This is a genomic window from Ferriphaselus sp. R-1, from assembly GCF_000746095.1.
Taxonomy (GTDB): Bacteria; Pseudomonadota; Gammaproteobacteria; order Burkholderiales; family Gallionellaceae; genus Ferriphaselus.
On record NZ_JQKP01000001.1, the window covers coordinates 278,296 to 333,099 of the forward strand.

Below are 54,804 nucleotides of genomic sequence, written 5' to 3' on the forward strand. Positions count from 1 at the left end.
TGGCGGGCGTGCTGGCGAGCTTGGCGAAACCGTTGGCGAGCGCATCGACCCCCGCCTTGATGCAATGCGAGATGTTGAGCATGAACTCGTCCGGGGCAACGCCCAGCACGTCCATCTCATGCACCGTGGTCTTGCAATACAGCACGATCTCGTCCAGTGCCATGATGGCGCGGTAGATGTCTTCACGGTCTATCGGGGTGGAAAAGGCATCGTTGAGTTCGTGCAGGTTGCGCACCTTGATCAGGTCGGCCTCGTGCACGTTCTGCTTGAGCGCGTCCGCCACCACCGGGTCGCCGCGCTCCATGTATTCGACCAGCAGATCGACGGTGTAGGCGACCTTGATGTTCTGTTCGGTCAGCATCTGGAAGAAGTCGGGAATCTTGGGGAAGACCCGATCCAGGATCATGGCCAGCATGGTTTTTTTGGCTTCGGACTCAGACATGGCGGTCGCTCAGAGGAATGCGTGGACGAGAAGATAGCAGCAAATCGACATGGCCGCCGCCCCCGGTATGGTGATCAGCCAGGTGGTGACGATCTCGAAGGCCTTGCCCCAGCGCACCGCCTTCGGGCGCTCGGAAGCGCCTATGCCCATGATGGAGGAGGCAACCACGTGGGTGGTGGAGACCGGCGCGCCGAACAGCGAGGAGCTGAAGATCACCCCGGCAGCGGTCAGCTGCGAGTCGAGTGCGTGTAGGGGGCGGATCTTGTAGATAGCGAATCCCAGCGTGCGCACGATCTGCCAGCCGCCGGAAAGAATGCCCAGCGTGATGGTGGTCGAGCAGGCCAGCATCACCCAGAAGGGGACCTCGAAGCTGGGGATGAACCCGCCCAGCAGCAACACCAGCGTGAGGATGCCCATGCTCTTTTGCGCGTCGTTGGCACCGTGCGAGAAAGCCAGTCCCGCCGAGGTGAGGAATTGCAGGTGGCGCAGATCGCGATTGATTGAGGGATGCGCGCCGCGCAACAGGATCAGCATGAGCTTGTGCAGGGCGAAGCCGACCCAGAAACCGATGAGCGGTGACAGTATCAGGGCGACGATGACTTTGGCGACACCGTTCAGATGGCCGTGGAGCAGGTCGTCGAAGCCCCACACCACATGGCCGGAACCCGCCGCCACGACCACGACACCCGCCAGCCCGCCGACCAGCGCGTGGGAGGACGAGGACGGGATGCCGAGTCGCCAGGTCAGCAGGTTCCAGGCGATCGCGCCGAGCAGGCCGCACAGCACGATGCTCAGCGCGAGCACGCGGTCGAGATCGTCGAGGGTGATGAATTTGCCTATGGTGTTGGCGACCGCCGTCCCGCCCAGCAAGGGGCCGAGGAACTCGAAGAATGCCACCAGCATGACGGCCTGGATGGGTGTCATGGCGCGCGAGGCGATCACCGTAGCGATGATGTTGGCGGCATCGTGAAAGCCGTTGGTGTACTCGAAGACCAGCACGATGACGATGGTGGCGATGGCCAGCAGCAGGAGAGTGTGTTCCATGTCAGCAGACGAGCGCGGTCGCCCGGGACTGCGGGGACGAGGTTGGCCGTGTGTGTCGGGCGAGGCTCATGGGCTGGCGGAGAGGAACGATGCGGGCGCATTTTACCGGTTATCGCGCGGGGCCGAAGCGGAAAGCGCGCCTCCCCGGCGATTTCAAGTTGCGTGGCCAGGCCAAAGCCGCTATATTCGCGCCCATGCATTTCTCCAAGCACATCACCGAGTCCCACTCCACCTTCAGCCTGCTGGCAGCGCTGAAGCTGCGCGTCGCGCGCTAAATTCTTCCCCCACATCGACAGAATGACTAGCGCAGCGCTCAACAGGCCGCTGTGTTTCGCAACAATTTGCAATGGAGTTTTACCATGACCAATCAATTGATTATTTTTGATACCACCATGCGCGACGGCGAGCAAAGCCCCGGTGCATCGATGACCCGCGACGAGAAGGTGCGCATCGGTCGGCAACTGGAGCGCTTGCGCGTGGACGTGATCGAAGCGGGTTTCGCTGCCGCTTCCGACGGCGATTTCGAGGCGGTGCGCGCGGTGGCGGAAGCCGTGCGCGAATCCACCGTGTGCTCGCTGGCGCGCGCCATCGAACGCGACATCCGTCGCGCCGGTGAGGCGATCAAGCCTGCTGCGCGTGGCCGCATCCATACCTTCATCGCCACTTCCCCCATCCACATGGAGAAGAAGTTGCGCATGACGCCGGAGCAGGTGATCGAGAACGCCGTGGCGGCGGTGAAGTTGGCGCGCCAGTACACCGACGATGTGGAGTTCTCCGCCGAGGATGCCATCCGCTCGGACGAGGATTTCCTCTGTCGCGTGTTCGATGCCGTGATCAAGGCGGGCGCGACCACCTTGAACGTGCCGGACACCGTCGGCTACAGCATCCCGGCCTTGTTGGGGCAGCGCATCAGCAACTTGATCGCCCGCGTGCCCAATTCGGACAAGGTGATCTGGTCCACCCACTGCCATAACGACCTCGGCATGGCCGTGGCCAACTCCTTGGCGGCGGTGATGGGCGGCGCACGTCAGGTCGAATGTACGATCAACGGCTTGGGCGAACGTGCGGGTAACGCGGCTTTGGAAGAGATCGTGATGGCGGTGCGCACCCGTCAGGACGTGTTCCAGTGCGATACGCGCATCGATGCGACGCAGATCGTGCCCGCGTCCAAGCTGGTGTCGCAGATTACCGGCTACCCGGTACAGCCGAACAAGGCCATCGTCGGGGCGAACGCCTTTGCGCACGAATCCGGCATCCATCAGGACGGCGTGCTCAAGCACCGCGAGACCTACGAAATCATGCGGGCTGAAGATGTGGGCTGGAACGCCAACCGGTTGACTTTGGGCAAGCTGTCCGGGCGCAACGCGTTCAAGTCCAAATTGCAGGACTTGGGCATCGAGGTCGGCAGCGATGAGGCGCTCAACGCCGCGTTCACCCGCTTCAAGACCTTGGCCGACAAGAAGCGCGAGATCTTCGACGAGGACTTGTACGCGCTGATGTCCGGTGATGCGGTGGATGCGGTCGAGCGCTTCAAACTGGTGTACAGCAAGGTGCACTCCGAGACCGGCGAGCAGCCGTTGGCGACCCTGACCCTGACGGTGGACGGTAAGGAGCAGCGCGCCGAATCGTCCGGTTCCGGCCCGGTGGATGCCACGTTCAAGGCCATCGAGCAGGTGGCGGACAGCGGCACCGAGCTGTTGCTGTACTCGGTCAACGCCATCACCACCGGCACCGATGCCCAGGGCGAAGTGACCGTGCGCCTGTCCAAGAATGGCCGGGTGGTGAACGGGCAGGGCGCGGATTGCGACATCGTAGTGGCCTCAGCTCAGGCTTACCTGAATGCGCTCAACAAGTTGCACAGCAAGCCGGAGACCTCGCATCCGCAGCTGTGAACTTTTTGGTCTGAGGGCTATCTGAACGGGCGGCACGTTACGGCGTGCCGCCCTTTTTCAAACAGGAGATCGAAGTGAAAAGAATTCTGGTGTCGGGTGTGGCTGTTGCCGCGTTGCTGAGCGGCGCAAACGTGTGGGCGTGGGGGGATTGCACCCCGCGCGTCCGTTCGCAGTGTTTCGGTGCCGAGATGGTTGGCAAGAATCTGGCGGGTGCGGACTACACCGGAACGGACCTGAACAAAGGCGACTTCTCCAAGGCCGACCTGTCGAAAGCCAAACTCGCCGGGGTGAACTTCTACAAGGCGAAGCTGGTCGGGACGAACCTGTCCGGTGCCGACCTGACCCGCGCCACACTGGATTACGCGAACCTGGCGGGAGCCAATCTGAGCGGTGCCAACCTGAGCGGCGCACGCGCCGAGGCGGTGGATTTCTCCGACACTAACCTGACCGACGCGAATCTGGCGGGTGCCCGCGTGATTGGCGCGAAGTTCTTCCGCGCCACGCTGTGCCGTACCACCATGAGCGACGGCATCCTCAACAACTCGGGCTGTCCGGTGGAGAAACCCAAGGTGATCGAGTTGCCTTCCGCATTGACGGTCAAGCCGCTGGGCAACGTCATCAATGGCTGCGAGATCAAGGCGCAGACGGTTTGCGCCAATGCCGCGCTGGCCGAGGCCAATCTGGCATCGGCAGAGTTGGGCGCAGCCCAGCTCTACATGGCCAACCTGGCTTCGGCCAACCTGTTCCGCGCCAACCTGGCCAAGGCCAACCTGACCGAAGCCAATCTGGCCAAGGCCAACCTAGATCGCGCCAACCTGTCGCAGACCAATCTGACCGATGCCAACCTAAGCCGCAGCGTGTTGCGCGGCGCGCGTCTGGAACGGGCCAATCTGACGGGCGCGGCGCTGTTGGGTACCGACCTGACCGAGGCCGACCTGACCGGGGCGAATCTGACCGGTGCCGCGACCAGCGGAGCGACGTTCTGCCATACCGTGATGCCCGATGGTTCGATCAACAACAGCAGTTGCATGCCGCCGCCCGAAGTGAAGGCGGTCGAGCCGCCCAAGGCCGAGGTTGCTCCGGCCAAGGTCAAGAGCAAGGCCAAAGCCAAGGTGAACTAGGCTGAACTGAAGTGATGTACACGTGACGGCGGGGCGACCCGCCGTTGCTTTTTCCATTGGGCACGGCACCGCAGCCGGGATGCGCGGTCGCGCCTGCGGTAGAATGCTGCCCTGAATCCACCCGCCTTTTTTCGACATGCTGCGTCTCACCGAAATCAAACTTCCGCTCGACCATGACGAAGCCGCGCTGCCAGCGGCGATACGCGCCCGGCTGAAGATCGCAGCGGGCGAGTTGCTGGGATACACGGTGGCGCGGCGCGGCTATGACGCGCGCAAGAAGACCGACATCCATTTCATCTACACGCTGGATGTCGAGGCGAAGGACGAAGCCGCGCTGCTCAAGCGGCTGAAGGGCGTGCCGCATATCGCCCCCGCGCCGGAGACGCGCTACCAGTTCGTCGCCCACGCCCCGCAAGGCTTGAGCGAGCGCCCCATCGTCATCGGCACCGGGCCGTGCGGTCTGCTGGCCGGGCTGTTGCTGGCGCAGATGGGTTTCCGCCCCATCATCCTGGAGCGCGGCAAGGCGGTGCGCGAGCGCACCAAGGACACTTGGGGCTTGTGGCGGCAGAGCAAGCTGAACCCGGAATCCAACGTGCAGTTCGGCGAGGGCGGCGCGGGCACGTTCTCGGACGGCAAGCTGCACACCCAGATCAAAGACCCCAAGCAGCACGGGCGCAAGGTGCTGGACGAGTTCGTGAAATCCGGCGCGCCGGAAGAGATCCTCTACGTCAGCAAGCCGCACATCGGCACCTTCCGTCTGGTCAGTATGGTGGAGAAGATGCGCGCCGAGATCGAATCGCTGGGCGGCGAGTTCCGCTTCCAGAGCCAGGTCACCGACATCGTCATCGACGGCGGCCAGGTGCAGGGCGTGACGCTGGCCAGCGGCGAGACCTTGGCCTCGCGCCACGTGGTGCTGGCCATCGGCCACAGCGCACGCGACACCTTCGAGATGGTCCACCAGCGCGGCGTGTACGTCGAAGCCAAGCCGTTCTCCATCGGCTTCCGCATCGAGCACCCGCAGGCGCTGATCGACCAATGCCGCTTCGGCCCGTTCGCCGGCCATCCCGAACTGGGTGCGGCGGATTACAAACTGGTGCACCACGCCAGCAACGGTCGCTCGGTGTACAGCTTCTGCATGTGTCCCGGCGGACAGGTGGTGGCGGCCACTTCGGAGCCGGGCCGCGTGGTGACCAACGGCATGAGCCAGTATTCGCGCAGCGAGCGCAACGCCAACAGCGGCATCGTGGTCGGCATCTCGCCGGAAGATTATCCCGGCGGCCCGCTGGCGGGCATCGCCTTCCAGCGCCAGTGGGAGAGTCGCGCCTTCGAGCTGGGCGGCGGCAACTATTTCGCGCCGGGGCAGCGCGTCGGCGACTTCCTGGCCGGACGCGCTTCGACCAAGCTGGGCTCGGTGGTGCCGTCCTACCAGCCGGGCGTGACCCCCACCGACCTTGCCACCGCCTTGCCGGATTACTGCATCGCCGCCATCCGCGAGGCCTTGCCCGCCTTCGCCAAGAAACTGCGCGGCTTCGACATGGCCGATGCCGTGCTCACCGGCGTGGAGACGCGCACCTCGTCGCCCATCCGCATCAAGCGCGGCGACGACTACCAGAGTCTGAACACGCGCGGCTTGTACCCGGCGGGCGAGGGCGCAGGCTACGCGGGCGGCATCATGTCCGCCGCCATCGACGGCATCGAAGTGGCCGAGGCGGTGGCGCTGGACATGCTGAAAGGCGCGGCATGAATCCCGATTTCTGGCACGAGCGCTGGCAGCGCGGCGAGATCGGCTTCCATCAGGGCGAAGTCAATCCGTATCTGATCCGCCACTGGCCCGCTCTGGCCGTGACGGGTGGCACGGTGTTCGTGCCGCTGTGCGGCAAGAGTCTGGACATGGTCTGGCTGCGCGAGCAAGGGCACGAAGTGCTGGGCGTGGAACTGAGCCCGCTGGCGGTGCAGGGCTTCTTTGCCGAGCACGGGCACACCCCGCAACACTCGGCAGATGAGCGTTTCAAACGCTGCGAGGCGAACGGCATCCGCCTGCTGTGCGGCGATTTCTTCGACCTGACGGCGGCTGATCTGCAGCATGTGACGGCGGTGTACGACCGCGCCGCGCTGATCGCCCTGCCGCCCGAGTTACGCGCCCGCTACGTCCGCCACCTGGTCAGCCTCCTGCCTGCGGGCGCACAGATCTTGCTGGTCACGGTGGACTATCCACAAGAAGAAATGACCGGCCCACCGTTCGCCGTCACCGTGGCAGAAGTCGAAGCCCTGTACCGCCCCTACGCCGACATCGAACGGCTGGCACGGCTGGACGTGTTGGCGCAAAACCCGCGTTTTCAGGCGCGCGGCATGAGCAGTTTGCATGAGAATATCTTTGCGCTGCGGGTCAAGCTAGGGGTGTGAACTGCTGATTTATTGCCTGGGTTGGGGTGATGAGCGGTTAGGGTGGGATATGGAAGACTTCGCTCAGAATACCGTGGTACGTCCCCTAATTACCCTAATTAAAGGTGGTGCCGTAATGTCAAATCTACAAAAGCAGGGGACGGGATATTTTAGGATATTTATCTCTGTAGCAGCATGGTTAGGAAGTGTTTTACTTTTCTTATTGAGTGCAGGGAGAATTAAAGAATTTTCTGTTTCTTTGTATAACGAGCACTCTTTTATCAAAGCCCTGCAGGCGATGTCCACTCGGCCTGTACCATTAGATGAGTTTTCCTACTCTATTGGCATTGTGATGCTGACTGCTTGGTTGATATCTGCGGCAAAATACAAGGGAAGCTGGTTCAGGATCCAAGTAACTAGCATGAAGACGCTACCGTTTGGCTTCTTGTTACTCGCAGGGGCAAACATACTTGGCGAGATGTTGATGAATCGGAACGTATTTCTTCATTTGAAATCTACGGCCATACTCGGAATCATGCTTGCCTATCTTTGCACCAGTATTGTTGCGTTAACCTATCTAATCCGGCATCACCTGAAGGATTTCAGAACCTCAACCGACCCAAGGTTAGAATGCACCGCCCCTGTGTGGGTTGGTATGGCTATTTATCTGACCGCCGTTCAGGTTATTGCGATAACAGTGCTGAGGACTTAATAATTCGCGTATTTTCAGAATATTTTCAGGGTCAGACTGAGCTAACCCGGCTTTAACGGACACTTCAATAGGAGACAATAATGAAGGAGGTGTTCGATGGAAAGCAAGGTAAAAGGCAAGGTAAATCCGGAGAGGCAACGGCAGCGGTTCAGCGCGGAATTCAAGCGCGAGGCTGTGCGGTTGCTGGAATTGGGGCAGAAGCCGGGAACGCAACTGGCGCTAGAACTTGGAGTTGCCCGCAACCGGATCTACAAGTGGCAAGCGCAACTGAAGGCAAATGGGGGCGTATTTCGCACGCCCGGTCGCCCGAAGGTATCGGAAGAGAGCGAGCTGTCGAGACTCAAACGAGAACTGAAGCGTGTCACCGAGGAACTCGACATCCTAAAAAAAGCGGAGACGTACTTCGCCAAGCACCGCAAGTGAAGTACGCATACATCGAAATGCATGCGGGGATGGTGGGTGTCGAAAGGTTTTGTCGCATGCTAGGCGTCGCTCGTAGCGGTTACTATGACTGGAAGACTCGCGAAGAATCGGAGCACAGCAAGCAAGATCGAGAGTTATTGGAGCAGATCAAAGAAGTGCATCGTGCCAGTCGAGAAGCCTATGGTGCCGTGAAGACTTGGCGTGCACTCAACATGCAAGGCATTGTCTGCGGCAAGCATCGGGTAGCCCGGCTTAGGCGGCAAGCTGGCCTTGAGGCACGACGCAAACGGCGCTTCCGAGTCATCGTGGAGAACCACCATACCGCACCGGCGGCTCCCAATCTCGTGCAACGCCAGTTCGACGTTGCCACCCCCAATCAGGTTTGGGTGGGGGATGGCACTTTTATCCGCACCCGTCAGGGCTTCCTGCATCTGGCTGTGTTGTTGGATTTGCACTCTCGCCGAGTGGTGGGATGGGGCATGGGCGACAGGCCGAACTTGCAGCCGGTCATATCGGCTCTGGACATGGCGCTCCTGCATCGGAGTCCTGAACGCGGATTGATTCACCACACCGATCAAGGAGCGCTCTATGCAGCTCGCGCCTACCGTATTTTAGGGGACGTACCCCGCTTTCCTTCTGGTTCTCTCCCTCAGAACGCCAGCGCATCCCCGTCCGTGCTGGCGGTGACTTCAGTCAGTTTTCCGAACAGCTCGCTGCCGTCGCGCTGGCTGGACCAGCGGGTGCCGTCCCAAGCGTAGTGGAAGCCGCCTGTGCGGGCGGCGATCCAGATCTCCTGGTTGGGGGTGTGGCGGTTGACGATGATCTTCTGGCCGTCGTCGAGTTCTAGTTCGAGCACGTTGCCGTTGAGGGTGGCATCGATGCCGGCTGCGTCGGCGGCTTGTTCGATGCGGGTAAAGACTGAGTCGGACAGTTGGTTGAATTCGCTTTCGGTCATGTCGTTAGCCTTTATAATCGCGCTTCTTGAATTTTCTATCGGGTGGATGATGCGTGCATTGACCGGCATTATGTTGCTGTTGACCTTGTTGCTGCAAGGCTGCGGTCACAAGGGGCCGCTGTATCTGCCCAAACCCGCGCCCGCCCAATCCAGCCAGAATCCCTGATATGACTCCGTATTTCAGTTACCAGCAAGACCAGCTTTGCGTCGATGACTTGCCCTTGGTGGACATCGCCCAGCGCTACGGCACGCCGTGCTACGTCTATTCCCACGCGGCCTTGACGGCGGCCTACCGCGAGTTCGCCGAGGCGTTCAAGTCGCGCGAACACTTGATTTGCTACGCGGTGAAGGCGAACCCCAGCCTGGCCATCCTCAACCTGTTCGCTCGCTTGGGCGCGGGCTTCGACATCGTGTCCGGTGGCGAATTGCAGCGTGTGCTGGCGGCAGGCGGCGCGGCCAACAAGGTGGTGTTCTCCGGCGTGGGCAAGTCCGCCGCCGAGATGAAGCTGGCGCTAGAAGCCGAGATCCTGTGCTTCAACGTGGAATCGGCGGCCGAGCTGGAGCGGCTGAACGAGGTCGCAGGGAGCCTGGGCCGCGTTGCGCCGATCAGCCTGCGCGTCAATCCCAACGTGGATGCCAAGACGCATCCCTACATTTCCACCGGCCTGAAGAAGAACAAGTTCGGCGTGGCCTACGACGAGGCGCGCGCGCTCTACCGTCGTGCCGCCGCGCTGCCTAACATCCGTGTCACCGGCATGGATTGCCACATCGGCTCGCAACTCACCGAGGTCAGCCCCTTCGTGGCGGCGGCGGAAAAGGTGCTGGCGCTGGCCGACCAGTTGGCCGAAGACGGCATCGTGCTGGAACACCTCGATCTCGGCGGCGGCCTGGGCATTTGCTACAACGACGAAACGCCGCCCTCCATCGCCGAATACGCGCAGGCCTTGCTGGCTGCGCTGGCGGGGCGCAGCGAGAGGCTGATCTTCGAGCCGGGCCGCCGCTTGGTCGGCAATGCGGGCGTGCTGCTGACGACCATCGAATACCTCAAACAGGGTGAAGAGAAGAGCTTCGCCCTGGTCGACGCGGCGATGAACGACCTGATGCGCCCGGCGCTGTACGATGCTTATCACGCCATTCAGCCGGTGGTCAGTCGTAGCGATGTGGCCACGGCGATCTATGAAGTCGTCGGCCCGGTCTGCGAGACCGGCGATTTCATCGGGCACGACCGCGAGTTGGCGGTGGCGGCGGGCGACGTGTTGGCGGTGATGTCGGCGGGCGCTTACGGCATGAGCATGAGTTCCAACTACAACACCCGCCCGCGCGCCGCCGAGGTGCTGGTGCGCGAGGGTGAGGCGCACCTCATCCGCGAACGCGAGACGGTGCGTTCCCTGTATGCGAACGAGCGCGTGGTTTAACGGTTTTTCCTGTATCGATCCTGGGTTTGAGCATGAATAAAGTTCGATTGAGTTGTCTGGTGCTGGGCTTGCTGGCTCTGGCGGGTTGCGGCAAGAAAGAGGAAGAGAAGAAGGCGGGGCCTGCGGGAACGCCGGTGTCCGTGGTTCAGGCCGAGCAGCGCACGGTGGAGCAGATCGAGGAGTCGGTCGGCACGCTGGATAGTCCCGCCGACCCGGTGATCGCCGCCGAGGTGGCGGGCAAGGTGCTGTCGCTCAAGGTGATGGAAGGGGCGGAGATCAAGGCCGGGCAGGTGCTGGCCGAGATGGATGCGCAGGACACCGGCCTGGTGCGCCAGTCGGCGCAGGCCGAGGTGCGGCGCATGGAGGGCGTGAGCGCCAACGAGACCCGGCGGCTGGAGCGTATGAAGAAGTTGCGCGAGCAGGGCTTCATCTCGCAGGCCGGGCTGGATGATGTGGCCGCGCAAGCGACCTCGGCGCAGAACCAGTTGGCTTCGGCTAAGGCGCAGCTGGCGCTGGCCGAACGCAACGTTGGCAAGACGCACATCGTTTCTCCGCTGGATGGCAGACTGGAGCGCCAGTTCGTCGTGCCGGGGCAATATCTCAAGGTCGGCGATCCCGCGTTCCGCGTGGTCTATATGAAGAAGCTGCGCGCGCGGCTGCCGTTCCCCGAGGAGATGGCGGGACGCATCCAGCCGGGCATGGAAGTCCATGTGAGCAGTCCCGGCGTGGCGGGCGTGCAGAACGGCAAGATCGACGAGGTGCGCCCGATGTCCGGTGCGACCAACCGTTCCTTCGATGCCTTCGCCGTGTTCGACAACCCTGGCTGGAAGCCGGGTGCGACGGTGACGGGCGCGGTGGTGCTGGGTCGCCATGCGAACGCGGTGGTGGTGCCGGAACTGAGCGTGGTGCTGCGTCCGGCGGGCAAGGTGGTGTACGTGCTGGCGGGCGACAAGGTCGCGCAGCGCGTGGTGCAGACCGGGGCCAAACAGTCCGATGGCACGCTGGAGATCGTTTCCGGCCTGAAGGCGGGCGAGACCGTGGTGGTGGATGGCGCAGGTTTCCTCACCGATCAGGCACCGGTGGCGGTGTCGCATCAGGAGCCGGCGGGCAAGCCGGCCACTCCGGCGGCGGCCAGTGCGGTCGCCCCGGCGAGTGCTGTCGCTGCGCCGGTCAGCGCTGTTCCGGCAGCCGCCAAGAAATGATGTCATGGCTTCCCCGCTGACGGGGAAGCGTAGCTCCAACCACGGAATCGCCCCATGAATCTGCCAGAGTTATCCATCAAGCGTCACGTCTTCGCCTTCATGCTCAGCGGTGTGCTGATGCTGGTTGGCCTGATCGGCTACCAGCGCGTCGGCGTGGACCAGTTCCCCTACATCGAATTCCCCATCATCTCGGTGAGCACCAGCATCAAGGGCGCGAACCCGGACAACGTGGACATGAGCGTGACCAACGTGATCGAGTCGGCGGTGAACAGCGTGCCGGGCATCGAACACATCATGTCCACCTCGTCGCCGGGCATGTCCATCGTGGCCATCACCTTCAGTCTGGAAAAGAACGCCGACATCGCGTTCAACGAGGTGCAGGTCAAGATCAACCAGGCCTTGCGCCGCCTGCCCAGCGGCACCGATCCGCCCGTGGTCGCCAAGATGGACACCGGCTCCAGCCCCATCATGTGGCTGGCCTTGCAGGGCGACCGTACCCAGCAGCAGCTCAACCAGTATGCGGCGAACGTCATCAAGAAGAAGCTGGAGACCATCAACGGCGTGGGCGAAGTTCGCCTGGGCGGTCGCCGCGACCGCACCATCCGCGTCAACCTCAATCCGGCGGCGCTGGCGGCGCGCAACCTGACCACGCAAGACCTGATGAACGCGTTCAACCGCGAGCATCTGCAATTGCCCGGCGGCTTCCTGGTAGGTGAGCAGCGCGAGTTCCTGCTCAAGCTGGACATGGAGTTCCACCATATCGAAGATCTGGGCAAGTTGGTGGTGGCGTACCGCGACGGTTCGGCCATCCGCCTGTCCGATGTGGCGGTGATCGAGGACGGGCTGGCGGATAACCGCCAGTTGGCGCGTTTCAACGCCTCGCCCGCCGTGGGTGTGGGCATCGTCAAGGTGTCCGGAGCCAACACCGTAGCCATCGCCGACGAGGTGAAGCGCCGTCTGGAGAAGGAGATCGTGCCGTCCCTGCCGCCCGGCATGACGCTCAAGGTCGCCACCAACGATGCCGCCTACATCATGGAGATGATAGGCGCGCTGAAAGAGCACCTGATCGAAGGCACCCTGCTGGCGGCGCTGGTGGTGTGGCTGTTCCTGCGCAGCGTGCGCTCGACCCTCATCATCTCGGTCGCCATCCCGGTGTCGCTGCTGGGCGCGATCGCCGTGATCTACTTCTCCGGCTATACGCTGAACTCGATGACCATGCTGGCGCTGCTGCTGCTCATCGGGGTAGTGGTGGACGATGCCATCGTGGTGCTGGAGAACATCTTCCGCCACCGCGAGGAGATCGACGACGACCCGGTGAACGCGGCCATCAACGGCAGCCGCGAAGTGGTGTTCGCGGTGATCGCGGCGACGCTGTCGCTGGTGTCCATCTTCGCGCCGGTGATCTTCATGTCCGGCATCATCGGCATGTTCTTCAAGTCGTTCGCGGTAGTGGTGACCTTCGGCGTGCTGGTGTCGCTGTTCGTTTCGCTCACGCTCACGCCCATGTTGTGCTCGCGCTACCTCAAGGTGCAAAAGCAGCACGGCGCGCTCTATTACAAGCTGGATGCGGCGTTCCACAAGCTGGACGCGTTCTATCGCAAATTGCTGGTCTGGGCGTTGCAGCATCGCTGGAAGGTGGTCGGCTTCACCGTGGCGGCGGTGTTCTCCAGCGGCTTTTTCTTCGCCAACGTGGGCAAGGCGTTCTCGCCGGACGAGGACCAGGGGCGCTTCATGGTGTTCACCAAGGCACCGCTGGGCTCGTCCATCGAATACACCAGCAGTAAGCTGGCCGAGGTCGAGCGCGTTTTGGCCAGCCACCCCGAGGTGTTGAGCAACTTCTCCGGTATCGGCATCGGGCAGGCTGGGCAGGTCAACCAGGCCTTCTCCTACGTGCGCATGACACCGCGCCACGAACGCAAGGTGCGCCAGCAGGAACTGCTGGCCCAGTTGCGCAAGGAGCTGGCCGCCATTCCCGGCATCCGCGCCTTCCCTGCGCCGGTGTCGATGATGCAGGGGCAGCGCGGCGATCCCTTGCAGTTCGTGGTGACCGGGCCCAATCTGGGCGAGGTAGCGCGGCTGTCCGGCGAGTTGCAGCGCAAGCTGAACAAGGAAGTGCCGGGGCTGGGCCGGGTCGATACCGATCTGCAACTCGATCTGCCGCAACTCTCCTTGCAGTTGGACCGTGCCAAGGCTGCCGTGCTGGGCTTGTCGGCGCAGGATGTGGCGCTGGCGCTGAACGTGATGACCGGCGGCGTGAACGTGGCCGCGTACAGCGATGAGCCGGGGGACGGCGAGCGTTACGACGTGCGTCTGAAGGCGGCGGAAGGGGCGCTGGCCAAGCCGGACGATCTGAAGCGCATCTTCCTGCGCGCCCGCGACGGCAGCATGGTGCGCATGGATAGCGTGGCCAGTTTCGAGCAGGAGCTGGGGCCAGCGGTAGTGGGGCGTTACGACCTCAAGTATTCCGGCATCTTCTACGCCACGCCGACCATGCCGCTGGGCGAAGCGGCGAACAAGGTGAAGGAGATCGGTGGCGCGATGATGCCAGCCGGTTATCAGGTCAAGCTGATTGGTCAGGCGGAGGAGTTCGGCAAGACCATGGGTTACATGATCTTCGCCTTCTCGCTGGCCATCGTGCTGCTGTACATGGTGTTGGCCAGCCAGTTCAACTCCTTCGTGCAGCCCTTCATCATCATGGTGGCGCAGCCGCTGGCCATCATCGGTGGCGTGCTGTCGTTGTGGCTGTTCGGCCATACCTTGAACATCTATTCGATGATCGGCCTAGTATTGCTGATTGGTCTGGTGGCGAAGAACTCCATCCTGCTGATCGACCTGACCAACCAGCGCCGTGCCGAGGGCATGGCCATTGACGATGCACTGCGCGATGCCTGCCCGATCCGTCTGCGTCCGGTGCTGATGACTTCGTTCACTATCATCCTGGCACTGTTCCCGGCGGCGCTGGGCCTGGGGGCGGGGGCGGAGACCAACGGCCCGCTGGCCGTGGCGGTGATCGGCGGCATGATCTCGTCCACCCTGTTGACGCTGGTGGTGGTGCCCTCGGTGTACTCGCTGGTGGAATGCGCGATTGCACGTCGTCGTGCAAAACGACTGGCGCAGGGGGCTGCAACCGTTGCTTGATTTGTTATGATAGCCACCTCATTCAAGGCGTAGTACAGCATGCTGAAGAAGATCAAGGTTCCCGATGTGCGCCTGGGCATGTATCTCCAGGAAATCTGCGCCAGCTGGATGGATCATCCGTTCTGGCGCAAGTCGTTTCTGCTTGAAGAGCCAGCGGACCTAAAGATTCTGCAGACCTGCGGTGTCACCTATGTCTGGATCGATACCAGCAGGGGGCTCGATGTCGGGGCGGATGCCGAGGTGACCTTGGAGGAAGACGAGGTTCTCAAGGTAGAAGAGGAGATGCTTGAGATCGCCCGAGAGTCGGATGTCGGGGCGGCCCGCGTCAGTCTGCATGAAGAGGTGGACCGTGCCCGCAAGATCCACGCCCGTGCGCGTAGCGCAGTCGTTTCCATGTTCGGGGAGGCGCGCTTGGGGCGTGCGGTGGATGTTGCCGGGGCTAGCGCACTGGTGGAGGAGATCGACCGGTCCATCTCCCGCAACGCCGGGGCTTTGCTAAGTCTGGCACGGCTCAAGACCAAGGATGACTACACCTATCTGCACTCGGTGGCGGTGTGTGCGCTGATGGTGGCGCTCGGGCGGCAGCTAGGCCTGAAAGATGCCAGTTTGCGTAATGTGGGCATGGCCGGGCTGCTGCACGATGTCGGCAAGATGCTGATCCCGGAGGAAGTGCTCAACAAGCCGGGCCGCTTGACCGACGATGAGTTCGAGATGGTCAAGCAACATCCGGTCAAGGGTTGGCAGCTGTTGCAGGCCTCGCAGAACGTCTGCGATACCGCTCTGGAGGTGTGTCTGCATCACCATGAGAAAGTGGATGGCTCCGGCTATCCGCATCGTTTGTCAGGCGAGGCGCTGACCCTGGTGTCGCGCATGGGGGCAGTCTGCGATGTGTATGACGCGCTGACCTCAAACCGTTGCTACAAAAGCGGCTGGGAGCCGGGCGAGGCGCTGCGCAAGATGGCGGAGTGGCGCGGACATTTCGATGAGGCGGTGTTCCATGCCTTCGTGAAGACCGTGGGCATCTATCCGACGAACACCGTGGTGAAACTCAAATCCGGGCGCTTGGCCGTGGTGCTGGAACAGTCGGAAAAGAGTTTGCTCAAGCCGGTGGTTCAGGTGTTCTTCTCGACCAACTCGAATGTCCATCTGCCTCCGGAGCGTGTCGACCTGGCGAAATCGGCTGACAGTATCGCGGGCATGGAAGACAGCGCAAAGTGGGCGGCTGAGATCAGGAAACTGACCGGGATCTAGGGTTGCGTCGGGTCGGTCACAAAGCCTATCCGCACCATGCCTGCCTTGGCGGCTTCCGACATCACCTTGGCGACCAATTCGTAGTGGGCGTAGCGGTCGGCGCGCAGATGTAGTTCCGGTTGTGGCTGCTTGCGTGCTGCGCTGGCGAAGCGTTGCTGCAAAGCCGATTCTTCTACCTTTTCTCCATTCCAGAACAGACTGCCGTCTGCGCGGATGCCGAATTCGATATGCTCCGGCTGGGTGAGGTTGACCGCACTGGAGGCTTTGGGCAGGTCGATCTTTACCGCGTTGGTGAGCAGGGGCGCGGTGATGATGAACACCACCAGCAGCACCAGCATCACATCCACCAGCGGCACGACGTTGATCTCGGCCATGGGGCCTTGATGCCGCTTTGAATCAAAACTTCCGAAGGCCATGAGTTGCTCCTGACACTAGGCGTGTTTGTCGCCGAGCGTGATCAAGGCGTACACATCGTGGGCGAAATTATCCAGCTTGGCCAGCCAGAGCCGGTTGCGACGGGTGAACGAGTTGTAGGCCAGCACCGCCGGGATCGCCACGGCCAGGCCGACCGCCGTCATGATGAGCGCCTCGCCCACCGGCCCGGCGACCTTGTCCAGCGTACCCTGGCCGCTCATGCCGATCTGTACCAGCGCGTGGTAGATGCCCCAAACCGTGCCGAACAGGCCGACGAAGGGCGCGGCGGAACCCGCCGAGGCAAGCACTGTCAGGCCGTATTCCACCTTGGCGGACTCCTGGTCTATGCAATTGCGCAGCACTCGCGTCAGATATTCCGACATGCCGCCCGCCGCCGAGAGCTTTTGCACGCCACTCTGGTTTTCTGCGCTGACCAGCAAAGCCTGCCGAGCCAGTTCGGCAAAGGCGTTATCGGTGGGCGCCGCGCCCAGCGAGGTTTGCATCGCCTGCAAGGACGGCGATTCCCAGAAGCGCTTGAGGAAAGCCTCCGCGCGTAGTCGCTCAGTGCGGTTGGCCAGCGCCTTGCTGACGATCAGATACCAGCTCGCTACGGACAGCAGCAGTAGCAGGCCGAGCACGATTTTGCCCAAGGCATCGGATTGCGCGAGGAAATGGGCGAAGCCCAGACTCTGTTCCATTATCTTACTTCCAGTACAAAAACAAAGGGTTGGAGTGCCGTTGCGAGGACGGCGACCCCATCGCGGAGGGTCGGCTTGCAACGCCAGCCTTTCACCGCGTTCACGGCGGCCTCGTCCAGGCGACGATAGCCGGACGCGGTACGGACTTGCACCTTGGCGACGCGACCTTCCGTGTTCAACTCGACCAGCAACACCACGCGCCCTTGCTCATTCATGCGCATGGAAAGGGCGGGGTAGCTGGGCGGACTGCGTTCCGGGCAACTCACCGACAACTCGCCACTCAACATCACCGGCTGTGGCGGCAAGGGCGGTGCTTCGATGGCTACCGGAGCGGGTGGCGGAGGCGGCGCGACCGGCTCATCGGCCAAGACCACGGGCGCTTGTGCGACGAGCTGCTGCGGCTTGGGTGGCTCGATCGGGCGCGGCTTAGGCTGTGGTTTCGGTGGTTCTGGCTGCGGTTGCTCTGGAGCCGGTGGATTGATGAGGTTGACCATCAGCGTTGCCGCCGCATCCGGTGTCGGCAGGATGCGGTAGCTCCAAAGCACGAACAGCGCCGCACCATGCAGCACGATTACCAAGGTCAATCCGAACCACTGTTCTGGAGTCAATTTGCGCAGCGCGTCGAACATTCAATCTTTACAGGTAGAGCAAGTCGATTCGAAACTTGGCGTTGTAGCCTTTGTTCATTTGGCGAGCCTTGCTTTTGCTCGCCGTGCCGTAACAGTAGCAGTTTGCACCATGCCTGCAAACATATCGTTCAGGAATTGCACGGCGATAGACGGTGGGATGGCGAGGCGCTCAGTTGTGTTTGGTGCTGTCGCGTGCCAGTTTGCGTTGCAAGGTTCGCCGATGCATTTTTAGCGCACGGGCGGTTTCGCTGATGTTGCCGTGATGCTCGGTCAGTTTTTGGTGCAGGAACTCTGTCTCGTTGCCTGGTTGGGTTGGGAAGGAGAGCGCGGCTCCAGAAAGGGCGGCTGCGATCGCGTCTGCCGTGGCAGATTTGTCGAGGAAGTGGATTGACGCTGAGGGCTGGGCGCTGTGTGGCGGGGTGCTGCAAAGGACAACGACTTGAGCCATGGGCTTGATGCGATGCAACATATCGGCCAGCACTATGCCGCTGGCGCCCGGCAGCTTCAGGTTGAATATGCCGAAATCGGGGCGTAGCTCCATGATCAGCGGTAGCGCATCCTCAGCGCTGTCGGCATGGTGTACGCGATAACCTAATGGTTGCAGTTCCTGCATCAGGGTGCGCGATGCTGCCATGTTGCTATCTACCAGCAACACAGTTCTTTCGGCGGAGCTCAGCGTCATATGGCTAAAGGTTCGTCGGCATCGATGCGGCCCAGCGGTGCGGCCAGTTCGTGGGCATCGTGTAAGGCCAGCAATTGCGTGACGAGCGATGCACCTTGATGCGCGATCACTTCCAGATTGGCATAGCGCAGCGGCCAAGGCGTGTCATCGCTGGTGGTCAGCAATGCGTGGAGGAGTTGTTGTTTGCATTCGCTCCAGTCCATGATTTGCAGATAGAGTGCGACTGCGTCCCTGTCGGTCTCCCGCACGCCGTGTTGCTTGATCCCGGTCAGTTCAAACACCAGTGCGCCTATTCCTGAAAGGCGTATGCGGTTTCTATCATGGGGTTGCAGGCTGGCCTTGCGCGCGGCGAGGCAGTAGCTCATGACGGTTTCGCTCAGTGCGATGGATTCCAGAAACTGGTTGAGGTTGAGGCTGTTCTGGATCTGGGAGCAGGCGTGATGAAACAGCGCCAGTTGTGGGTCGCAGGTGGCAATCGCTGCCACTGAGTGCTTCGACATTTGACGGGCCCGCATGCATCCTCCGAAAATTGAAGTGCCAGTCAGTGGCGGCAGGGCACTGGGAGGAGACCAAACTGGGCTACCAGCGACTGGGCAGGGCGTAATCTACCCAAATCCGGCCAGTGTTGGAATGTGGCATTTTGCCGCGCGACAAAATGCCACAGGGGGGCGCAGGACAACAAAAAAGCCGACTTGCGTCGGCTTTTTTGTTGCAAGTACAACCTGAATTACAGCGACAGGATGAACTTGGCCAGACCCTTGATCTGCTCATCGTTGGCACCCAGACCACGGGGAGTCATTTGGCCCATGTTCCAGCCGAACTTACCACCCTTGGTGATGTTGGCGATCAGGGTAGCTTCAGCGTCCTTCTGACCCTTGTACTTGGCAGCCACATCTTTCCATGCCGGACCGACCAGCTTGGTGTCGACCTTGTGGCATGCGGCACACTTGGCCTTGCCATCAGCAGGCATGTCTGTAGCCATTGCGTTGCCAGCGAACATCAAACCAGCTACTGCTACTGCAGCGAAAATAGACTTCATATTCTTCTCCGAGATAATCAACACATTGTCAGTGGAGGATGCCCCCCGTTCTTTGCTACTAAGTCGCTAGCCCTGAGCGGTGCCAAAGACCAAGCGACGAGATATTAACGCAAACGGAATATGCTGGGTTGACAAAAATAGCAGGGAATCCGTGTGGCTGCGCACTGAGCGGGACGCGGCTCAATGGATGAGAAAGATCGTCGCCAGTCCGAGGAAAATGAAGAACCCGCCGCTATCGGTGATGGCGGTAAGCAGCACGCTGGAGCCTATGGCGGGGTCACGTCCCATCCGCTGCATGGTGAGTGGGACCACCAGTCCGACGATGGCCCCCAATAACAGGTTGAGCAGCATGGCTCCGGTCATCACCAGCCCCAGCGGTACGCTGTGGTACAGGAAGTAGGCGAACAGTCCGGCGACACCGCCCCATACCAATCCGTTCAGTCCGCTGATGGCCAGCTCTTTGAGCAACAGGTGGCGTGCGCTGGCCGGAGTGACCACGCCCAAGGCCAGGGAGCGGATGATGATGGTGGTGGTCTGGTTGCCGGAGTTGCCGGCGATACCGGCGACGATGGGCATCAGGGTGGCGAGGGCGACGAACTTTTCGATCGTGCCTTCGAAGCTGCCGATCACGCGCGAGGCGAAGAAGGCAGTGCACAGATTGAGCGCCAGCCACAACCAGCGGTTCTGCGCCGATTTCCACACGGAAGCGAAGATGTCTTCTTCTTCGCGCAGACCCGCCTGGTTCAGCAGCTCGGTCTCGGATTCTTCGCGAATGAAGTCCACCACCGCGTTCACCGTCACCCGGCCAACCAGCTTCCCGTCCTCGTCCACCACCGGTGCGGACACCAGATCGTAGCGCTCGAAGGCCTGCGCCGCCTGTTCGGCCTGGTCGTCCGGATGCAGGGTGACCGTCTCGTGCTTGACCAGCGTCGAGACATCCGTCTCCGGTTCGTTGACCAGCAGCAGATGGATAGGGAGCACGCCCTTGAAATGCTCTTCGCGATCGACCACGAACAGTTGGTCGGTATGGTCGGGCAGCTCGTCGAAGCGGCGCAGGTAGCGCGACACCACTTCCAGCGTTACATCCTCGCGTATGGTCACCATGTCGAAATCCATCAGCGCGCCGACGGAGTCTTCGGGATAGGACATGGCGGCGCGCAGCTGCTCGCGCTCTTCCACCGGCAGTGACTTGAACACGTCGCGCATCACCGCCTGCGGCAGGTCGGGGGCCAGGTCGGCGATCTCGTCGGTATCGAGCTGCTCGGTTGCCTCGACCAATTCGTCGCGGCTCATGGTGGCGATCAGCGATTCGCGCACCGCGTCGGAGACTTCGATCAGAATGTCACCGTCACGGTTGGCCTTGACCAGATCCCAGACGATCAGGCGTTGCTCGATCGGCAGCGCTTCCAGAATGTAGGCGATGTCCGCCGGATGCAAGGTCTCCAGCTTGTCACTGAGCTCGCTCAGGTGGCGCTTGTGCAGGATGGTCTCGACCAGCTCATGGCGTTCTTCACGCGGCATGGATTGCTTGTGTACCAGCGACTCCACCAGCCCGTGACGATGCAGCAGCGCCTCGACCTGCTTCAGGTGATGCTGCACGTCTTCGGTGTAATGATGTTCGTGGTTGTCGGTCATCGGCGGCCTGCTCTAAAGTGGCGGCTATTCTAATGAAAATGCCTGCTTGGCGGGCATAAACTTGTCATCGTTGCGGGATTATTCTCCCCAGGGGGCGATCAGGTCCTGCCTGACGCCCAAGTGGTCCAGAATGCGCGCCACCACGAAATCCACCATGTCTTGTACCGTCTTGGGGTGGTGGTAGAAACCGGGGTTGGGCGGCAGGATGACCGCCCCGGCCTGGGCCAGGCGCAGCATGTTTTCCAGATGGATGGTGGAGAACGGTGCTTCGCGCGGTACCAGGATCAGTGTGCGTTTCTCTTTCAGCATCACATCGGCGGCACGAGCGATCAGGTCGTCCGACAGGCCCGCTGCCACTGCCGCCAGCGTGCCCATGGTGCAGGGGCAGATCACCATCGCGTCGCCGGGATTCGAGCCGGAGGCCATCGGCGCGAACCAGTCGTCGCGACCATACACCTCCAGCTGGCCGGTGAAGGTGCCGAGGTGTTCGAGCAGCAACTTCTTGGCTTCCTGCGGGCGGGAAGGCAGGGTGAACTCCATCTCCTGGCGGGCGACGATCTGGGCGGCTTGCGAGTAGACCAGTTGTACGCGCTGCCGGCTTTGCAACAGACATTCGAGCAGGCGCAGGGCATAAGGCAGGCCGGATGCGCCGGTGATGGCTAGGGTGATGGTCTTCATGGTGGTGTGGCCGGGCTCGACAAAAATCGGGCGGCGATTATACCGTTCACCGTGCCGAACAACAGCGCGGCTGCGGCAAAGATGGGCAACAGCCAGGCGATCCCGGCGTGGGGGATGAGCCAGAGATAGACCACCGCCATTTGTCCCGCGATGTGGGCGAAAGCGGCGAGGATACTCTGACTGATCGTCCCGAACAGGCGCTGCGACAGGTGGCGGCTGGCGGCCAGCACCAGCAGGCTGCACACGGCACCGGACAAGCTGAGGAAGAATCCCGGTGCGAGGAAATTGCCGAACAGCAGGCTGCCCGCCATGACGCGCAACAGCGAGACCCACGCAGCTGCCCGCCAGCCATAACGCGCCAACACGATCAGGGTGACGATGTTCGCCAGTCCAGGTTTGACTCCCGGCAAGGGCGACGGAATCGCCGCTTCCAGCACCGACAAGCCCAATGCTGCCGCCGCCATGCGCGCCAGATGATGGTCTTCGCTCGATGTTTCAAGTTTCAGGCTAGGCATCATTTGGAGTAGCAAGTGCTGAGTGCTGAGTGCTGAGTGAAGTCAGGCCTGCTTGGTACTCAGCATTCGTTGCTCCGCACTCAATAATTAAGGCTGTCATAGTTCTTGGTGCGTCCGGCCAGTTCTACGCTGATCTCGTTCGGCAGGCAGATGGCGATCTCGCCTGCTTGTTTGAGCCAGCCTTGGCGTACGCAGTATTGGCGCGGGCTGGGGTCGGATTCGATACGGGCTTGTCGGTCATGGATGGTGATGACGCTGATGCCGAGCGGGCCGGGGACGTGCAGTTGGCTGTCGGGGGAGAGCGGCAGTTCGCGGAACACTTTGCCGCCGCTGCGCACGATGGCGCGATCCGCCGCGCCGCCATTCCAGCAGACCGACATCAGCCAGACGGTGACTGCCCCACCTGCCAGCATCGTCAGCCAATCGCCGGGGCGGATGGCGTTCAGCATGGCTTCAGCCCAGCTCGCGGTGGCGCACCAGCACTTGTTGCTGCGGGGCGAAGTGGCGTGCCAGGCGTTCGGTCAGGTAGACCGAGCGGTGCTGGCCGCCGGTGCAGCCGACGGCGACAGTGAGGTAGCTGCGGTTGTCGTCGACATAGGCGGGCAGCCAGCGCTCGACGAATCCGCAGATGTCGTCGTACATCTGCTGCACGGCGGGGAGCGGTTCCAGGAATTCGACCACCTTGGCATCGCGCCCGGTGAGCGGGCGCAGGAAGGGGTTGTAATGCGGGTTGGGCAGGCAGCGCACATCGAACACCATGTCGGCATCCAGCGGGATGCCGTGCTTGAATCCGAAGGACTGGAACAGCAGGGTGAGCCTGGCCCGGTCGAGCTGGATGAACGATTTGACCCAGGCGCGCAGGGCGTTCGGATTGAGGTCGCTGGTATCGATGTGGTGGCCGATGCCGCCTATGCTGGCCAGCATCTCACGCTCCTGTTGCACGCATTCCGGCAGCGTCCGCGTGTCGTCGCTCAGGGGATGGCGGCGGCGGGTTTCGGAGAAGCGCCTCACCAGCTCGTTGTTGTTGGCATCGAGGAACAGCAGGCGCACGTCGATGCCCTGGATGCGGAAGCGCTCGATCAGTTGCGGCAACTCGCGCACACTGCTGCCACTGCGTACGTCGACCGCCACGGCGATCTGGCGATAGCCCGCCTGATGCAGGTTATCCATCAAGGTGGGCAGCAGCTCGGCAGGCAGATTGTCGACGCAATAGAAGCCGCTGTCTTCCAGCAGCTTGATGGCGATGCTCTTGCCGGAGCCGGACAGGCCGCTGATGAGGAACAGTTGCATCACATGTTCTCCAGCCCGCGCTCCATCTCGGCCTGGTGGCGGTTGAAGAACTCTTTCATGGTGTCGATGCCGCGTTCCTGCAACACATAGTTGCGCGCGGCGGCTTCCACCAGCACGGCCAGGTTGCGCCCGGCGGTCACGGGGATGTTGACGGTGTTGATCTGGATGCCGAGTATCTCCTGGTACGTCGCATTGAGCGGCAACCTTTCCAGTTTGGACAGGTCGCCGCCGGGCGGGCGATGCAGGTGGACGATCAGTTTGAGCGATTTGCGCAGGCGCACGGCGGTCTCGCCGAACATGGTGCGGATGTTGAGCATGCCCAAGCCGCGCACTTCGAGGAAGTCGCGCAGCAACTCCGGACACTTGCCTTCCAGCGTGTCCGGCGAGGTGCGGTAGAACTCGGTGATGTCGTCGGCGACCAGACTGCTGCCGCGCGTGATCAATTCAAGGCCGAGTTCGCTCTTGCCCACGCCGCTGTCGCCGGTGATGAGTACGCCGATGCCCATCACGTCGAGGAACACGCCGTGGCGGGTGGTCGACTCGGCCAGGGCGGCGACGATGTAGTGACGAACCAGCCACATCAAGTGGACGCTGTTCTTGGGCGAGTGGAACAGCGGTGTGTGCGTACGGTCGGCGTAGGCGATGAGTGGCTGCGGGATCTCGTCGGTACCGGCGACGATCAGGCACAGCGCATCACCGCGTTCCAGCCGGTCGAACGAGGCCTGCAAGGCATCAGCATCCAGGCCATGCAGGTAATCCAGTTCTATGCTGCTGAACACCTGTACCCAGTTCGGGTGGATCAGATTCATGTGGCCGATCAAGCCCTTGTTGGAGGCATTGACCAGCTCGCTGTTGAGTATCTTGTCAGCCCCGCCTTCGCCGGCCACCCATACCAGGCCGAGACGCTCCTGTTTGTCTTCGAACAGCCGGCGGATGTCTACGTGTGCCATGTCGATCCGCCTAGGCTTGCCAATCGGCAAAGAGTCGATACAGCTCGGCGGGGTCGTCGCTGGCCAGCAATTGGTCGCGGAACGACTTCTCGCAGAACATCTGGGCCAGCTCGCTCAGCAGTTGCAAATGCAGGTCGGTCGCCCGTTCTGGCACCAGCAGGACGAAGATCAGGCTGACCGGAAGGCCATCCGGTGCGTCGAACGGGATGGGCGCGGTGGTCTTGACGAAGCAGGCGACGGGATCGCGCAGGCCCTTGACGCGACCGTGCGGGATGGCGACACCTTGTCCCAATCCGGTCGAGCCCAGTCGTTCGCGCGCGAACAGGCTGTCGAACACCTGACTGCGGGCGATGTTGCGCGTGTTCTCGAACAGGATGCCGACGCGCTCGAACACACGCTTCTTGCTGGTGGATTCGGCATCTACCAGGACGTTTTCGGGCGGCAGGAGGTTACTAATCAAACCCATGGGGCTTATCCATGAAAAAGGGCGGCCACGAGGCCGCCCATGAAGGGTTATTCTGCTTCAACTACCTTGCCGGAGTCGTCATGACGGCGCGCGGTGTTCTTTTCCTTGTGCTTCAGCACCTGGCGGTCCAGTTTCTCGATCAGCTCGTCGATGGCGACGTACAGGTTGGTGTCCTGGCATTCGACGAAAATGGTCTTGCCGCTGATGTGCACGGTGGCCTCAGCCTTTTGTTGGAGCTTGTCCACGGACAGGATGACGCTGACATCCAGTACGTTGTCAAAATGTTTTTTGATCTTGCCCAGTTTGCTGACCACATGCTCACGAATGGCGGGGGTGACTTCCAGATGATGTCCGCTGAGGTTGAGGTTCATGGTTGCTCCTTTTTATAGTGATTTACGAAGATTGACCGGGAGGATATTAAGCGATTCCCGGTATTTTGCCACAGTGCGCCGGGCAACTTGTATGCCCTGCGACACGAGGATTTCTGCCAGGCCGCTGTCGCTCAGAGGGTGATGCGGGTCCTCTTGCGAGATCAGCTGCTTGATGAGTGCGCGAATGGCCGTGGCGGAACAGGCGCCGCCGCTGTCGGTGGATACGCCACTGCCAAAGAAATACTTGAATTCAAAGATGCCGCGCGGGGTCAGCATGAACTTCTGGGTGGTCACGCGCGAGATGGTGGATTCGTGCAGCTCCAGCTCTTCGGCGATCTCGCGCAACACCAGCGGGCGCATGGCCACTTCGCCGTGTTCGAAGAACATGCGTTGACGTTCCACGATGGCCCGGGCGACACGCTGGATGGTGTCGAAGCGTTGCTGCATGTTCTTGATGTACCAACGCGCCTCTTGCAACTGTCCGGCCATTTGCGGAGAGCTCTGTTCGTCGCGGCCCTGCATGAGATTGGCGTACAACTGGTTCACACGCAGGCGCGGCATGGCCTCCGGGTTGAGTCGCACGGTCCAGCGACCGCGCTGGCGCTCGACGATGACATCGGGCACTACGTAATCGCTGACGCGCTGGTCGTAGCGGGAGGCAGGGCGCGGATCGAGTTGCAGGATCAGCGCCTGAGCGACGCGCAACTCATCATCGGAGCAATGCAGGTGTCGTTTCAGGCGCATGTAGTCATGCGCGGCCAGCAGGTCCAAGTGTTGGGCGGCGAGCCGCAGTGCCAGCTGCCGTCCAGGTTGGTCATCGGGCAGGGCGCGCAGTTGCAGGGACAGGCACTCGGCCAGGTCGCGTGCGGCGATGCCGGGCTCGTCCAGATGCTGCAATTGCACGAGGGCGGTCTCCAGATCGTCCAGCGAGACATCCAGCGCCTCCGGCAGCAGGTCGTGGATCTCCTCCAGCGACTGGGTCAGGAAGCCGCTGTCATCCAGCGCGTCGATCAGCAGGGCGATCAGTTGACGGTCGTGATGATCGAGCTGGCTGAGACTGAGCTGGGTCAGCAGGTGTTCGCGCAAGCTGGGCGAACTGGCAGCGGTCTCCGGATGGTAGTCATCGTCATCATCGCTACTGGATGAACTGGCGGCACGGGGCAGATCGTCCCAGTCCTGTTCGGCTTTGGGCGTTTCGCTCTCGGATGGGGCGGCACTACTGGTGACAGACGAGCCCTCACCGGTGGAGGCAAAGCTGGTGATCTCGTCGTCCTCGCACTCCAGGAACGGATTCTCGTCCAGCAGACGCGCGGTCTCCTGATTGATCTCCAGCGTGGAAAGTTGCAGCAAGCGGATAGACTGCTGCAACTGTGGCGTGAGCGTCAGTTGTTGGGATTGCCTGAGTTGTAGCGCTGCTTTCATGCCGGGCGGATCATTGGGTGGGCGTCACTTTTATAACTTGAAATGCTCGCCGAGATACACTTTCCTCACGGCTTCATTATAGATGATTTCCTCGGGCTTGCCCTCCGCCATCACCGCCCCAGCATTGATGATGTAAGCGCGGTCGCAAATGCCCAGCGTCTCGCGCACGTTGTGGTCGGTGATCAGCACACCGATGCCGCGCTCCTTGAGGAAGCGGATGATCTTCTGGATGTCCAGCACGGCGATCGGGTCGACACCGGCGAACGGCTCGTCGAGCAGGATGAAGCGCGGATCGGTAGCCAGCGCGCGCGCGATCTCGCAGCGCCGCCGCTCGCCGCCGGACAGGCTCAGTGCCGGATTGTCACGGATGTGGCCGATGTGCAGGTCTTCCAGCAGCGATTCCAGAATGGCCTCTTGCTGGGCGTGCGGCAGGCCGCGCAGTTCCAGCACGGCGCGGATGTTTTCGGTCACGCTCAGACGACGGAAGATCGAGGCTTCCTGCGGCAGGTAGCCGAGTCCGAGCTGGGCGCGGCGGTGGATGGGCAGGTGCGTGATCTTGTGCTGATCGATGTAGATGTCGCCGCCGTCCGCCGCGACCAGGCCGACGATCATGTAGAAGCTGGTGGTCTTGCCTGCCCCGTTGGGGCCGAGCAGGCCGACGACTTCGCCGCTATGCACCGAGAGTGATACGTCCCGCACCACGGTCCGGGTGCGGTACTGTTTCTTCAACGAGGTGGTGCGCAGTTCGCTCATGGTTTGCCCAGGCTGGTCGAGGAGCGGATGGTTACGGGTTCGGCGGCTGCCGGAGCCGATTCGCTCTTGGGTTGGATGACTGCACGCACGCGGCCACGTGGTCCCGAGGTCGGCGTGCGCGGGCTGTCCACGTGGAAGACCTCGGTTCTGGAGTCATAGGTGATGTGATCGCCGTAGACCTCGTCGTTGGTGCGCTTCATGTGTGCTTCGCCGAACAGCTCCAGGAACTCGTTCCGCGTGTCGTACTCGATGCGCAGTCCGTCGCCTTCGACGTACTCATCCGCCCCATCGCGTTTTTGCCTGAAGTGGGCGAGCTTGCCGGTGATCGTGCCGTGCTTGTCTCCGGTCGCGGTCTCAGTGACGACGATCTTGCTGCCAGTGATGATGAGTGTGCCCTGAGTGAGTTTCACGTTGCCTTCGAAGATGCTGATCTGCCGGGCATCGTCGATGTTGACCGTATCGGCATCCAGATACATGGGCTGGTCGCGGTCGGCACGCTCTGCCCAGGCCGATGGCGCGGCGAGCAGCAGGAGGCAGAGCAGGGCGGGCTTAGTTCGTTGGAACATGTTCGCTTCTCACTTGCGATAGCAGGCGGATGATCCGGGTCTTGTTGTCCAGGGTCATGCCGACGGCGTTGACGAGGTTATAGGCATCGCTCATGGTGACCGGGCGGTCGGTCTCGGCGTAGTCCTGGCTGGGCAGGGCGCGCAGATAAGTGGTAGTCAACACGCGCTCGCTGGCCGTCTGGCTGGCGGCGCGCACGATGCGCACATCGCCGCGCATGATGGTTTCGTCGCGCTGGTAGGTGGTGCCGGTCTGGGCCGTGATGCGCAGCGTGGGGCGGTCGGGGGCGAGTGCGAGGATGTCGGGACGCTCCAGATACAGGGAGTCGTCGTCCGGATAGTGTGTCAGCGTGTGCGCGTTGATGCGGTGATGCGGCCTGCCCTGTTCGTCCAGGGCGGTGGCCTGGAAGTCACTGACGATGAAATCCGGGTCGTGCAGCTTGCTGTTGTCCTGCACCACAGGCAGCGGCCTGACCTGCTGGTCCAGCCAGTAGGTGCCGGCCAGCAGCAGCAACAAGGGCAGCAGCGGCAGCCAGTTACGCAGTTTCTCGATCATGCGAGATAGGGGGCGAGTTGCGCGTCCAGCGTGCCCTGCGCTGACATCAGCCATTCGCAGACTTCGCGCACAGCCCCATGTCCGGCCTGGCGCTGGGTGACGTAGTGGGCGCGCTCGCGCACCACCTGTGGCGCAGCGGGGACGCTGATCGCCAGCCCGACCCGGCTCATGGCGGGCAGGTCGACCACGTCGTCGCCCATGAAGGCTGCCTGTTCGGGGGCGATGCCCAGTTCCGCCAGCAAGGTTTGCATGGCGGCGCGCTTGTCATGCACGCCCTGCTGAACCCGGGTGATGCCGAGATTCTTCGCGCGCAGTTCCACGCAGCGCGAAGTGCGTCCGGTGATGATCGCCAGCTCCACACCCGAGGCCTTGAGCATCTTCAGACCGTGGCCGTCGAGCGAATTGAAGCGTTTGAACTCCTCGCCGGAGTCGGATAGGTACAGGCCGCCGTCGGTCATGATGCCGTCGATGTCGAAGGCGATGAGGCGGATGTGCTTGGCGATCTCGGTGGGCATCAGATGACTTTCGCTTTCAGGAGGTCGTGCATGTTCAGGGCCCCGACCAGAGTGCCGTCTTCCACGACCAGCATCTGGCTGATGTTGTGGCGCTCCATCAGCTCCACGGCGGCGACGGCCAGATCGTCCGGGCGGATGCTGTGCGGCTGACGGGACATCACGCTGGCGATGGGCGTGGACTTGAAATCGGGCTGCTTTTCCAGCGTGCGGCGCAGGTCGCCGTCGGTGTAGATGCCCAGCACGCGGCGCTGGTCGTCCACGATGGCCGTCATGCCCAGACCTTTGCGCGACATCTCCAGCACGGCATCCGCCAGCGAGGCGGTCTCGTGCACGGCGGGGATCTGCGCACCTGTATGCATGATGTCGCGGACATGGGTGAGCAAGCGTCGCCCCAGACTGCCGCCGGGATGGGAGCGGGCGAAATCTTCCTTGCCGAAACCCTTGGCATCCAGCAGCACCACGGCCAGTGCATCACCCAGCGCCAGTGCGGCTGTGGTGCTGGCGGTGGGTGCGAGTCCCATCGGGCAGGCTTCTTTGGCGATGGCGCCATCCAGATGCACGTCGGCGGCCAGCGCCAGGCTGGACCTCGGGTTGCCGGTCAGGCTGATGAGCTTGGCCCCCTGTCGCTTGATGACCGGGATGATGGTCTGCAACTCGGAGCTTTCGCCGGAATAGGAAAGTGCGATGAACACATCGTCCGCCGTGATCATACCCAGGTCGCCGTGGCTGGCTTCGCCCGGATGGACGAAGTAGGCCGGGGTGCCGGTGCTGGACAGCGTCGCGGCGATCTTGCGCGCGATATGGCCGCTCTTGCCCATGCCGCTGACGATGACGCGCCCGTGACAGTCAAGGATGGTGCGCACGGCACGGACGAAATCCTCGTCGAGGCGTTCGGAGAGTGCCTGCACGGCGGCAGCTTCGATCTGGAGTACATCGCGTGCCAGAGCCAGGGCGTGCGATGCGGAGGGAAACGGTGGGTTCATGGCGGGGAATTATAGCAGCGGGGTTTTCTGGCGGTGAAGTTTTGAAAATGTCCGAGCTTTCCGGCATCATCGGGGCATGGATCATGGATTGCAAGTCGTTCTGGTGTTGCTGGCGGTCGCCGTAATGGTGGTCGTGTTGTGTCGTGTGCTGCATTTGCCGGTGATGCTGGGCTATCTCACAGTCGGTATTCTGATCGGTCCGCATGCGCTGGGCTGGGTGGCCGATGCCCCGCAGGCGCGCCATCTGGCCGAGTTCGGTGTGGTGTTCCTGATGTTCAGTATCGGACTGGAGTTCAGTCTGGCCAAACTTCACGCCATGCGCCGGATCGTGTTCGGCTTGGGCAGCGCGCAAGTCGTCGCCACCCTGCTGGTGGCGGTGGCTGCAGCGTTGGCGCTCGGGCTGGACTGGCGTGCGGGCGTGGCTTTGGGCGGAGTGCTGGCGATGTCCTCGACCGCTATCGTCAGCAAGATGCTGGCCGAGCGTGCCGAGCTGGGTGCACCGTTCGGTCAGCAGATCATGGGTGTGCTGCTGTTCCAGGATCTGGCGGTGGTGCCGCTGCTGATCGTCATCCCCGCGCTGGCTAGCGCCAGTGACGCGCTGACCTACACGCTGCTGTTCGCATTGCTGAAAGGGGCGGCTGCGTTGACGGCGCTGTTGTTGTTCGGCCAGCGCTTGATGCGCCCCTGGTTCCATATCGTGGCGCGTCAGAAGTCTGCCGAACTGTTCATGCTCAATGTGTTGCTGATCACGTTGGGGCTGGCTTACCTGACCGACCTGGCCGGACTTTCGATGGCGCTGGGCGCGTTCGTGGCGGGGGTGTTGATCGCCGAGACCGAGTACCGCTTGCAGGTGGAGGAGGATATCAGGCCTTTTCGCGATGTGCTGATGGGCCTGTTCTTCATCACCATCGGCATGATGCTGAACGTGCGTGAGATGTGGGCGGACCTGGGCTGGGTCGTGCTGTTGTTGCTCAGCTTGCTGTTGTGCAAGGCGGTGATCGTGGCCGGTTTGGCGCGTATCTTCGGCGTAGGTTGGGGCGTGGCCTTGCATACCGGCCTGGGCTTGGCGCAAGCCGGGGAGTTTGGATTCGTCCTGCTGAACGATGCGGGTAATGTCCATCTGATGAGTGAGCGGGTCGGTCAGGTCGTGCTGGCGGCCATGCTGCTCTCCATGCTGATCGCGCCGTTCCTGCTCATGTATGCAGACCGTATCGTGCGCCGTATCTCGCCCGATGCCTGGATGTACAGTGCCATGCAGATGCACCAGATCGCAGTGCGCAGCATGAGCTCGCAGGGGCACGTCATCATCTGCGGTTTCGGGCGCAGCGGTCAGACCTTGGCCCGCTTCCTGAGCGGGGAGGGGATACGCTACATCGCTCTGGATGCGGATTCGAGCAGGGTGCGTAATGCGGTGGCGGAGGGTGGCGAGGTCGTGTTTGGCGATGCCTCCAAGCGCGAGGCGCTGTTGGCGGCAGGTTTGATGCGAGCCAAGACGTTGGTGGTGAGTTACATCGACAAGCACTCCGCGCTCAAGATATTACAGCTCGCGCAAGAGTTGCGTCCCGGTCTGCCGGTGGTGGTGCGGGCGTATGACGAGAGTCAGATCGATCAGTTCCGGCAGGCGGGAGCGGCAGAAGTGGTGGCCGAGATCCATGAGGGCAGTGTGATGCTGGCGACCCAGGCCTTGCTGATGTCCGGAGTGCCGCTGAATCGGGTGATGCGCCGCCTGCGCGAAAGCCGGGCGCGCAGCTACCGCGTGTTCGATTCCTATCTGCGCACGACTGATGGGGAATTGGAGGATGTGGACGACGATCTGCAGTTGCGTGTACACAGCGTCTTGCTGGGCGCGCAGGATGATGCGGTCGGGAAGTCGCTGGCCCGGCTTGATCTGGCGAGTCTGGGGGTGGAGGTGAACGCTGTCCGTCGTCACGGAGTGTTGGGCAGTCAGCCGTCGGACGAGATGGTGTTGCACGCGGGCGATGTGTTGGTGCTGCTGGGTCAATCGCTGGCGCTGGCCGAGGCGGAGCAGTGGTTGCGCGGAGGCGATGCGCCGCCCGCTCCCTGATGCGGAGGGGCGGCAAACACTCAGATGCCCATGCAGACCGTGTAGCCGGTGGCATCGTCCACGCTGCCTGTCGCGGTCGCCGTGCTGCCGATCGCGTAGCTGCTGGTGGGCGTCGCCAGCATCGCACCGCTGGCGGTATTGCCGTCGTCGATCTGCAGGTCGAGCTGTTTGACATATTTCCCCGCGATGTTGCTGGAGCAGATGATGTAACTGCCCCGTATGGCGTTGTTGCCGCTATCCTTGATGGGAGAGTTGGCTGCTACATTGGTGCCGCTCTGTATGCCGATACTGCCGCCGGTGGCGTTGCTGGGAAGGTAGTCGGTCGCTGAGGCGGACGTGGCTCCGTTGGTCAGATTGGCCAGCCGGATGTGTTGCCAGAATAGATACGATTCATCGGTCGTCGTTGTGCTGTTCCAGTTTCCGTTGATGATCCCATTGCCCACGGTGCCGGACGGTGTGGTCGCGTTTGTGCCTCCCGTCAGGTGAGCGCTGGCGGCAGCATCGTCGCCTGGCAAGGCGCGGAATTTATCCTGATAGCTATAGATGAATAGCGGGATATTGCGGAAGTCGCCAGCCAGATTCTTGACCCGGGCGCTATTGATGAGTTCCTCCCCTTTGAGCACCCCGCCGAGTAGCAGACCTATGATGACCAGCACGATGGCGATCTCAATCAGGGTGAAGCCGGATTGTGGATGTTTCATGATGTTCTCCTTCGAGTGTCCAACCGGATTGGTTGTGCGTTACTAGAGGCAAATCCCGTGCCTGACCGTATGCTGCGCCGAGAGCCGCTATTTCTCTGGGTGTGGTGGGTTTTGTGGTGTTCAAGTCGGGGGTGATTGACGAGTTCTCGTTAACGAAATGCCGAATATCCGATAGTGAAAACCACTTGGGGTGGTGATGTTTGCTCAGGGGTTGTTGCAAAAATGAAACACTTTTTGGGGATTATTTTTGACAGGTTTGCGTGACTGTCGTTAAGGTGCGCACCGTAGCTGCAGAGGGGGTCTTCGCAGTTATCCCGAAATGGGTCGTTAAACAAACTTTTCCTCGAGGAGAAATTATGAAAAAAGTAGCTCTGTCTCTGGCTGGTGTACTGGCCGCTGCAGCGTTTGCTCCTGAAGCATCCGCGCTGCCAGTGTTCGCCCGTCAAACCGGCGCCGCCTGTTCCGCGTGTCACTTCCAACACTTCCCACTGCTGAACGCCTTTGGCCGTTCCTTCAAGTCTTCGGGTTACACTCAGATCTCCCAGGCGCAAGTGGAAGGTGAGCACCTGTCCATCCCAACTACCCTGAACTTCGGCGCATTGGTTACTGCCGGTGTTGAGAATGCGACTGGCAACTCCAGCAACATTTTCGTTCCCGGTACCGGTGGTGAGATGCAGCTGTTCTGGGGTGGTCGCATCAACGACTTCGCTGGCTTCCTGTCCGAGTTTGGTACTGCAGCTCCGGCTGGCGCTGCTGGCGGCAAGATGCTGATCCTGCCGGAAATCGCTGGCGACATCCGTGGCGGTCTGGTTGCTTACTCTATCGGTCAAGACGCAGCTGGTGCATTTGAACTGCTGAACACTGGCGCAACTTCCATCCATCGTCTGATGGGCAGAACCGGCTTCGGCGGTGGCGTGATCGCTACCCCAGCAGCTGGTGGCGGCCATATTGAGGTGACCTCTGCTCGCCAATATGTTGCTCCTGAACTGGGTGCAACTGGTGCGTCGGTCGTGGTGAACAACCCCAACTTCTTCGTGAACGTGGGTAAGTACGTCAACGTGGGTAACGCTGTAGTTGGTGGTACTCAAGGTGCTGGCCTGCCATTCATGTACATCCGCGCTGCCGGTATGTTCGATGTGGCTGGTTGGGATGTGGCTGCCGGAGTTCAGAATTGGTCCGGTACCACCAATAACCCAGCTTTGGGTGCGATTGGTGCGATCGTTGCGCAAAAGGCGACTGTGGTTGATGCGCAAGCTCAAGGTGAAGTCGCTGGTCTGCCAGTCGGTATCTACGCTTCCTATGGTCGTTCCGCTGCATCCAACGCTGTTGAAACCAATCAGTTCAACGCCGCTCTGGGAACCAGAACTTCCTTCAATACTGCTGTTGAAGTTGGTGTGATCCCTGGTCACGCAACTGTTCAAGCTGCATTCCGTATCGGTAACAATGGTACGCCAGCACTTGGTGGTGACAATGGCTTCATGTTGGGCGCAACTTACGAGTTGTCGCAAAACCAAGAGCTGACATTCCACTACACCACACAATCGGGTTCCGCATGGAATGCAGTTGGTGGCGTGACACCAGCAGGCAAGTCTGTATACACTCTGCTGCTCGAAACCCTGTTCTAATCATGACGGGCGGATTTGCGGCAATAGTGTAGATGCCGCCTGAAATGATCAGTTAAGGTGTAAAAGGGGAGGGAAACCTCCCCTTTTTCTTTGTGGGATTGAATTACCCTTTGTTTATTCGGAATATTCTTGTTGCAGTTTTGAATTATCTATAGAATAATTCCTACAAGGTTTTCTGTAGGTTTCTAATCTTAATCAGTAGGCGATGCTCAGGGGTTGCGCTGCAAATGTGGCGCTTGGTGCAGCAGTCGGAATGGCTGCGCATGGTCGCAAAAGGGGAATAAATTGGCAAATGTGAGTAAAACAGGCTTTCTGGTGGCGTTGGGGGCGTTGTCCGCGCTATTCCTGGGGCAAGTAGGGTCGCTGCATGCGGCTGATGTGAAAGGGATTGATTCGTCCCTGCCAGCAATGGCGCAGTCCCCGGCTCATAAGGCATCTCCCCAGTCTAAGCCTGCGACCTCGAAAGTGACTATCGTCGCCCCCGGGGGTAAGGTCGAGGTGGTTCATGCGCCAGCAGTGGTGCCTGTGAAGAAGTCTGCGGCGCCTGTCGCGGCGGCCAAGTCTGCCTCGAAGAAGCAAGTGGCAGAGGTGAAGGCTCAGGCATCGGATGTCCATCAGGTGGAGATCGAGACTTCCTTGGCTGATCTCGGCTATCGCAATGGCTTTCAGTTTGATGGCGTGCAATCGATCCATGATGAGTCCGTGTTCTTTCCGGTCCCCAAGGATGCGAATGTTCAGTCCGGTCGGGTGCGCTTGCATTATCGCGCCTCTTCAATGTTGCACAAGCAATCCAATGTCCGTATCTACGTGAACCACATGCCCATGATCGCCTCCGGTCTGTCTGCAGACGGGGATCAGGTGCTTGATGTGCCGCTGAGGAAAAGCGATCTGGTGACCAAGGATGGTTTTGTTCGCGTCGAGATCAAGGTCTCCATGCTGTTCTCCGATGATCGCTGCCTGGATGAGCGTATCAATGGTGGCTATTTTTATGTGAAGCCGGAGACATCGCTGCTGGTGACTCTGCGTGATGATACTTCGTCCCTGCGTGGCGCATGGGATTTGTTGCCGCAAGAGGTTAAAGTTAGTCTGCCCGCCGGGCAGGTGACGCCGGAGATTTTCTCCTCCGCGTGGGCGTTGGATGAGCTGTTGACCCGTCAGAACAAGAAGGTTTCTTTCGTGCGTTTGCCGGAGGTGGGCGATATCGTGATCGCTCCTGATGCGGAGATTCAGTCTGCGCTGCATCAGGCCGCGACGGGTTCGAACGTTTCGTTGATCTCTCTGGGCGAGGGGCGTAGGCGCACCATCGCACTGTCCGAGCCATTCGATGTGACTCCGTTCTACCTGCTGTCGTTGAAGTGGCGCGGCCTGGCCTCTGGCTCCCAGTATCAGATATTCCCGCTGGTGCAAGGCAAGATGGGTAGTGATGACAAGTATCGCCTGTTGTTGGGTGATATGGGGTTGAGCACCGAAACGCGCTATGTTGACCGTATCGTGGAATGGAACTTCGTGTACTCGGCTGATAAGCTGCCTTCCGGTTATGCGCCGCAAACCCTGGAGTTGGATGTCACCTCGGCTCCGGCCAGTGTCGAGCACCCGGTCATGTTCTATGTCTACCTGAACGATGTGTTGCAACAGGCTACCCATCTCGACAACGATGGCAAGACTCATCGCATCAGTGTCGCCATTCCTAAGGAAGGTTTGGCGCGGCACAATGCCATCCGTTTGGTGACTCAGCGTGAATACATTGAAGGTGACTGTCATGGCGACCTTCCCCGCTTCCCTGTTCAGGTCATGCCAACCAGCTCTATGGTCGTGACGCGCAAGGCGAGCGAGGCACCGAAGGAATTCATGGAGTTGGGTGCTTACTTCAGGGATGGTTTCGATACCTACCTGCCCAAAGCCTATCTGCAAAATCCTGGTCAAGTGCTCAATCTGCTGACTCGTCTGGTGATCGATCAGGCCTTGGCGGTGGATGTGAAGCGTGTCCAGTTCTACGACCCCAGCTCGAAGATCAAGCCGGAAAAGCCGTTCGTGGTACTGGGCAAAGCGGACATCGATCTTGAGTATCAGCCTGTCCGTTTCGACAAGGGACATATACAGGTGCTGGGCGAGAACGGATCCAAGCTGCTCGATGTTGATCGCCTGCCGGGCGTTGCCATCACCCAGATCGTGAAGGCTGGTGGTGCATCCGGTCTGTGGGTTGCGCAGGGTCAAGACAACGTCGCTCTGGCTGCCAGCAACTTCCAGTTCGACCATGACGATGTCTCCTTTGTCGATGCCACCGGCGTGTTGCTGACTCTGGATTCGCGTCATCCAGGGGGGGTGCGCCTGTATTATCCCGAGCAGCGTTCGTTGATGCAGTGGGTGGAAGAGAATCGTTACTGGCTGTTGTTGGCTGCGTGGATTGCCTTGACCTTGCTCGTCGTGTTCCTGTTCCGTCGCACACGTCAGTCTGGCTCGGCGGGTGGCGAATAATCAAGTCGAATAGGGAGATGAGCGCGTGCGCCGTGTTGAGCCTGGGTTGGCGCAGCACGGCGATCGTGCCTTCGGGACCTCGATCAGGATAAGACTATGACGGATGAGAACGTGATCCCCAAGGTATTGGTCGGCGAGATGTTGATCGCGCGCGGCCTGATTACCTCCGAGCAACTAGAGGCGGCGCTCCAGTTGCAGAAGCAGTGGGGGACGCGCATCGGTGATATCGTACTGGCCAAAGGCTGGGTGAAGCCACTCGATTTCTATCGCATGCTGGCCGACCATTTCCACAAGCCCTTCGTCGACCTGCTGAAGCAACCTCCCGACCGTGCGTTGATCGATGTCGATGACATCACTTATTACAACTCTCTGTTGTATCTGCCATGGCAGGTGCGCGATGGCGTGACCTACATCGCTATCGCCGACCCCAGCGAGGCGGCCATGCGCCATGCGCGTGAGCGTTTCGGTATCGTCGACTTCGTCATCACGTCCAAGTTCGATGTGCTGTGGCTGTTACAAAACAGCAACGACGACTACTTTACTCACAACGCGATCCGCAAGCTGGCCGAGCAGATGCCCGAGCACTCTGCGAGTGTGGTGTTCACTCGTTCCCAGATCATCGCGTTCGCGACGGTCATCATGTTGTTCCTGGTGGCACTGACGCTCTGGCCGATGTACACCGTGGTCACATTGAACCTGGTGGTTGCTTCGTTGCTGTTGTTGACGTTCGCCTTTCGTGTCAGTCTGGCTTGGGTAGGCAGTGACCGCCATATCGACATCAAGGTGACCGATCACCAGGTGAAGATGCTGCGCGATATCGATTTGCCGATCTATACCGTGCTGATGCCGATGTACAAGGAGGAAGCGATCCTGCCTTATCTGGCCAAGGCGATGCGCAGTCTCGACTATCCCTTGTCCAAGCTCGACATCAAACTGGTGCTGGAAGAAGACGACGAGGGAACGATCAACGCGGCCAAGGCGCTGGGTTTGGAAGCGATCTTCGAGATCATTCGGGTTCCGACCAGTTTCCCCAAGACCAAGCCCAAGGCTTGTAACTACGCGCTCAATTTCGCGCGGGGCAAGTTCGTCACCATCTATGACGGAGAAGATCGTCCGGAACCGGATCAGCTGAAGAAGGCCGTGGTTGCGTTCCAGCATGCGGCGGAGAACGTTGTGTGCATCCAGGGACGCTTGAACTATTTCAACGCCTATGAGAATTGGCTCACCCGGATGTTCACGTTGGAATATTCGCTCTGGTTCGACTTCTTTCTGCCGGCGCTGGAGGCATTGCGCATCCCTATTCCCTTGGGTGGGACCTCCAATCACTTCAAGATCGAGCCGCTGATCCAGTTCGACGGCTGGGACCCTTATAACGTCGCCGAAGACGCCGACTTGGGCGTGCGCTTCACCCAGTGCGGGTTCAGTGTGGCGGTCATGAATTCGACCACGTTCGAAGAAGCCAATAACCACATCCCGAACTGGATTCGCCAGCGTTCGCGCTGGATCAAGGGGTATATGCAAACCTATCTGGTGCATATGCGTGACCCGATCGAGCTGTATCGCGCCATCGGTAGCGTCGGCTTCTGGGGGTTTCAGTTCTTCTTTGCCGGTGCCATCATCAGCTACCTGATCGCGCCGTTCCTGTACGCGACCTTCGTGGTGTGGCTCATTGGTGGTGCTGAGATACTTAACCCTATCTTCCCGCCGGTCGTGCTGGCGATCTCGATCTTCAACCTGACGTTGGGCAATGGTTACCTCATCTACCTGTTGATGGTCGGCGCTTTCAAGCGCAACAACTTCAAACTGATCCCGTATGCGTTGACGGTGCCGTTCTACTGGCTGCTGATGTCGTTCGCATCCTACAAGGCTTTGTGGCAGCTGATATACAACCCGTTCTACTGGGAAAAGACCGTGCATGGCATCTCCAGTCATCAGGATGTGGTCGAAGACGTAGCCGAGCAACAACCGGCCATGCCCCTGTGATCTAGAGACAGTCTCAGTTAACCGACACTATGCGTAGACAGCAAGACAAAGAGTCGCTCCTTATCAGTCCGCAGACCGGGCTGGTGTTCATGTGTGCCTTGGCTGCCTTGGGCATCGCATCCTGGTGGCCGATCTACCATAACTTCGTCAGCGAGGTCGCGATAGTGCGCTGGTCGAAGATCATTGAGGCCTATGCCGGTGACGTGTTCCGGATCGAAGACATCCGGCTGCTTTATCCACACCTGACCAATCTGCTGCTGCTGCCGTTCTATCCGACCTCCGGGATGATCAAATTCGCTGCACCTTATTTGACCTCCTGTCTGTTCGGTGCCGGGTTGCTGGCGTTGTGGAACCACCACCTGCGCGAGAAGAACTACAGATTGCGCGACCGTATCGTCTTGATGATGCTGGTCGTCGTTCATCCGTATTTCCTCTGGGGTGTTACCGACGGATTGCTGGGTGGTCTGAGCCTGTTGATGTTCTATCTGCTCTATCTGTCGTCGGTACGCTTGATCAAGGAGGCCGACGCGCGCTCTTTCATCATGCTCGGTGTGGTCTTCGGCGTTTACTTCTTCGTGGATGAGCGGACTTTGTTCATTTTCGTGGCCTTTCTGCCACTGTTGCCCTTGATCGCTCCGCGCAACATGCTGAAGGCATCGCCGTCCTCGGTCTATCTGATTATCGCGATGCCACTCGTTTTGTCGGTACTCGCTTGGGTGCTCTATCTGAGCTTCGTGCTGGACGAAGGGGCGTGGCACTACATGAGCTCCCCAGGCGAGTCGTTCCGTGGAGCCTGGCACCAGATGAGCGAGATCGATTGGCTGCGTGACTTCGGCGGCACATTCTTCTCGTCGTTGTTCGCCAGTATCGTGGTGGGTCTGGTTTCCTATCCGGTGGTGTTGTGGCTGGTCTGGCGTGCCCGTCGGCACATCAAACTGCTGCGGGACATTGAAGCCCTGCTGGTCCACCTGAGTACGGCTGCAGCACTGGCCACGGTCACCTTCTTTTTGGCGCACCCGGCTGACATGCTGTATCTGACCACTGCCGGGGTCATGGCGGCCATTGTGCTGTTGCCCCGTGAGATCCGGTGGTATCGCGCAGGCTTGTTCATGATGTTGCTGGTCAGCGCCGTGGGCGGCTGGGTGAGCTTGTCGTGGAAGCCCACGGTGGAGATGCAACGCTGGATCAATGCGATGAGCGGCCAGACGCTGCCAGCCTATTTCCCGGGGGACACCGCGTTGGGACACTGGCTGGACAAGAACCGTATGCCCACCATGCTAGACGAGCATTCCGCCTTCCGAGTGGTCGTGGCGCGAGGCGACTCCGAGGGATTGATGCTCTCTTTTACCCAGGATTTCAAGAAGATGTTGCAGAAGGACGTGCCTACTGCAGACCAGGTGGTGGTGCGCGACCCGGAATACATCAGTGGTGATCGGACCTCTTATGGTAGTGAACCGTTCACCATGCGCCTGCCTGATGGGGTGACCCAGCGCTATCACGATATGTACAGCAATGGCATGACTGGCTATCGCTTGGTCTATGATCAGGACCATTGGCGTGTCTACAGGCGCAACGAGATCACTCCGCTGGACGGCGCGGACAGCTTTACGCTCACGCAGATCGAGGCATTGCGCATCAGATGAACCCACGGCTGTGCAGGGCGATGCTGATCGCGTCGCTGCGCTGGTGCTGCATGGGGGCGCTGATCCCGCTGTTGATCTCCTGCGGTCCGGAGGGACAGAGCGATGGGCGGGATGCTCCCGTCCGCTCAGCTCCGACTTCGCCCACTACTCCACCCCCCCCGCAGCCCTCCAGAACCCCGCTCCCGTTACCTGCGCTGTACGGTGCGACTGTCCTGCAGACCAGCGAGGTCACGCTGGATTCCGGGCTGGCCCGTGACTCTATGGGGCAACTCCGGCAACTGGGAGCTAATGCAGTGGTGTTGGTGCCATTTTTGCGCCAGGCCAGACCACAGTCCGATCATCTGGAGTTTGGCAAGGAAGTTACGGATCAGCAGCTGATCGCCGGCATACGCAGCGCTCATGCCGCTGGTATGAGTGTCATCCTCAAGCCACAGATACTGATCACGGGGTCATGGGCCGGGGCTGTGGACCCCGGTAGTGCACAGGGGTGGGTGCATTGGTTCGCCGACTACCAGGCCAAGATCCTTCACTATGCTGGTATCGCCGCATCGAACAAGGTCGAAATCTTCGTGATCGGGACGGAACTTAAGCGGGCCGACAAGCTTCCCTATTGGCGCGACCTGATCGTTGCGGTGCGCAAGGTGTATCCAGGGAAGATCACGTATGCGGCCCACAATCTGGACGGCATTGAACAATACGCGCACTGGGAACAACTGGACATGTTGGGTGTGACGCTGTATCCGCCGCTGGGGCGGCAGGTCGACCGCAATGCGATGCTTGATACCATGCGTCAGGTCGCTGGAGGTCTGGACAAGATGCATGCTCGATTCCATAAGCCCGTGTTGGTCGCAGAGGTGGGGATACCTTCGATGTCAGGCGCGCAAGAGAAGCCGTGGGACTACTCCAGACACCGCTGTGACGCACCCGCCGATACCGCATTGCAGGCTTTGGTGCTGGGTCTATGGCTGGAGGCGCTCAATCAGCCCTGGATCAGCGGTGTGTTTGTCTGGAACTGGCTCAGCGACCCCTATGCTGGAGGTCGTCACGACACCGATTACACGGTCCAGCACAAACCCGCCGAGGCGGTGTTGCGGTGTCGTTGGGGGATTTCCTGCGATAAGACAGCGTCACCGGCAGGTTGATCGCCGGTGACGCTGTGTCGCTCAAGCGATGGCCGGAGCGAGCAGGGCTTGCATCTTGCTCAGTGCCTTTTGCTCGATCTGGCGGATGCGTTCCGCCGAGACATTGAACTCCGCAGCCAGATCATGCAGGGTGGCGGCTTCACTTTCGCATAACCAGCGAGCCTCAACGATACGGCGGCTGCGATCATCCAGTGCGGCCAGCGCCGCGCGCAGTCCCTCCGACTTGCGCTGCTCAATCTGGCTGTGCTCCAGCAAGTGTGAAGGCTCATCATCCTCGTTCGCGGCCAGCCAGGAGATCGGGGAGTAGCTGTCCTCATCGTCGCGCGAAGTTGGATCCAGTGCGACATCGTGACCACTGAAGCGGGTCTCCATCTCGCGCACATCCTGCTCGCTGACATCCAGTTCACGGGCGATACCCGCCACCTCGCTCGGGCGCAGCGTGTCCAGCCCGTTCTTCATACTGCGCAGATTGAAGAACAGTTTGCGCTGTGCCTTGGTGGTCGCGATCTTCACCAAGCGCCAGTTCTTCAGGATGTACTCGTGCATCTCGGCCTTGATCCAGTGCAGTGCGAACGACACCAAACGCACACCGCGATCCGGGTCGTAGCGCTTCACCGCCTTCATCAGGCCGATGTTGCCTTCCTGGATCAGGTCGGCTTGCGGCAGGCCGTAGCCCGCATAGCCACGAGCGACACTGACCACCAGCCGCAAGTGCGACAGCACAAGACTGCGAGCGGCCTCCAGATCGTTGTCGCGGCGGAAGCGCGTGGCCAAGTCGAACTCTTCCTCATGCGTCAGCATGGGAATGGCGTTCACCGAATGGATATAGCTATCCAGACTGCCTACGGCAGATGGCATCGGCAATGTCAGACTGTGACTCATGGTGGTTCCTCCTGATGCGGATATTAGCACTCGCCGCCTAAGAGTGCCAATACCCGAAAAAGTTTAGCGCGGTTCGATCTTGCGCAGGTGCTGGGTCACCGACATCCAGGCACCCAGCCAGCCGAGGAAGGCGGAAAAGGCCAGCAAGGTACAGCCGTCAGCCGGGCTCAACTGGTTGAGGATGAAGCTGCTGTCATAGAGCCTGGCCAGATCGGCCAAGCTCAGGTTGAGCAGGATCAAGGCCGTGGCGATGATGCCCCAGGCGGCGAGGCCGCCCAGCAAGCCCTGTAACAGGCCGAACTGCAGGAACGGGCGGCGGATGAAGCTGCTACTGGCGCCGATCAGTTTGGCGACCTCGATCTCGTCGCGGCGGGTCAGGATCTGCAGTCGTATGGTGTTGAAAGTGATGGCGACCAGCGACAGCGCGAGCAGGGCGGCCAACAGCAGCAAGGCGGTGCGGGCGAAATCGAGCAGGGCTTCCAAACGGCGCGCCCAGTCGGAATCGAGCTGCACCCGTTCCAATCTGCGCCAGCTTTTCAATTCATCGCGCAGGGCTTCCAGTGCCTGCACGCTGCCAGTCTTGGGGTGGACGATGAACGTGTCTGGCAGCGGGTTGTGCTCCAGCCCGCCGATCACATCGCCCAGGCCGCTACCTTGTTTCAATTGCTCCAGCGCCTGCGCACGGGAAACGAATTCGACACTGGCAATGGCGCTGTGCTGCTCCAGCCGCTTGCGCAGTTGGGCTACTTCATCAGCTTTGGTATCCAGCGTCAGGAACACACTCAGTTGCGGCGCAGCGGCGAACCGTTCGATGATGCCCTGCGCGTTTTGCAACAGCACATACAGGCCGGTAGGCAGGCTGAGTGCGATGCCGATTACCAGGACGTTGAGCAGGCTGCTGACCGGGGTGGCGAAGAAACGGCGCAGCGTACCGTTCAGTTGCGACAGGAATTGGCTCATGCTGCCAGCTCCCCGTGTTTGAGCGAGATCGTGCGTGCGTCGCCCTGCCGGATCAGCGACTCGTCATGCGTCGAGATCAGCAGCGTCGAGCCGACTTGATGGAAGGCGCGGAAGATGTTCATGATCTCGCCGGCATACTCCGCGTCCAGATTGGCTGTAGGCTCATCGGCCAACAAGATGCTGGGCCGGTTGACGATGGCGCGCGCGATGCACAGCCGCTGCTGTTCCCCGCCGGAGAGCGCGATGGGGTTGATCTTCTCGCGGTTGAGCAGGCCGACCTTGTCCAGCGCGGCGCGCACCCGCTGCGCACTCTCGCGATGGTTGAAACCGCAGATCTGCAAGGGCAGCAACACGTTGTCGAACACGTTGCGGTCGAACAGCAGTTTCTGCCCCTGAAAGATCAGGCCGAGGTTGCGGCGCAGATAAGGGATGGCGGCAGGCTTGAGGGCACCGACGTTCTGGCCGTTCACCAGCACGCTGCCGCCGTTGGGGCGTTCGATGGCGGCGATCAGTTTGAGCAGCGTGCTCTTGCCTGCGCCGGAGTGGCCGGTGAGGAACACCATCTCGCCCTCGGCGATGTCGAACGAGACATCGCTCAGCGCCGGATGGCCGCCGGGATAGCGCTTGCTGACGTGATCGAACCGTATCATTCCTCGTCGAAACCCAGCAATGCGGAGACGAATTCTTCCGCCACGAAGGGGCGCAGGTCATCCAGGCCTTCGCCCACACCGATGAAGCGCACCGGGATCGGATGCGCTTTGGCGATGGCGGCGATCACCCCGCCCTTGGCCGTACCGTCCAGCTTGGTCAGCACCAGGCCGGTCACGCCCAGCGCCTCGTCGAACGCCTTGGTCTGCGACAGCGCGTTCTGTCCGGTGTTGGCATCCAGTACCAGCAGCACTTCGTGCGGCGCGCCGGGCAGCGCTTTGTCGATGACGCGCTTCACCTTCTTGATCTCTTCCATCAGGTGCGCCTGGGTGGTGAGGCGACCGGCAGTGTCGGCCAGCACCACGTCGATCTTGCGCGCCTGCGCGGCTTGCACCGCGTCGAAGATCACCGCAGCGGCGTCGCCACTCTGTTGGGCGATGACGGTGACGTTGTTGCGCTCGCCCCAGGTCATCAGTTGCTCACGCGCCGCAGCGCGGAAAGTGTCGCCCGCCGCAAGCAGCACCGACTTGCCCTGTCCCTGGAAGTATTTGGCCAGTTTGCCGATGGAGGTGGTCTTGCCCGCGCCGTTCACGCCGCACAGCATGATGACGAAAGGCTGGTGCGTACCGGTATCCAGCAGCTCGGCCAGCGGCTTGAGCAGCTTCATCAGGCAGTGCGCCAGCGCTTCCTTCATCTGGCTGGCTTCGGTCAGCCGTTGCTCTTTCACCTCGCGGCGCAGGTCGGCCAGCAGATGGCGCGTGGCATCCATGCCTACGTCGCTGGTGATGAGGATGGTCTCCAGCTCCTCGTACAGCTCGTCGTCGATCTTGCCGCCACCGCCGAACAGATCGACCAGCTGGTTGCCGGTGCGCGCCAGACCGCGTTTCAGTTTGCCCAGCCAGCCAGGATTGGCGGGCTTTTCCGGGGTTCCGGAGAGGGTCTTTTTCAGGAAGCCAAACATAGTCGAACCGTAGTGAAATGGCGCATAATGCGCGCCTCATGCGGGCGGGATGCCGCCGCGCATTTTATTCGGATTGATGGAGCAGGGCCAGAAGAATGAACTTGCGATTATTGATGGCTTGTGTGGCATTCATGGCGGGAGCGCCGGTTGCCGCCGAGGTTTTTGAGCAGACGTTGCCGAACGGTCTCAAGGTGGTGGTCAAGGAAGATCATCGCGCGCCGGTGGTAGTGCAGCAGATCTGGTATCGCGCCGGCAGCCTGGACGAGAAGACGGGCACGACCGGCGTTGCGCACGTGCTGGAACACATGATGTTCAAGGGCACGAAAGCGGTGCCGGTGGGCGAGTTCTCACGCCGCATCGCGGCGGCGGGCGGGCGCGAGAACGCTTTCACCAGCAATGATTACACCGCCTATTTCCAGCAGTTGCACACGTCGAAATTACCGCTGGCGATGAAGCTGGAGTCGGATCGCATGCACAACCTGAAGCTGACCGATGCCGAGTTCGCCAAGGAGATCCAGGTGGTGATGGAAGAGCGGCGCATGCGCACCGATGACCAGCCACGTGCCCTGCTGGAAGAGAAACTCAACGCGGCCATCTATCTGGAGCATCCCTACCAGCATCCGGTGATCGGTTGGATGAGCGATCTGGAAGCCATGCAGGGCGCGGACGCACGCGACTGGTACCAGCGCTGGTATGTGCCGAACAACGCCACTTTGGTGATCGCGGGCGATGTCAAGGCGAGCGAGGTGTTCGCCCTGGCCAAGCAGACTTACGGCAAGATTCCCGCACGGGCTCTGGCACCGCGCCGGACCTACAGCGAGCCGGCGCAAGTCGGCATCAAACGTCTGGTGGTGAAGGCTCCGGCGGAGCTGCCCTATCTGGTGATGGCCTACCATGCGCCGACCTTGCGTGATGCGGCTCGGGACTGGCAGCCGTACGCGCTGGAAGTGTTGGCGGGTGTGCTGGACGGCAACGAGTCGGCACGGTTGAACAAGTCGTTGGTGCGTGAACAGGCGGTGGCCAGTAGTGTGGGCGCGGGTTACGACAGTATCGCGCGCGGCCCGTCCACCTTCGTGCTGGAAGGTACGCCCACCGAAGGCAAGACGGTGGCCGAGCTGGAAGCGGCGCTACGGGCGCAGATCGACAAGCTGATCGCCGAGGGCGTGAGCGCGGAGGAGTTGCAGCGCGTCAAGGCACAGGTACTGGCGAACGAGGTCTATCAGCGCGACTCCGTGTTCTATCAGGCGATGCAGATCGGCCAGCTCGAAAGCGTCGGCCTGTCGCACCGGGATATTCCAGTGCTGCTGAAAGGCTTGCAGGAAGTGACAGCGGAACAAGTGGTCGCCGTGGCCAGGGAGTTCCTCAAGGACGATAACCTGACGGTGGCGACGTTGGACCCGCAGCCACTTTCCGGCAAACCCGCACACGCCGCTCCGGCAGGAGGTTTCCATGCGCACTAAGCTACTCGTCATGTTCGCCGGACTGGTCGTTGCGACCAGCGCCTGGGCCGGTCCGCAGATCCAGTCCTGGCAGGCACCCAGCGGTGCGCGGGTACTGTTCGTGGAGAACCATGACCTGCCCATGCTGGATGTGGCGGTGAGCTTTGCGGCGGGCAGCGCATATGACACGGCGGAGAAGTCCGGCCTGGCTGCACTGACCCATGGCCTGCTTGATCATGGTTCGGTGGATCTGAGCGAGGACGAAGTGGCCAAGCAACTGGCGGATGTCGGCGCGCAACTGGGAGGCGGCTTCGACCCGGATCGCGCCGCCATCACCTTGCGTACCCTGAGCCATGCCCGTGAGCGCGGGCTGGCGTTGTCCATCCTGGCGCAGGTGGTGCAACAGCCGGTGTTCCCGCAGGCCGTGATCGAGCGCGAACAGGCGCGCATCGTCGCCGGACTGAAAGAGGCCGAGACTCATCCCGAGCATTTGGCCGACAAGGCGTTTCGCGCTGCGGTGTTTGGCACTCATCCCTATGCCCTGTCCGGTTCCGGCGAAGTCGCGACGGTAGGCAAGTTGAGTCGCGCTGAGATCGAGGCGTTCTATAGCGCCCATTACCTGGCTTCCGGCGCGGTCGTGGCGCTGATGGGTGACGTGACGCGGGCCGAGGCGGAAGCGATCGCCCAGCAGTTGACCGAGCGCCTGCCGCGATCCGGCGCGAACTTCAGCCTGCCGCGCGTGCCCGCCCTGGCGGCGGCCAGCGAACGGCGTATCCCGCATCCTGCCAAGCAGAGCCATGTTTTGATCGGTGCGCCGGGCATGTCGCGCAGCGACCCCGACTATTTCGCCCTCTACGTCGGCAACTATGTGCTGGGCGGCGGCGGTTTCGTGTCGCGGTTGATGGAGGAGGTGCGCGAGAAGCGCGGCCTGGCCTACGACGTGCACAGCTATTTCATGCCGATGCAGCAGGCGGGCGCGTTCCAGATCGGTTTGCAGACCAAGGGCGAGCAGGCGGAACAGGCGCTGCAACTGGTGCGCAAGGTGCTGGCTGATTTCATCGCGCAAGGCCCGACCGAACGTGAGCTGCTGGCCGCCAAGCAGAACATCGTAGGCGGTTTCCCGTTGCGGGTGGATAGCAACCGCAAGATCCTCGATTACCTCAGCGTGATCGGTTTCTATCATCTGCCGCTGGACTATCTGGATGCCTTCCCGAGCAAGGTCGAGCGCGTGACCACGGCGCAGGTGCGCGCGGCGTTCGCACGCCACCTCGATCCTGCCAGGATGGCCACGGTGCTGGTCGGCGGCGGGGCGGGAGAGCCGAAATAAACCAGGTCAGGATCATCGGCGGCAGCCACCGCAGCCGGATGCTGGATTTTCCGGATGCGCCCGGCCTGCGTCCCACACCCGACCGGGTGCGCGAGACGCTGTTCAACTGGCTGGGGCAGGATTTGTATGGCCTGCGCTGCCTGGACCTGTTCGCGGGCAGTGGCGCACTCGGGTTCGAGGCGGCTTCGCGCGGAGCCGAACAAGTGGTCATGGTGGAGAAGAATCGCCAGGTTCATCAGGCTTTGGCCGCGAATGTGGCGAAATTGCGCCTCGGCAATGTGGCGCTGCACTGGGCAGATGGGCTAGAATTCGCGCGCGGCGAAACTGGGCGGTACGATGTGGTGTTTCTCGATCCGCCGTTCCAGAGCGACTATCTGCCGAAGGCGCTGGACATGTTGCAGTACAAACTGAGCGAGAGCGGGCGGGTGTATGTGGAAACCGGGGTGGCGTATCAGCCGCCGCAGGGCTGGCGAGTGCTCAAGAGCAAACGCGCCGGGCAGGTGAATTACCAGTTGTTGGAACGTGATGATTAAAGTGATCTACCCCGGAACGTTCGACCCGATCACGCGCGGGCATGAGGATGTGGTGCGTCGTGCCGCTGGCCTGTTCGATCAGGTGGTGGTGGCGGTGGCGCAGAGCCGCACCCAGACCGCCTTTACCCTGGACGAACGTGTGGAGATGGCGCGCGAGGTGTTCGCGGAGTTGCCCAACGTCTCGGTGCAGGGTTTTTCCGGATTGCTGATGCAGTTCGTGCAGGCGCAGAATGCGCGCGTGGTGTTGCGCGGCTTGCGGGCGGTATCGGATTTCGAGTATGAGTTCCAGATGGCGGGGATGAACCGCAAACTGGACCCGGAGGTGGAGACGGTGTTCCTCACCCCGGCAGAGCAGTTCACCTTCATCTCGGCGACCATGGTGCGCGAGGTATCGCGCTTCGGCGGCGACGTGAGCAAGTTCGTTTCACCTGTGGTGGCGGCAAGATTGGAAAGCAAGAAACTAAACTGAGGAGAGAGAAGCATGGCACTGTTAATTACCGACGAATGTATCAACTGCGACGTGTGCGAGCCCGAGTGCCCGAACGAAGCGATTACGCAGGGTGATTCCATCTACGTCATAGACCCGAACAAATGTACCGAGTGTGTCGGCCACTACGACACCCCTCAGTGTGTGGAAGTCTGTCCGGTGGACTGCATCCCGCACGACCCCGATCACGTTGAGAGCAAGGACCAGTTGCAGGTGAAATACGAGCGTCTGATTGCCGCCAAGGGCTGATTCGGTATACGCCAGGGAGCAAAAGGGCGGGATGATCTCCCGCCCTTTTCATTTGGAGTTCCCGTCGTTCGCCTGCCGGGTCGCGCGGAAAATGGCTGTCGTAAGTTGAACTATTCGTCCAGCCCCCGGTCGTAGCGTGCCCGCTCATCGATGATGGGTGGACTCTGAAGCCGGTTCGGCTTCGCGTGTCGTCAATTATCAAGGAATCCAAATGAAGAAAGTATTGGCTGTTGCTTTGCTGTCCACTGTTGCTGCACCTGCGTTCGCCGGTAGTGTCGATCTGACCGGTTTCTATGCCGGTGTTACTGTCGGCCAGGGTGGCGCAAGTTTCACCGCTCCGGCGGGCCTGGTGGTCGAGAATCCGAAGAGCAAGCCAGTTTACGGTGTATTTGGCGGTTATCGCTACAACCAGAACCTGGCGGCTGAAGTGGCCTACACCGGTGTCAGCTACGCTTACACCACGGCAGCCGGCTTCCGTTATCTGAGCAAGCAGATCGCACTGTCCGTTGCGGCTGTGGGCACGTTGCCGCTGAGCGATGACTTTTCCCTGCTGGGCAAACTGGGTGTCGCTGCCTCCAGTTCCGAGAGCAACAACATCGCGGGCGAACAGAACACCCGTCGTTTCGCCCCGACCTTCGGCATAGGTGCCGAGTACAAGTTCACCCCGAACGTGGCCGCGCGCGTGACCTACGACGTGTATTCGGTCGCCATGACGTTCCCGACCACACTGGTGAAGCAGAACAGCACCGCCAAGGTCGCCAACATCGGCCTGACTTACTCGTTCTAAACGAGTCGGAGCTAAGAAAAAAGCCGGGCTTGCCCGGCTTTTTTCTTGGTGTGTCGCGCAGGCCGGTCAGCGCCGCAAAGCGCGTTCGGTGGCCCGATGTCGGGCCAGGCGATTGATCTCCAGCACATCTTCCGCGCTGACATCGATTACGCCATCCATCTGGCTCAGTGCCCAGCGCAGGTCGTCTGGTTCCGGCTCTGCATCGGCAGCTGGCAAGGGGAGGGGGGCGGGCGCGGGTGGGGCGGGGTAACGTCGGCCCGGTAGCATGTTGTTGAGCAGCAGGGCCAGCACCAGCGATCCGGCGACGTTGCCCATCACCAGGGCTGCGGTCCAGACGAATCCGGCGTGATGGAACTGCGTGCTGCCCAGCACCAGAGTCAGCGCGGTCGCGGCACCGGGAGGGTGCATGCTGTCGAGCAGATGCATCAGGAGGATGGCAAGTCCCACGGCGAGCGCACCCGCCAGTACGGGGTGGATGAAAAGCAGGCTGCAACACCAGCCGACGATGGCGGATAAGCCGTGCCCGACCACCAGATTCCACGGTTGCGCCAGCGGACTGTGCGGGGCGGCGAACAGCAGCACGGCAGACGCGGCGATCGAGCCGATCAGCAGTGTCTGCTGCGGTCCTGGCGGCAGGACGAGCGACAGTGCCCAGCCCAGCATACCCAGCGCCACACCTCCTGCCAGCCCACTGTGCAGTTTTTCGGAGAGCGGGAGCGAGGCGTTGGGCTGGGGTAGATAGCGCATGGGTGGACCGATGGAAGTTGTTGGTCGGAATGATAGGCTGACAAGGGGGGAGGTCACAACCTTCCGCAGCACGCGAGCTGGGGGCGCTCAGCCGACCTGCCGGGCCTGCTCATCGGGCCCGTGCCACCGCCTCGTCGACTCGTTCCACCGCGATGATGGTCATGCCGTCGATTGGGTGTTTGGGGGCGTTGGCTTTGGGGATGATGGCGTGGGTGAAGCCGAGTTTGGCGGCTTCTTTCAATCGCTCCTGGCCGCGTTGCACCGGGCGGACTTCTCCGGCCAGGCCGACTTCGCCGAACACGACCAGTTTTTCCGGCAACGGACGGTTGCGCAAGCTGGAGACGATGGCGAGCAGTACGGCCAGGTCGGCACCCGGCTCGGTGATCTTCACCCCGCCGACGGCGTTGATGAACACGTCCTGATCGAAGCAGGCGACACCTGCGTGGCGGTGCAGCACGGCGAGCAGCATCGCAAGCCGGTTCTGCTCCAGCCCCAGCGACAAACGGCGCGGGCTGGGCGAGTGGGCTTCATCGAGCAGGGCCTGCACTTCCACCAGCAAGGGGCGCGTGCCTTCCTGCGTCACCATCACGCAGGAGCCGGGCACTTGCGCGCCGTGTTGCGACAGGAACAGCGCCGACGGATTGCTGACTTCGCGCAAGCCTTTCTCCGTCATGGCGAACACGCCGAGTTCGTTCACCGCGCCGAAACGGTTCTTGAACGCGCGGATGAGGCGGAAGCTGGAATGCGTGTCGCCCTCGAAATACAGTACGGTGTCCACGATGTGCTCCAGCACGCGCGGCCCGGCCAGCGCGCCTTCCTTGGTGACGTGGCCGACCAGGATCATGGTCACGCCGCTGCTCTTGGCCAGCCGGGTGAGCTGGGCGGCGCACTCGCGCACCTGCGCCACCGAGCCGGGCGCGCTGGTGAGTTGTTCGGAATACACGGTCTGAATCGAGTCGATCACCACCACGTCAGGCTTTTCGTGGGCGACGGTGGCCTGGATCTTTTCCAGTTGGATCTCCGGCAGCAGGTTGACCGAGCGCGCATCCAGCGCCAGCCGCACGGCGCGCAGCGCGATCTGCTGGGCCGATTCCTCGCCGCTGACGTAGAGCACGTTCTTCGTCTGCGAGAGGTGCGCCAGCGTCTGCAACAGCAAGGTGGATTTACCTATGCCGGGGTCGCCGCCGATCAGCACCACGCCGCCTTCGACCAGGCCGCCGCCCAGTACGCGGTCGAATTCGCTGATGCCGGTGGGCGTGCGCGCCACTTCGGCAGCTTCGACTTCGGCCAGTTTTTGCAATTGACCGGAAGCGGCCAGCGCGTTGTAGCGGTTCTTGCCCGCGCTGGGCAGCGCCTCCGCCACGGATTCCACCAGTGTGTTCCATGCCATGCAGTGCGGACATTGTCCTTGCCACTTGGGCGACTGCCCGCCGCATTCGGTGCAGGAATAGCTGGTTTTGATTTTGGCCATCATCGATCCTTGTGGGGAGGTGCACACGATAGCGTAGACAGGCGGGTTGCAGCAATCCTTGCCTGCAACCTTGTGTTACCGACAGGCGGATTCCTGTTGCACAAACAGTGTCATTTTCCTTTACAATCGCACCGCTTCGCAGGCGTGGCATCATGCGTCGGGTGGGATGTCCGGCGCGATAGGTAGCCGCAAGCAATGACCATTCACCTTAAGGGAGATAACAATGAAGTTGAAAAAGACGAGCTACCTGGTTCTGGCAGCCAGCCTGGGCCTGGGATCGACAGCGGTCCTGGCGCACGAACATGGGCATGACGAGCAGGGACAACAGGTCTGTACCGGTTTCGGTCCCCAGACACCGCGCGATATCGACAGCAAGCAAGGCGACAACAAAATCGCCTTCTCCATGGCGCCAGACCATACCAAGATGAACCTGTGCAACATCCATTTCCACGTCAACGCGGAACACAAGGCCAAGGATTTCTCTATCCCCGGCGAGGCGGATGAGCATGGCAACGATACCGGCTACAAGTGCAACATCGGACAAAAACTGTCTGCTGCCGAACTGGCCGCCACTGCCGAGCCGGTATGCAAGAGCGAACACGGCGAATTGAAGCCGGGCGACACCATCGAGGTGCACTGGGTGCACTCGTCCGCCCCGGTCCAGCCTGGCAAAACGCTGGGAGCCTGTCTGAACCCCAACGTCGGCAATCCTGACCTGCGCGTCGAATCCCAAGTGTTCGTCTTGGTGAACGACTCCAAGGCGCTGGATTTTGGCAAGATGGGCTACAGCGGCAAGGTGGTGAACGGTTACCACCAGGCTGATGGCATCCCCAGCAACACCGGCAAGCCGGTGCTGTTCACCGGCTCCACCACCGGGCCGAAATACACCAATGCCTTGTGCTCGCCGTTGCAGGTGACCTGGAGCGTGCGCCCAACCTGTGCCAAGCTGGACATCAATACGGTGGCCAAATGGTGCAAGAGCAACGTGTTCGGTGAAGATCACGCACACGGCGTGCGCAAGCTGGTGACCAATCCCGGCTTGTTGTCCGAGATCAAGTAATACGGCGATCTGCTGACAAAAAGCCTCCCGGTTCGCCGGGAGGCTTTTTTCTTTCTGGGGCGAGGTCCCCGTGGCTCATGGGGCGTGAACGGTTACTTTGCCGTCGTGGTTGGCCCGGCCAGTTTATTGATTTCGTCGAGCAACATTTCCAGCGGAGTGACCCCTGCCAGGACCTTGACTTCGCCGTTCTCGTTGTTGCGCAGCACCAGGTAAGGAGTGCCGGTAGCCCCGGCCTCGACCGTGGTGTTGAACTCTGCCTCCAGACGTTTCAGAGTCTGCTTGTCCTGCTGGCAGGCGTGGAGTTTAGCCAGATCCTGCACGCCTGCGGTCTTCAGTAGTTTGTCCAGCACGGCTTTGGCAGGTTTTCCCTTGCGGTCAGGGATACCCTGGCCATTGCCTTGGGTGGCGGCGAGATAACCGTTGAAGAACTTGTAGTAGCCCGGCGCACCGGCCTGGTCAGCCACGCATAACGCCGTCAATGCTGCATCTACCGCCTTCTGGCCATGGAAATCGAGCGGGAACAGGCGGATACCGACGTTGGCCAATCCCTTGCTCTGGTCGACGGCCTGCTCCGGGATGCCTGCCAGGCGCTGGCAGTAGGGACACTCGGGGTCGGACATGACGATGATGCTGATCCTGGCGTTTTCTGGGCCATGGATGCGGTCATTCTTGCCCAGTGGCTGGATCTTGCGAGCAGCCTCCAGTTCGGCGGCCTGATCGGCATGCGCCCGGTCTTCACGCTGTTTTTTCTCGCGCGCGATACGGCGTTCGAGAGCCCGGTCAATGGCTGCGTCCAGTTTGCCGCTGGCTTCCAGGCGTTCCAGCAGGGCATCTTCTGGCGATGTCGCGTATGCCGGGGTGACGATCAGGCTACCCAGCATCAGGGCCATCAGGGATCTTTTCATGGGAGTCTCCGTTCATTGGGTGGGCGGCATTATGCCAGCATTCTGCACGACCATCCCGCACGCGGCTGAGGCGCTCGCCTGGCAGGCGGAAAACCGCAGCATCTTTGCCCGCTTCGCGCTACCATGGAGCGGCGAGTGGTCGGCACAGCTGTCGTCGGTCGTTGGAACGTAGATTCGGAGGACATCATGAGCGAACTGAATAATGAGGCAATCACACGGGAGGCCGCCGCAACGGTGGTCGAGGCAACGGATATCCGCAGTCGGGTGCGCAGCCTGACCTTGAACGCGATCCGGCAGCGTCATGTCGAGGCAGCGCAAGTGCGTCAGATCGTCAGCGCCTTGACGAGCGGCATCAACTTCGGGCTCGAACAGCAGGCGCGGGACTCCAAAGCGGCAGTGGGTGAGGCGTTCGCCGGGCTGGACGAGGCGTTGCGGAAATCGGCGGAGGCGACGCATCTGGCCCTGCAGCAGCTATCTGATCATGGCAATGAGTTCAGTGACATCGAGCTGACGGTCGCCATCGAGAACCTCAGGCAGACAGAGCGTGAGTTCCTCGCGACTGTGAGCGAGGTGGCCGC

Annotated in this window: 59 protein-coding genes (2 of these 59 cut by a window edge); 27 read left to right on the forward strand and 32 right to left on the reverse strand. The window is 61.2% G+C overall.

The window, feature by feature from the left end:
- Window positions 1–442, reverse strand: partial view of a DUF47 domain-containing protein gene (locus DM08_RS01535; RefSeq protein WP_035382832.1) — the 5' portion only. 206 nt of this gene lie to the left of the window's left edge; only the first 442 of its 648 coding nucleotides appear in the window; it begins with the start codon at window positions 440–442; its stop codon lies off the left edge, out of view.
- A 9-nt stretch (window positions 443–451) separates the two neighbouring features.
- Window positions 452–1,486 carry an inorganic phosphate transporter gene (locus DM08_RS01540; protein ID WP_035382833.1) on the reverse strand — a complete coding sequence of 345 codons (1,035 nt, stop codon included), beginning with the start codon at window positions 1,484–1,486 and terminating at the stop codon, window positions 452–454.
- A gap of 89 nt (window positions 1,487–1,575) precedes the next feature.
- Between DM08_RS01540 and DM08_RS01545 the strand changes: the two genes are divergently transcribed.
- From DM08_RS01545 to DM08_RS01580, 7 genes are all read left to right on the forward strand, one after another.
- A complete protein-coding gene (locus DM08_RS01545; RefSeq protein ID WP_035382834.1) occupies window positions 1,576–1,761 on the forward strand; it encodes a hypothetical protein in 186 nt (61 codons plus the stop codon).
- Between the two features lie 84 nt (window positions 1,762–1,845).
- Window positions 1,846–3,378 (forward strand): 2-isopropylmalate synthase, encoded by a 1,533-nt coding sequence (locus tag DM08_RS01550; protein ID WP_035382835.1) that lies wholly within the window; start codon window positions 1,846–1,848, stop codon window positions 3,376–3,378.
- 74 nt (window positions 3,379–3,452) lie between these two features.
- On the forward strand, window positions 3,453–4,499 hold the full coding sequence (locus DM08_RS12130; protein WP_152555749.1) for a pentapeptide repeat-containing protein: 1,047 nt from the start codon (window positions 3,453–3,455) through the stop codon (window positions 4,497–4,499).
- A 136-nt stretch (window positions 4,500–4,635) separates the two neighbouring features.
- A complete protein-coding gene (locus tag DM08_RS01565) occupies window positions 4,636–6,243 on the forward strand; it encodes an NAD(P)/FAD-dependent oxidoreductase (protein WP_035382836.1) in 1,608 nt (535 codons plus the stop codon).
- Window positions 6,240–6,902 (forward strand): thiopurine S-methyltransferase, encoded by a 663-nt coding sequence (locus tag DM08_RS01570; protein ID WP_035382837.1) that lies wholly within the window; start codon window positions 6,240–6,242, stop codon window positions 6,900–6,902. The genes DM08_RS01565 and DM08_RS01570 overlap by 4 nt, the downstream gene beginning before the upstream one ends.
- Before the next feature lie 49 nt (window positions 6,903–6,951).
- Window positions 6,952–7,593 carry a hypothetical protein gene (locus DM08_RS01575; protein WP_035382838.1) on the forward strand — a complete coding sequence of 214 codons (642 nt, stop codon included), beginning with the start codon at window positions 6,952–6,954 and terminating at the stop codon, window positions 7,591–7,593.
- A gap of 96 nt (window positions 7,594–7,689) precedes the next feature.
- Entirely contained in the window at window positions 7,690–8,016 is a 327-nt protein-coding gene (locus tag DM08_RS01580) for a transposase (RefSeq protein WP_035382839.1), read from the forward strand.
- Between the two features lie 134 nt (window positions 8,017–8,150).
- On the opposite strand, the gene DM08_RS13115 is transcribed toward DM08_RS01580, so the two are convergent.
- Window positions 8,151–8,471 (reverse strand): hypothetical protein, encoded by a 321-nt coding sequence (locus tag DM08_RS13115; RefSeq protein WP_237560185.1) that lies wholly within the window; start codon window positions 8,469–8,471, stop codon window positions 8,151–8,153.
- 194 nt (window positions 8,472–8,665) lie between these two features.
- Window positions 8,666–8,971: an iron donor protein CyaY gene (gene cyaY / locus DM08_RS01590; RefSeq protein ID WP_035382841.1), complete on the reverse strand. Its 306-nt coding sequence runs from the start codon at window positions 8,969–8,971 to the stop codon at window positions 8,666–8,668.
- A gap of 46 nt (window positions 8,972–9,017) precedes the next feature.
- Here cyaY and DM08_RS12765 point away from each other — a divergent pair, with 46 nt between their 5' ends.
- From DM08_RS12765 to DM08_RS01610, 5 genes are read left to right on the forward strand one after another with little or no spacing between them, the layout of a single operon-like run.
- Window positions 9,018–9,137, forward strand: a complete 120-nt coding sequence (locus DM08_RS12765; protein ID WP_152555751.1) for an LPS translocon maturation chaperone LptM — start codon at window positions 9,018–9,020, stop codon at window positions 9,135–9,137.
- Window position 9,138: 1 nt separating this feature from the next.
- The gene (gene lysA / locus DM08_RS01595; RefSeq protein WP_035382842.1) at window positions 9,139–10,386 is read left to right on the forward strand and encodes a diaminopimelate decarboxylase; all 1,248 of its coding nucleotides are present in this window, start codon (window positions 9,139–9,141) and stop codon (window positions 10,384–10,386) included.
- 32 nt (window positions 10,387–10,418) lie between these two features.
- A complete protein-coding gene (locus DM08_RS01600; RefSeq protein ID WP_081908717.1) occupies window positions 10,419–11,588 on the forward strand; it encodes an efflux RND transporter periplasmic adaptor subunit in 1,170 nt (389 codons plus the stop codon).
- Between the two features lie 54 nt (window positions 11,589–11,642).
- Complete coding sequence (locus DM08_RS01605; RefSeq protein WP_035382843.1) at window positions 11,643–14,726, forward strand: efflux RND transporter permease subunit; 3,084 nt, start codon at window positions 11,643–11,645, stop codon at window positions 14,724–14,726.
- 39 nt (window positions 14,727–14,765) lie between these two features.
- On the forward strand, window positions 14,766–15,977 hold the full coding sequence (locus tag DM08_RS01610) for an HD-GYP domain-containing protein (RefSeq protein WP_035382844.1): 1,212 nt from the start codon (window positions 14,766–14,768) through the stop codon (window positions 15,975–15,977).
- Here DM08_RS01610 and DM08_RS01615 read toward each other — a convergent pair.
- From DM08_RS01615 to DM08_RS01710, 20 genes are all read right to left on the reverse strand, one after another.
- A complete protein-coding gene (locus tag DM08_RS01615; protein ID WP_035382845.1) occupies window positions 15,974–16,393 on the reverse strand; it encodes an ExbD/TolR family protein in 420 nt (139 codons plus the stop codon). The genes DM08_RS01610 and DM08_RS01615 overlap by 4 nt on opposite strands.
- Before the next feature lie 15 nt (window positions 16,394–16,408).
- The gene (locus DM08_RS01620; protein WP_035382846.1) at window positions 16,409–17,089 is read right to left on the reverse strand and encodes a MotA/TolQ/ExbB proton channel family protein; all 681 of its coding nucleotides are present in this window, start codon (window positions 17,087–17,089) and stop codon (window positions 16,409–16,411) included.
- Window positions 17,089–17,718, reverse strand: coding sequence for an energy transducer TonB (locus DM08_RS13285; protein WP_051937717.1), 630 nt, complete (start codon window positions 17,716–17,718; stop codon window positions 17,089–17,091). Before DM08_RS13285 ends, DM08_RS01620 begins: the two co-directional genes overlap by 1 nt.
- A gap of 169 nt (window positions 17,719–17,887) precedes the next feature.
- Complete coding sequence (locus tag DM08_RS01630) at window positions 17,888–18,400, reverse strand: response regulator transcription factor (protein ID WP_035382847.1); 513 nt, start codon at window positions 18,398–18,400, stop codon at window positions 17,888–17,890.
- Window positions 18,397–18,900: a hypothetical protein gene (locus tag DM08_RS01635; protein WP_035382848.1), complete on the reverse strand. Its 504-nt coding sequence runs from the start codon at window positions 18,898–18,900 to the stop codon at window positions 18,397–18,399. The genes DM08_RS01630 and DM08_RS01635 overlap by 4 nt, the downstream gene beginning before the upstream one ends.
- 227 nt (window positions 18,901–19,127) lie before the next feature.
- Window positions 19,128–19,439: a c-type cytochrome gene (locus DM08_RS01640; RefSeq protein WP_035382849.1), complete on the reverse strand. Its 312-nt coding sequence runs from the start codon at window positions 19,437–19,439 to the stop codon at window positions 19,128–19,130.
- A 180-nt stretch (window positions 19,440–19,619) separates the two neighbouring features.
- Complete coding sequence (gene mgtE, locus DM08_RS01645) at window positions 19,620–21,074, reverse strand: magnesium transporter (protein WP_035382850.1); 1,455 nt, start codon at window positions 21,072–21,074, stop codon at window positions 19,620–19,622.
- A 78-nt stretch (window positions 21,075–21,152) separates the two neighbouring features.
- The gene (locus DM08_RS01650; RefSeq protein ID WP_035382851.1) at window positions 21,153–21,752 is read right to left on the reverse strand and encodes a flavin prenyltransferase UbiX; all 600 of its coding nucleotides are present in this window, start codon (window positions 21,750–21,752) and stop codon (window positions 21,153–21,155) included.
- Entirely contained in the window at window positions 21,749–22,270 is a 522-nt protein-coding gene (locus DM08_RS01655) for a Gx transporter family protein (protein WP_081908718.1), read from the reverse strand. Before DM08_RS01655 ends, DM08_RS01650 begins: the two co-directional genes overlap by 4 nt.
- A 77-nt stretch (window positions 22,271–22,347) precedes the next feature.
- Window positions 22,348–22,716 carry a NusG domain II-containing protein gene (locus DM08_RS01660; RefSeq protein WP_035382852.1) on the reverse strand — a complete coding sequence of 123 codons (369 nt, stop codon included), beginning with the start codon at window positions 22,714–22,716 and terminating at the stop codon, window positions 22,348–22,350.
- Between the two features lie 4 nt (window positions 22,717–22,720).
- Window positions 22,721–23,557, reverse strand: a complete 837-nt coding sequence (rapZ, locus tag DM08_RS01665; protein WP_035382853.1) for an RNase adapter RapZ — start codon at window positions 23,555–23,557, stop codon at window positions 22,721–22,723.
- Window positions 23,557–24,507: an HPr(Ser) kinase/phosphatase gene (gene hprK / locus DM08_RS01670; RefSeq protein ID WP_035382854.1), complete on the reverse strand. Its 951-nt coding sequence runs from the start codon at window positions 24,505–24,507 to the stop codon at window positions 23,557–23,559. The genes rapZ and hprK overlap by 1 nt, the downstream gene beginning before the upstream one ends.
- A 10-nt stretch (window positions 24,508–24,517) precedes the next feature.
- Window positions 24,518–24,973 carry a PTS sugar transporter subunit IIA gene (locus tag DM08_RS01675; RefSeq protein ID WP_035382855.1) on the reverse strand — a complete coding sequence of 152 codons (456 nt, stop codon included), beginning with the start codon at window positions 24,971–24,973 and terminating at the stop codon, window positions 24,518–24,520.
- Between the two features lie 47 nt (window positions 24,974–25,020).
- Window positions 25,021–25,344, reverse strand: coding sequence for a ribosome hibernation-promoting factor, HPF/YfiA family (gene raiA / locus DM08_RS01680; RefSeq protein WP_035382856.1), 324 nt, complete (start codon window positions 25,342–25,344; stop codon window positions 25,021–25,023).
- Window positions 25,345–25,356: 12 nt separating this feature from the next.
- Window positions 25,357–26,766: an RNA polymerase factor sigma-54 gene (locus DM08_RS01685; RefSeq protein WP_035382857.1), complete on the reverse strand. Its 1,410-nt coding sequence runs from the start codon at window positions 26,764–26,766 to the stop codon at window positions 25,357–25,359.
- A 30-nt stretch (window positions 26,767–26,796) separates the two neighbouring features.
- Window positions 26,797–27,519: an LPS export ABC transporter ATP-binding protein gene (gene lptB / locus DM08_RS01690; RefSeq protein WP_035382858.1), complete on the reverse strand. Its 723-nt coding sequence runs from the start codon at window positions 27,517–27,519 to the stop codon at window positions 26,797–26,799.
- Window positions 27,516–28,085 carry a lipopolysaccharide transport periplasmic protein LptA gene (lptA, locus tag DM08_RS01695; protein ID WP_035382859.1) on the reverse strand — a complete coding sequence of 190 codons (570 nt, stop codon included), beginning with the start codon at window positions 28,083–28,085 and terminating at the stop codon, window positions 27,516–27,518. Before lptA ends, lptB begins: the two co-directional genes overlap by 4 nt.
- On the reverse strand, window positions 28,069–28,638 hold the full coding sequence (gene lptC / locus DM08_RS01700) for an LPS export ABC transporter periplasmic protein LptC (protein WP_035382860.1): 570 nt from the start codon (window positions 28,636–28,638) through the stop codon (window positions 28,069–28,071). Before lptC ends, lptA begins: the two co-directional genes overlap by 17 nt.
- Window positions 28,635–29,153 carry a KdsC family phosphatase gene (locus DM08_RS01705; RefSeq protein WP_035382861.1) on the reverse strand — a complete coding sequence of 173 codons (519 nt, stop codon included), beginning with the start codon at window positions 29,151–29,153 and terminating at the stop codon, window positions 28,635–28,637. The genes lptC and DM08_RS01705 overlap by 4 nt, the downstream gene beginning before the upstream one ends.
- Window positions 29,153–30,136: a KpsF/GutQ family sugar-phosphate isomerase gene (locus DM08_RS01710; RefSeq protein WP_035382862.1), complete on the reverse strand. Its 984-nt coding sequence runs from the start codon at window positions 30,134–30,136 to the stop codon at window positions 29,153–29,155. Before DM08_RS01710 ends, DM08_RS01705 begins: the two co-directional genes overlap by 1 nt.
- Window positions 30,137–30,212: 76 nt before the next feature.
- Here DM08_RS01710 and DM08_RS01715 point away from each other — a divergent pair, with 76 nt between their 5' ends.
- Window positions 30,213–32,201: a monovalent cation:proton antiporter family protein gene (locus tag DM08_RS01715; protein ID WP_035382863.1), complete on the forward strand. Its 1,989-nt coding sequence runs from the start codon at window positions 30,213–30,215 to the stop codon at window positions 32,199–32,201.
- Window positions 32,202–32,221: 20 nt separating this feature from the next.
- Here the strand turns inward: DM08_RS01715 and DM08_RS01720 are convergent, their stop codons facing one another.
- On the reverse strand, window positions 32,222–32,902 hold the full coding sequence (locus DM08_RS01720) for a prepilin-type N-terminal cleavage/methylation domain-containing protein (protein ID WP_035382864.1): 681 nt from the start codon (window positions 32,900–32,902) through the stop codon (window positions 32,222–32,224).
- A 356-nt stretch (window positions 32,903–33,258) separates the two neighbouring features.
- Between DM08_RS01720 and DM08_RS01725 the strand changes: the two genes are divergently transcribed.
- From DM08_RS01725 to DM08_RS01745, 5 genes are all read left to right on the forward strand, one after another.
- Window positions 33,259–34,527: a hypothetical protein gene (locus DM08_RS01725; protein WP_035382865.1), complete on the forward strand. Its 1,269-nt coding sequence runs from the start codon at window positions 33,259–33,261 to the stop codon at window positions 34,525–34,527.
- 525 nt (window positions 34,528–35,052) lie between these two features.
- Complete coding sequence (locus DM08_RS01730; protein WP_237560187.1) at window positions 35,053–37,002, forward strand: cellulose biosynthesis cyclic di-GMP-binding regulatory protein BcsB; 1,950 nt, start codon at window positions 35,053–35,055, stop codon at window positions 37,000–37,002.
- Window positions 37,003–37,098: 96 nt separating this feature from the next.
- On the forward strand, window positions 37,099–38,985 hold the full coding sequence (locus tag DM08_RS01735; RefSeq protein ID WP_051937719.1) for a glycosyltransferase family 2 protein: 1,887 nt from the start codon (window positions 37,099–37,101) through the stop codon (window positions 38,983–38,985).
- Between the two features lie 29 nt (window positions 38,986–39,014).
- Complete coding sequence (locus tag DM08_RS01740; protein WP_035382867.1) at window positions 39,015–40,628, forward strand: hypothetical protein; 1,614 nt, start codon at window positions 39,015–39,017, stop codon at window positions 40,626–40,628.
- Window positions 40,625–41,770 (forward strand): glycoside hydrolase family 113, encoded by a 1,146-nt coding sequence (locus tag DM08_RS01745; RefSeq protein ID WP_152555753.1) that lies wholly within the window; start codon window positions 40,625–40,627, stop codon window positions 41,768–41,770. Before DM08_RS01740 ends, DM08_RS01745 begins: the two co-directional genes overlap by 4 nt.
- Window positions 41,771–41,791: 21 nt before the next feature.
- Here the strand turns inward: DM08_RS01745 and rpoH are convergent, their stop codons facing one another.
- From rpoH to ftsY, 4 genes are all read right to left on the reverse strand, one after another.
- A complete protein-coding gene (gene rpoH / locus DM08_RS01750) occupies window positions 41,792–42,652 on the reverse strand; it encodes an RNA polymerase sigma factor RpoH (protein ID WP_035382868.1) in 861 nt (286 codons plus the stop codon).
- 63 nt (window positions 42,653–42,715) lie between these two features.
- Window positions 42,716–43,612, reverse strand: a complete 897-nt coding sequence (ftsX, locus tag DM08_RS01755; protein ID WP_035382869.1) for a permease-like cell division protein FtsX — start codon at window positions 43,610–43,612, stop codon at window positions 42,716–42,718.
- Window positions 43,609–44,262, reverse strand: a complete 654-nt coding sequence (gene ftsE / locus DM08_RS01760; protein WP_035382870.1) for a cell division ATP-binding protein FtsE — start codon at window positions 44,260–44,262, stop codon at window positions 43,609–43,611. Before ftsE ends, ftsX begins: the two co-directional genes overlap by 4 nt.
- Window positions 44,259–45,221 carry a signal recognition particle-docking protein FtsY gene (gene ftsY / locus DM08_RS01765; protein WP_035382871.1) on the reverse strand — a complete coding sequence of 321 codons (963 nt, stop codon included), beginning with the start codon at window positions 45,219–45,221 and terminating at the stop codon, window positions 44,259–44,261. The genes ftsE and ftsY overlap by 4 nt, the downstream gene beginning before the upstream one ends.
- 131 nt (window positions 45,222–45,352) lie before the next feature.
- Between ftsY and DM08_RS01770 the strand changes: the two genes are divergently transcribed.
- The 6 genes from DM08_RS01770 to DM08_RS01795 all read left to right on the forward strand — a co-directional run bounded on the left by DM08_RS01770 (window position 45,353) and on the right by DM08_RS01795 (window position 50,043).
- The gene (locus tag DM08_RS01770; protein WP_237560194.1) at window positions 45,353–46,681 is read left to right on the forward strand and encodes a M16 family metallopeptidase; all 1,329 of its coding nucleotides are present in this window, start codon (window positions 45,353–45,355) and stop codon (window positions 46,679–46,681) included.
- Window positions 46,671–47,987 (forward strand): M16 family metallopeptidase, encoded by a 1,317-nt coding sequence (locus tag DM08_RS01775; protein WP_035382873.1) that lies wholly within the window; start codon window positions 46,671–46,673, stop codon window positions 47,985–47,987. The genes DM08_RS01770 and DM08_RS01775 overlap by 11 nt, the downstream gene beginning before the upstream one ends.
- Before the next feature lie 14 nt (window positions 47,988–48,001).
- On the forward strand, window positions 48,002–48,520 hold the full coding sequence (gene rsmD, locus DM08_RS01780) for a 16S rRNA (guanine(966)-N(2))-methyltransferase RsmD (RefSeq protein WP_343282956.1): 519 nt from the start codon (window positions 48,002–48,004) through the stop codon (window positions 48,518–48,520).
- On the forward strand, window positions 48,513–48,989 hold the full coding sequence (gene coaD / locus DM08_RS01785; protein WP_035382875.1) for a pantetheine-phosphate adenylyltransferase: 477 nt from the start codon (window positions 48,513–48,515) through the stop codon (window positions 48,987–48,989). The genes rsmD and coaD overlap by 8 nt, the downstream gene beginning before the upstream one ends.
- Window positions 48,990–49,001: 12 nt before the next feature.
- Entirely contained in the window at window positions 49,002–49,256 is a 255-nt protein-coding gene (locus tag DM08_RS01790) for a YfhL family 4Fe-4S dicluster ferredoxin (protein ID WP_035382876.1), read from the forward strand.
- 211 nt (window positions 49,257–49,467) lie between these two features.
- The gene (locus DM08_RS01795) at window positions 49,468–50,043 is read left to right on the forward strand and encodes a porin family protein (RefSeq protein WP_035382877.1); all 576 of its coding nucleotides are present in this window, start codon (window positions 49,468–49,470) and stop codon (window positions 50,041–50,043) included.
- Window positions 50,044–50,109: 66 nt separating this feature from the next.
- On the opposite strand, the gene DM08_RS01800 is transcribed toward DM08_RS01795, so the two are convergent.
- Both DM08_RS01800 and radA read right to left on the reverse strand, forming a co-directional pair.
- On the reverse strand, window positions 50,110–50,790 hold the full coding sequence (locus DM08_RS01800; RefSeq protein WP_051937723.1) for an HPP family protein: 681 nt from the start codon (window positions 50,788–50,790) through the stop codon (window positions 50,110–50,112).
- 109 nt (window positions 50,791–50,899) lie between these two features.
- The gene (gene radA / locus DM08_RS01805; RefSeq protein WP_035382878.1) at window positions 50,900–52,261 is read right to left on the reverse strand and encodes a DNA repair protein RadA; all 1,362 of its coding nucleotides are present in this window, start codon (window positions 52,259–52,261) and stop codon (window positions 50,900–50,902) included.
- Window positions 52,262–52,484: 223 nt separating this feature from the next.
- Here radA and DM08_RS01810 point away from each other — a divergent pair, with 223 nt between their 5' ends.
- On the forward strand, window positions 52,485–53,321 hold the full coding sequence (locus DM08_RS01810) for a delta-class carbonic anhydrase (protein ID WP_035382879.1): 837 nt from the start codon (window positions 52,485–52,487) through the stop codon (window positions 53,319–53,321).
- A 92-nt stretch (window positions 53,322–53,413) separates the two neighbouring features.
- Here the strand turns inward: DM08_RS01810 and DM08_RS01815 are convergent, their stop codons facing one another.
- Complete coding sequence (locus tag DM08_RS01815) at window positions 53,414–54,226, reverse strand: DsbA family protein (RefSeq protein WP_081908720.1); 813 nt, start codon at window positions 54,224–54,226, stop codon at window positions 53,414–53,416.
- Here DM08_RS01815 and DM08_RS12965 point away from each other — a divergent pair.
- Together DM08_RS12965 and DM08_RS01820 are read left to right on the forward strand one after the other, a co-directional pair.
- Window positions 54,225–54,398, forward strand: coding sequence for a hypothetical protein (locus DM08_RS12965; protein ID WP_161780246.1), 174 nt, complete (start codon window positions 54,225–54,227; stop codon window positions 54,396–54,398). The genes DM08_RS01815 and DM08_RS12965 overlap by 2 nt on opposite strands.
- 14 nt (window positions 54,399–54,412) lie before the next feature.
- Window positions 54,413–54,804, forward strand: the 5' portion of a protein-coding gene (locus tag DM08_RS01820; protein WP_152555754.1) for a DUF6781 family protein. It continues 241 nt past the right edge of the window; only the first 392 of its 633 coding nucleotides appear in the window; the start codon lies at window positions 54,413–54,415; the stop codon falls past the right edge of the window.

Excerpts from the sequence above, each read along its gene's own strand:
- lysA (WP_035382842.1), top strand. The coding sequence starts at position 9,139 with ATGACTCCGTATTTCAGTTACCAGCAAGACCAGCTTTGCGTCGATGAC.
- DM08_RS01610 (WP_035382844.1), top strand. The coding sequence starts at position 14,766 with ATGCTGAAGAAGATCAAGGTTCCCGATGTGCGCCTGGGCATGTATCTC.
- DM08_RS01715 (WP_035382863.1), top strand. The coding sequence starts at position 30,213 with ATGGATCATGGATTGCAAGTCGTTCTGGTGTTGCTGGCGGTCGCCGTA.
- ftsE (WP_035382870.1), bottom strand. The coding sequence starts at position 44,262 with ATGATACGGTTCGATCACGTCAGCAAGCGCTATCCCGGCGGCCATCCG.
- DM08_RS01675 (WP_035382855.1), bottom strand. The coding sequence starts at position 24,973 with ATGGGTTTGATTAGTAACCTCCTGCCGCCCGAAAACGTCCTGGTAGAT.
- ftsX (WP_035382869.1), bottom strand. The coding sequence starts at position 43,612 with ATGAGCCAATTCCTGTCGCAACTGAACGGTACGCTGCGCCGTTTCTTC.
- radA (WP_035382878.1), bottom strand. The coding sequence starts at position 52,261 with ATGGCCAAAATCAAAACCAGCTATTCCTGCACCGAATGCGGCGGGCAG.
- raiA (WP_035382856.1), bottom strand. The coding sequence starts at position 25,344 with ATGAACCTCAACCTCAGCGGACATCATCTGGAAGTCACCCCCGCCATT.
- DM08_RS01620 (WP_035382846.1), bottom strand. The coding sequence starts at position 17,089 with ATGGAACAGAGTCTGGGCTTCGCCCATTTCCTCGCGCAATCCGATGCC.
- DM08_RS01600 (WP_081908717.1), top strand. The coding sequence starts at position 10,419 with ATGAATAAAGTTCGATTGAGTTGTCTGGTGCTGGGCTTGCTGGCTCTG.
- DM08_RS01745 (WP_152555753.1), top strand. The coding sequence starts at position 40,625 with ATGAACCCACGGCTGTGCAGGGCGATGCTGATCGCGTCGCTGCGCTGG.
- DM08_RS01580 (WP_035382839.1), top strand. The coding sequence starts at position 7,690 with ATGGAAAGCAAGGTAAAAGGCAAGGTAAATCCGGAGAGGCAACGGCAG.
- DM08_RS01540 (WP_035382833.1), bottom strand. The coding sequence starts at position 1,486 with ATGGAACACACTCTCCTGCTGCTGGCCATCGCCACCATCGTCATCGTG.
- DM08_RS01705 (WP_035382861.1), bottom strand. The coding sequence starts at position 29,153 with ATGCCCACCGAGATCGCCAAGCACATCCGCCTCATCGCCTTCGACATC.
- lptC (WP_035382860.1), bottom strand. The coding sequence starts at position 28,638 with ATGATCGAGAAACTGCGTAACTGGCTGCCGCTGCTGCCCTTGTTGCTG.
- ftsY (WP_035382871.1), bottom strand. The coding sequence starts at position 45,221 with ATGTTTGGCTTCCTGAAAAAGACCCTCTCCGGAACCCCGGAAAAGCCC.
- DM08_RS01735 (WP_051937719.1), top strand. The coding sequence starts at position 37,099 with ATGACGGATGAGAACGTGATCCCCAAGGTATTGGTCGGCGAGATGTTG.
- DM08_RS01575 (WP_035382838.1), top strand. The coding sequence starts at position 6,952 with ATGGAAGACTTCGCTCAGAATACCGTGGTACGTCCCCTAATTACCCTA.
- lptA (WP_035382859.1), bottom strand. The coding sequence starts at position 28,085 with ATGTTCCAACGAACTAAGCCCGCCCTGCTCTGCCTCCTGCTGCTCGCC.
- DM08_RS01630 (WP_035382847.1), bottom strand. The coding sequence starts at position 18,400 with ATGACGCTGAGCTCCGCCGAAAGAACTGTGTTGCTGGTAGATAGCAAC.
- rapZ (WP_035382853.1), bottom strand. The coding sequence starts at position 23,557 with ATGCAACTGTTCCTCATCAGCGGCCTGTCCGGCTCCGGCAAGAGCATC.
- DM08_RS01720 (WP_035382864.1), bottom strand. The coding sequence starts at position 32,902 with ATGAAACATCCACAATCCGGCTTCACCCTGATTGAGATCGCCATCGTG.
- DM08_RS01660 (WP_035382852.1), bottom strand. The coding sequence starts at position 22,716 with ATGCTGAACGCCATCCGCCCCGGCGATTGGCTGACGATGCTGGCAGGT.
- DM08_RS01650 (WP_035382851.1), bottom strand. The coding sequence starts at position 21,752 with ATGAAGACCATCACCCTAGCCATCACCGGCGCATCCGGCCTGCCTTAT.
- lptB (WP_035382858.1), bottom strand. The coding sequence starts at position 27,519 with ATGAGCGAACTGCGCACCACCTCGTTGAAGAAACAGTACCGCACCCGG.
- mgtE (WP_035382850.1), bottom strand. The coding sequence starts at position 21,074 with ATGACCGACAACCACGAACATCATTACACCGAAGACGTGCAGCATCAC.
- DM08_RS01655 (WP_081908718.1), bottom strand. The coding sequence starts at position 22,270 with ATGATGCCTAGCCTGAAACTTGAAACATCGAGCGAAGACCATCATCTG.
- DM08_RS01770 (WP_237560194.1), top strand. The coding sequence starts at position 45,353 with ATGGCGGGAGCGCCGGTTGCCGCCGAGGTTTTTGAGCAGACGTTGCCG.
- coaD (WP_035382875.1), top strand. The coding sequence starts at position 48,513 with ATGATTAAAGTGATCTACCCCGGAACGTTCGACCCGATCACGCGCGGG.
- DM08_RS01605 (WP_035382843.1), top strand. The coding sequence starts at position 11,643 with ATGAATCTGCCAGAGTTATCCATCAAGCGTCACGTCTTCGCCTTCATG.
- DM08_RS01815 (WP_081908720.1), bottom strand. The coding sequence starts at position 54,226 with ATGAAAAGATCCCTGATGGCCCTGATGCTGGGTAGCCTGATCGTCACC.
- DM08_RS01810 (WP_035382879.1), top strand. The coding sequence starts at position 52,485 with ATGAAGTTGAAAAAGACGAGCTACCTGGTTCTGGCAGCCAGCCTGGGC.
- DM08_RS01795 (WP_035382877.1), top strand. The coding sequence starts at position 49,468 with ATGAAGAAAGTATTGGCTGTTGCTTTGCTGTCCACTGTTGCTGCACCT.
- DM08_RS01710 (WP_035382862.1), bottom strand. The coding sequence starts at position 30,136 with ATGAACCCACCGTTTCCCTCCGCATCGCACGCCCTGGCTCTGGCACGC.
- DM08_RS01775 (WP_035382873.1), top strand. The coding sequence starts at position 46,671 with ATGCGCACTAAGCTACTCGTCATGTTCGCCGGACTGGTCGTTGCGACC.
- rpoH (WP_035382868.1), bottom strand. The coding sequence starts at position 42,652 with ATGAGTCACAGTCTGACATTGCCGATGCCATCTGCCGTAGGCAGTCTG.
- DM08_RS01615 (WP_035382845.1), bottom strand. The coding sequence starts at position 16,393 with ATGGCCTTCGGAAGTTTTGATTCAAAGCGGCATCAAGGCCCCATGGCC.
- DM08_RS12965 (WP_161780246.1), top strand. The coding sequence starts at position 54,225 with ATGGGAGTCTCCGTTCATTGGGTGGGCGGCATTATGCCAGCATTCTGC.
- DM08_RS01790 (WP_035382876.1), top strand. The coding sequence starts at position 49,002 with ATGGCACTGTTAATTACCGACGAATGTATCAACTGCGACGTGTGCGAG.
- DM08_RS01550 (WP_035382835.1), top strand. The coding sequence starts at position 1,846 with ATGACCAATCAATTGATTATTTTTGATACCACCATGCGCGACGGCGAG.
- DM08_RS01640 (WP_035382849.1), bottom strand. The coding sequence starts at position 19,439 with ATGAAGTCTATTTTCGCTGCAGTAGCAGTAGCTGGTTTGATGTTCGCT.
- DM08_RS01740 (WP_035382867.1), top strand. The coding sequence starts at position 39,015 with ATGCGTAGACAGCAAGACAAAGAGTCGCTCCTTATCAGTCCGCAGACC.
- DM08_RS01565 (WP_035382836.1), top strand. The coding sequence starts at position 4,636 with ATGCTGCGTCTCACCGAAATCAAACTTCCGCTCGACCATGACGAAGCC.
- DM08_RS01800 (WP_051937723.1), bottom strand. The coding sequence starts at position 50,790 with ATGCGCTATCTACCCCAGCCCAACGCCTCGCTCCCGCTCTCCGAAAAA.
- DM08_RS01545 (WP_035382834.1), top strand. The coding sequence starts at position 1,576 with ATGCGGGCGCATTTTACCGGTTATCGCGCGGGGCCGAAGCGGAAAGCG.
- DM08_RS01725 (WP_035382865.1), top strand. The coding sequence starts at position 33,259 with ATGAAAAAAGTAGCTCTGTCTCTGGCTGGTGTACTGGCCGCTGCAGCG.
- DM08_RS12765 (WP_152555751.1), top strand. The coding sequence starts at position 9,018 with ATGATGCGTGCATTGACCGGCATTATGTTGCTGTTGACCTTGTTGCTG.
- DM08_RS01570 (WP_035382837.1), top strand. The coding sequence starts at position 6,240 with ATGAATCCCGATTTCTGGCACGAGCGCTGGCAGCGCGGCGAGATCGGC.
- DM08_RS01685 (WP_035382857.1), bottom strand. The coding sequence starts at position 26,766 with ATGAAAGCAGCGCTACAACTCAGGCAATCCCAACAACTGACGCTCACG.
- DM08_RS13285 (WP_051937717.1), bottom strand. The coding sequence starts at position 17,718 with ATGTTCGACGCGCTGCGCAAATTGACTCCAGAACAGTGGTTCGGATTG.
- DM08_RS01635 (WP_035382848.1), bottom strand. The coding sequence starts at position 18,900 with ATGTCGAAGCACTCAGTGGCAGCGATTGCCACCTGCGACCCACAACTG.
- hprK (WP_035382854.1), bottom strand. The coding sequence starts at position 24,507 with ATGGCACACGTAGACATCCGCCGGCTGTTCGAAGACAAACAGGAGCGT.
- cyaY (WP_035382841.1), bottom strand. The coding sequence starts at position 8,971 with ATGACCGAAAGCGAATTCAACCAACTGTCCGACTCAGTCTTTACCCGC.